This window comes from Paenibacillus sp. JGP012 (assembly GCF_014203995.1).
Taxonomy (GTDB): Bacteria; Bacillota; Bacilli; order Paenibacillales; family Paenibacillaceae; genus Paenibacillus; species Paenibacillus silvae.
Window position 1 is genome coordinate 1 of the sequence record NZ_JACHKG010000029.1, and the last position, 57,671, is coordinate 57,671.

46 protein-coding genes (1 of these 46 running past the window's edge) are annotated in these 57,671 nt (G+C 46.8%); 40 read left to right on the top strand and 6 right to left on the bottom strand.

Annotated elements, in window-relative coordinates; all coding sequences use genetic code 11:
• Positions 1–197: 197 nt before the first annotated feature.
• The 9 genes from HNR77_RS24210 to HNR77_RS24250 all read left to right on the top strand — a co-directional run bounded on the left by HNR77_RS24210 (position 198) and on the right by HNR77_RS24250 (position 13,247).
• Positions 198–1,601 (top strand): ROK family transcriptional regulator, encoded by a 1,404-nt coding sequence (locus HNR77_RS24210; protein WP_184190011.1) that lies wholly within the window; start codon positions 198–200, stop codon positions 1,599–1,601.
• A 34-nt stretch (positions 1,602–1,635) separates the two neighbouring features.
• Positions 1,636–2,658, top strand: a complete 1,023-nt coding sequence (locus tag HNR77_RS24215; RefSeq protein ID WP_184190012.1) for an ROK family protein — start codon at positions 1,636–1,638, stop codon at positions 2,656–2,658.
• A 43-nt stretch (positions 2,659–2,701) separates the two neighbouring features.
• Entirely contained in the window at positions 2,702–3,928 is a 1,227-nt protein-coding gene (locus tag HNR77_RS24220) for an MFS transporter (protein ID WP_260410845.1), read from the top strand.
• Between the two features lie 91 nt (positions 3,929–4,019).
• Positions 4,020–6,263 (top strand): helix-turn-helix domain-containing protein, encoded by a 2,244-nt coding sequence (locus HNR77_RS24225; protein ID WP_184190014.1) that lies wholly within the window; start codon positions 4,020–4,022, stop codon positions 6,261–6,263.
• Between the two features lie 699 nt (positions 6,264–6,962).
• Positions 6,963–8,567 carry an extracellular solute-binding protein gene (locus HNR77_RS24230; RefSeq protein ID WP_184190016.1) on the top strand — a complete coding sequence of 535 codons (1,605 nt, stop codon included), beginning with the start codon at positions 6,963–6,965 and terminating at the stop codon, positions 8,565–8,567.
• Between the two features lie 109 nt (positions 8,568–8,676).
• Complete coding sequence (locus HNR77_RS24235) at positions 8,677–9,579, top strand: ABC transporter permease (RefSeq protein WP_184190018.1); 903 nt, start codon at positions 8,677–8,679, stop codon at positions 9,577–9,579.
• A 57-nt stretch (positions 9,580–9,636) separates the two neighbouring features.
• Entirely contained in the window at positions 9,637–10,509 is an 873-nt protein-coding gene (locus tag HNR77_RS24240) for a carbohydrate ABC transporter permease (RefSeq protein WP_184190020.1), read from the top strand.
• A 21-nt stretch (positions 10,510–10,530) separates the two neighbouring features.
• Positions 10,531–12,225, top strand: coding sequence for a hypothetical protein (locus HNR77_RS24245; protein ID WP_184190022.1), 1,695 nt, complete (start codon positions 10,531–10,533; stop codon positions 12,223–12,225).
• A 50-nt stretch (positions 12,226–12,275) separates the two neighbouring features.
• On the top strand, positions 12,276–13,247 hold the full coding sequence (locus HNR77_RS24250) for a sugar phosphate isomerase/epimerase family protein (RefSeq protein WP_184190024.1): 972 nt from the start codon (positions 12,276–12,278) through the stop codon (positions 13,245–13,247).
• 812 nt (positions 13,248–14,059) lie between these two features.
• Here the strand turns inward: HNR77_RS24250 and HNR77_RS24255 are convergent.
• The gene (locus tag HNR77_RS24255; RefSeq protein ID WP_184190026.1) at positions 14,060–14,650 is read right to left on the bottom strand and encodes a P-loop nucleotide/nucleoside kinase family protein; all 591 of its coding nucleotides are present in this window, start codon (positions 14,648–14,650) and stop codon (positions 14,060–14,062) included.
• Between the two features lie 207 nt (positions 14,651–14,857).
• Between HNR77_RS24255 and HNR77_RS24260 the strand changes: the two genes are divergently transcribed.
• From HNR77_RS24260 to HNR77_RS24270, 3 genes are read left to right on the top strand one after another with little or no spacing between them, the layout of a single operon-like run.
• On the top strand, positions 14,858–15,193 hold the full coding sequence (locus HNR77_RS24260) for a PadR family transcriptional regulator (RefSeq protein ID WP_184190028.1): 336 nt from the start codon (positions 14,858–14,860) through the stop codon (positions 15,191–15,193).
• Positions 15,193–15,579 carry a permease prefix domain 1-containing protein gene (locus tag HNR77_RS24265; RefSeq protein WP_184190030.1) on the top strand — a complete coding sequence of 129 codons (387 nt, stop codon included), beginning with the start codon at positions 15,193–15,195 and terminating at the stop codon, positions 15,577–15,579. Before HNR77_RS24260 ends, HNR77_RS24265 begins: the two co-directional genes overlap by 1 nt.
• On the top strand, positions 15,552–16,307 hold the full coding sequence (locus HNR77_RS24270; RefSeq protein WP_260410846.1) for an FtsW/RodA/SpoVE family cell cycle protein: 756 nt from the start codon (positions 15,552–15,554) through the stop codon (positions 16,305–16,307). Before HNR77_RS24265 ends, HNR77_RS24270 begins: the two co-directional genes overlap by 28 nt.
• Before the next feature lie 67 nt (positions 16,308–16,374).
• Here HNR77_RS24270 and HNR77_RS24275 read toward each other — a convergent pair whose 3' ends face one another.
• Entirely contained in the window at positions 16,375–18,144 is a 1,770-nt protein-coding gene (locus HNR77_RS24275) for an ABC transporter substrate-binding protein (RefSeq protein WP_184190033.1), read from the bottom strand.
• 132 nt (positions 18,145–18,276) lie between these two features.
• Here HNR77_RS24275 and HNR77_RS24280 point away from each other — a divergent pair, with 132 nt between their 5' ends.
• From HNR77_RS24280 to yidC, 3 genes are all read left to right on the top strand, one after another.
• On the top strand, positions 18,277–19,896 hold the full coding sequence (locus tag HNR77_RS24280) for a DUF4153 domain-containing protein (RefSeq protein WP_184190035.1): 1,620 nt from the start codon (positions 18,277–18,279) through the stop codon (positions 19,894–19,896).
• A 104-nt stretch (positions 19,897–20,000) separates the two neighbouring features.
• A complete protein-coding gene (locus HNR77_RS24285) occupies positions 20,001–20,351 on the top strand; it encodes a hypothetical protein (RefSeq protein WP_184190037.1) in 351 nt (116 codons plus the stop codon).
• Entirely contained in the window at positions 20,288–21,220 is a 933-nt protein-coding gene (yidC, locus tag HNR77_RS24290; protein WP_184190039.1) for a membrane protein insertase YidC, read from the top strand. The genes HNR77_RS24285 and yidC overlap by 64 nt, the downstream gene beginning before the upstream one ends.
• Positions 21,221–21,361: 141 nt before the next feature.
• On the opposite strand, the gene HNR77_RS24295 is transcribed toward yidC, so the two are convergent.
• Positions 21,362–22,570, bottom strand: coding sequence for a helix-turn-helix transcriptional regulator (locus tag HNR77_RS24295; RefSeq protein ID WP_184190041.1), 1,209 nt, complete (start codon positions 22,568–22,570; stop codon positions 21,362–21,364).
• 158 nt (positions 22,571–22,728) lie between these two features.
• On the opposite strand from HNR77_RS24295, the gene HNR77_RS24300 reads away from it, so the two are divergent.
• The 11 genes from HNR77_RS24300 (at position 22,729) to HNR77_RS24350 (ending at position 37,405) form a co-directional block, all read left to right on the top strand.
• Complete coding sequence (locus tag HNR77_RS24300; protein WP_260410849.1) at positions 22,729–23,466, top strand: class I SAM-dependent methyltransferase; 738 nt, start codon at positions 22,729–22,731, stop codon at positions 23,464–23,466.
• On the top strand, positions 23,450–24,553 hold the full coding sequence (locus HNR77_RS24305; protein ID WP_260410850.1) for a saccharopine dehydrogenase family protein: 1,104 nt from the start codon (positions 23,450–23,452) through the stop codon (positions 24,551–24,553). Before HNR77_RS24300 ends, HNR77_RS24305 begins: the two co-directional genes overlap by 17 nt.
• Positions 24,554–24,645: 92 nt before the next feature.
• A complete protein-coding gene (locus HNR77_RS24310; RefSeq protein ID WP_184190043.1) occupies positions 24,646–24,939 on the top strand; it encodes a hypothetical protein in 294 nt (97 codons plus the stop codon).
• Between the two features lie 75 nt (positions 24,940–25,014).
• Positions 25,015–26,307 carry an amidohydrolase gene (locus HNR77_RS24315; protein ID WP_184190045.1) on the top strand — a complete coding sequence of 431 codons (1,293 nt, stop codon included), beginning with the start codon at positions 25,015–25,017 and terminating at the stop codon, positions 26,305–26,307.
• 200 nt (positions 26,308–26,507) lie between these two features.
• Positions 26,508–27,575 (top strand): hypothetical protein, encoded by a 1,068-nt coding sequence (locus HNR77_RS24320; RefSeq protein WP_184190047.1) that lies wholly within the window; start codon positions 26,508–26,510, stop codon positions 27,573–27,575.
• An 89-nt stretch (positions 27,576–27,664) separates the two neighbouring features.
• Positions 27,665–29,608 carry an S-layer homology domain-containing protein gene (locus HNR77_RS24325; RefSeq protein ID WP_184190049.1) on the top strand — a complete coding sequence of 648 codons (1,944 nt, stop codon included), beginning with the start codon at positions 27,665–27,667 and terminating at the stop codon, positions 29,606–29,608.
• A gap of 202 nt (positions 29,609–29,810) precedes the next feature.
• The gene (locus tag HNR77_RS24330; RefSeq protein ID WP_184190051.1) at positions 29,811–31,772 is read left to right on the top strand and encodes an ABC transporter ATP-binding protein/permease; all 1,962 of its coding nucleotides are present in this window, start codon (positions 29,811–29,813) and stop codon (positions 31,770–31,772) included.
• A gap of 28 nt (positions 31,773–31,800) precedes the next feature.
• Positions 31,801–32,469, top strand: a complete 669-nt coding sequence (locus tag HNR77_RS24335; RefSeq protein ID WP_184190053.1) for a response regulator transcription factor — start codon at positions 31,801–31,803, stop codon at positions 32,467–32,469.
• Complete coding sequence (locus tag HNR77_RS24340; RefSeq protein ID WP_184190055.1) at positions 32,466–33,800, top strand: HAMP domain-containing sensor histidine kinase; 1,335 nt, start codon at positions 32,466–32,468, stop codon at positions 33,798–33,800. The genes HNR77_RS24335 and HNR77_RS24340 overlap by 4 nt, the downstream gene beginning before the upstream one ends.
• A 347-nt stretch (positions 33,801–34,147) precedes the next feature.
• The gene (locus tag HNR77_RS24345) at positions 34,148–35,983 is read left to right on the top strand and encodes a UbiD family decarboxylase (RefSeq protein WP_184190057.1); all 1,836 of its coding nucleotides are present in this window, start codon (positions 34,148–34,150) and stop codon (positions 35,981–35,983) included.
• Between the two features lie 315 nt (positions 35,984–36,298).
• A complete protein-coding gene (locus HNR77_RS24350; RefSeq protein WP_184190058.1) occupies positions 36,299–37,405 on the top strand; it encodes an HD-GYP domain-containing protein in 1,107 nt (368 codons plus the stop codon).
• 135 nt (positions 37,406–37,540) lie between these two features.
• On the opposite strand, the gene HNR77_RS24355 is transcribed toward HNR77_RS24350, so the two are convergent.
• Entirely contained in the window at positions 37,541–38,755 is a 1,215-nt protein-coding gene (locus HNR77_RS24355) for an MFS transporter (protein ID WP_184190060.1), read from the bottom strand.
• A gap of 448 nt (positions 38,756–39,203) precedes the next feature.
• Between HNR77_RS24355 and HNR77_RS24360 the strand changes: the two genes are divergently transcribed.
• From HNR77_RS24360 to HNR77_RS24370, 3 genes are all read left to right on the top strand, one after another.
• On the top strand, positions 39,204–39,785 hold the full coding sequence (locus tag HNR77_RS24360) for a TetR/AcrR family transcriptional regulator (RefSeq protein ID WP_184190062.1): 582 nt from the start codon (positions 39,204–39,206) through the stop codon (positions 39,783–39,785).
• A 415-nt stretch (positions 39,786–40,200) separates the two neighbouring features.
• Positions 40,201–40,656, top strand: a complete 456-nt coding sequence (locus HNR77_RS24365) for an SRPBCC family protein (RefSeq protein ID WP_184190064.1) — start codon at positions 40,201–40,203, stop codon at positions 40,654–40,656.
• Between the two features lie 373 nt (positions 40,657–41,029).
• Positions 41,030–41,293, top strand: coding sequence for a hypothetical protein (locus tag HNR77_RS24370; protein WP_184190066.1), 264 nt, complete (start codon positions 41,030–41,032; stop codon positions 41,291–41,293).
• Positions 41,294–41,547: 254 nt separating this feature from the next.
• On the opposite strand, the gene HNR77_RS24375 is transcribed toward HNR77_RS24370, so the two are convergent.
• Entirely contained in the window at positions 41,548–42,573 is a 1,026-nt protein-coding gene (locus tag HNR77_RS24375; protein WP_184190068.1) for a LacI family DNA-binding transcriptional regulator, read from the bottom strand.
• 369 nt (positions 42,574–42,942) lie between these two features.
• On the opposite strand from HNR77_RS24375, the gene HNR77_RS24380 reads away from it, so the two are divergent.
• The 10 genes from HNR77_RS24380 (at position 42,943) to HNR77_RS24425 (ending at position 56,160) form a co-directional block, all read left to right on the top strand.
• Complete coding sequence (locus HNR77_RS24380) at positions 42,943–43,992, top strand: 2,3-butanediol dehydrogenase (protein ID WP_184190070.1); 1,050 nt, start codon at positions 42,943–42,945, stop codon at positions 43,990–43,992.
• 181 nt (positions 43,993–44,173) lie between these two features.
• A complete protein-coding gene (locus HNR77_RS24385) occupies positions 44,174–45,487 on the top strand; it encodes a hypothetical protein (protein WP_184190072.1) in 1,314 nt (437 codons plus the stop codon).
• A 548-nt stretch (positions 45,488–46,035) separates the two neighbouring features.
• Complete coding sequence (locus tag HNR77_RS24390; protein ID WP_184190074.1) at positions 46,036–47,139, top strand: NADH:flavin oxidoreductase; 1,104 nt, start codon at positions 46,036–46,038, stop codon at positions 47,137–47,139.
• Positions 47,140–48,198: 1,059 nt separating this feature from the next.
• On the top strand, positions 48,199–49,545 hold the full coding sequence (gene nagZ, locus HNR77_RS24395) for a beta-N-acetylhexosaminidase (protein ID WP_260410852.1): 1,347 nt from the start codon (positions 48,199–48,201) through the stop codon (positions 49,543–49,545).
• Positions 49,546–49,623: 78 nt separating this feature from the next.
• Positions 49,624–50,328 (top strand): response regulator transcription factor, encoded by a 705-nt coding sequence (locus HNR77_RS24400; RefSeq protein ID WP_184190076.1) that lies wholly within the window; start codon positions 49,624–49,626, stop codon positions 50,326–50,328.
• Positions 50,325–51,317, top strand: coding sequence for a sensor histidine kinase (locus HNR77_RS24405; protein WP_184190079.1), 993 nt, complete (start codon positions 50,325–50,327; stop codon positions 51,315–51,317). Before HNR77_RS24400 ends, HNR77_RS24405 begins: the two co-directional genes overlap by 4 nt.
• A 330-nt stretch (positions 51,318–51,647) precedes the next feature.
• Positions 51,648–52,418 carry an ABC transporter ATP-binding protein gene (locus tag HNR77_RS24410; RefSeq protein ID WP_111271631.1) on the top strand — a complete coding sequence of 257 codons (771 nt, stop codon included), beginning with the start codon at positions 51,648–51,650 and terminating at the stop codon, positions 52,416–52,418.
• Positions 52,393–54,357 (top strand): FtsX-like permease family protein, encoded by a 1,965-nt coding sequence (locus HNR77_RS24415; RefSeq protein ID WP_184190081.1) that lies wholly within the window; start codon positions 52,393–52,395, stop codon positions 54,355–54,357. The genes HNR77_RS24410 and HNR77_RS24415 overlap by 26 nt, the downstream gene beginning before the upstream one ends.
• A gap of 206 nt (positions 54,358–54,563) precedes the next feature.
• Positions 54,564–55,646, top strand: coding sequence for an AI-2E family transporter (locus HNR77_RS24420; RefSeq protein WP_260410853.1), 1,083 nt, complete (start codon positions 54,564–54,566; stop codon positions 55,644–55,646).
• Between the two features lie 118 nt (positions 55,647–55,764).
• Positions 55,765–56,160 (top strand): Asp23/Gls24 family envelope stress response protein, encoded by a 396-nt coding sequence (locus tag HNR77_RS24425; RefSeq protein ID WP_111273420.1) that lies wholly within the window; start codon positions 55,765–55,767, stop codon positions 56,158–56,160.
• Between the two features lie 66 nt (positions 56,161–56,226).
• Here the strand turns inward: HNR77_RS24425 and HNR77_RS24430 are convergent, their stop codons facing one another.
• Positions 56,227–57,063 carry an AraC family transcriptional regulator gene (locus HNR77_RS24430; RefSeq protein WP_184190085.1) on the bottom strand — a complete coding sequence of 279 codons (837 nt, stop codon included), beginning with the start codon at positions 57,061–57,063 and terminating at the stop codon, positions 56,227–56,229.
• A gap of 213 nt (positions 57,064–57,276) precedes the next feature.
• Here HNR77_RS24430 and HNR77_RS24435 point away from each other — a divergent pair, with 213 nt between their 5' ends.
• Positions 57,277–57,671: the start of an aldo/keto reductase gene (locus HNR77_RS24435; protein ID WP_184190087.1), read on the top strand. The gene runs 610 nt beyond the window's last position; only the first 395 of its 1,005 coding nucleotides appear in the window; its start codon is at positions 57,277–57,279; its stop codon lies off the right edge, out of view.

Genomic DNA, 57,671 nt, shown 5'->3' on the forward strand with positions numbered 1-57,671 from the left:
GTAATGGTGGGTGGTACTTCCATTGTACAAGGAAACATATGACGGTCTCTATTTTTTTTACAAATTATTACTCCGAATTTTGGCAAGTACAGTTATATAGATGCTGACGGAAAATATGCTGTACACGCTGCAAGCTGAATGATATATTGATAACAATTCGTTAAGAAACTTAACTAACTATAAAAGGAGGTGATATGATGGCTGGCACACCGCAATATATCCGCAATCTGAATGAAAATTTGATTATGGATGCCTTGATTAATCAAGGTGCCATGTCAAGAGCGGATATCAGCCGTCAGACAGGACTTAGCAAACCAACCGTGTCATCCGCAGTAGAGCATCTGATTGAACGCAACCTGGTCAAGGAAACAGGTCGTGCGGATAACGCCCAAGGTCGCAAGGCAACGCTGATTCAATTTAACGAGACGGCGTATTATGTCTGCGGTGTTGATATCGGGGCCACGCGAATTCGGGTTGCTTTGGCAGACCTGAACGGGCAGATCGTAGCTTATGCTGCCTATCCGCCAATTATACGAGATATGCATCAGGAACAGGAATCAAAGGAATCAAAGGAATCACAGCAATCGAATGGATCACAGGTATCGAATGAATCATCTGAACGGTCTGTGCTGCTGCTGTTACATGGCTATGTAAACCAGATGCTGCAGAAGAGCGGGCTGGAGTGGAGCAATATTCGTTGCATCGGATTCGGGATTCCGGGCGTTGTCCTGCCCGGGTCAGGCAAAATCAGGCGTATTGTTGAACCACTCACAGGAATGGAGAGCGCGTTCTCTCGGGATGCGCTAGCTCGTGCTTTTCCGTGTGATGTCATTCTCGACAATGATGTGAATCTGGCTGCGCTTGGCGAGTACCGAAGCGGTGCTGCGGTGGATTCCCCATTGTTTGTTTTTTTCTCCATTGGCGCAGGAACAGGAGCCGGCATTATGGTTCAGGGTCAATTACTGCACGGATTGGGCGGAATGACTGGTGAAGTGGCCGAGATGCTGCTGGAGAATGGAAGCCGGCTCGAAGATGTGCTGTCTGCTGACGGACTTCTACATCTGGCGAAGCTTCAAGGATTGGCTCTGGGATTGAAGAATTCGAATGAATTGAAGGATTCGAATGAAGTGAAAGAATCGAATGAAGTGAAAGAATCGAATGAAGTGAAAGAATCGAATGAAGTGAAAAATCCGAATCATTCAGATGCCTTTCCTTTCAGTGCAGAAGGAGTTACAGGTGACAATACAGATGAGATCGCAGATGGGATGCAGACTCTGACTCCCGAGATGATTTTCGAAGCTGCACGCAGCGGAGAGGCTCAGGCCATAAGCGTTATCAAGCAGTACAGCCGGATGATTGCTCTGGCGCTGCGTCAGATCAGCACGGTGCTTGCTCCTGAACTAATCGTGCTGGGCGGCGGCATTGGCGGGAACGGTGATGTGTTATTGCCCCTATTAAAGCAGATCGCTGCCGAGCAATTTCCGGTGAAGCCGCAGCTGATCTGTTCCGCTCTCGAGGAACGGGCCGTAGTTACAGGTGCTGTACAGGTTGCATTGCAGCGAACCTTGCTGAATCTCCAGCAAGGAGAATCAGAAGAATAGATCATGGTGTTACATCAAACAAGGAGGACATTTTATGAGTGAAACGGTTCAAGGTGAGGTGCGGGAGAAGGCTTCCTGGGTCGCTGGCATTGACATTGGCGGTACCAAAATATTGATGTTATTATGCACCCGAAATGGGGATGGGCAAGTTCACGAATGCAGATTACCGACACAAGCCGCTGATCAGCCCGAATCCTTTTTTCGCTGGCTGTTTGCCGAATTAAAAGCATTTTGCGAGGAATCAGGGTGTCAGTGGCAGCAGCTGGCTGGTGTAGGACTGGGATTCCCTGGTGTTATCCTGCAGGATGAGGGAATATTGCGAAATGCGCCTGCCTTCCAGTGGCCTGAAGAAGATATCCGGCCGATCATTGCCCGGTTTTACAGCGGAAATATCGTTCTGGATAATGATGTCAATATGGCAGCGATGGGAGAAGTGGATCAGGGTGCGGCTCGTGGACATCGCCATAGTGTCATGGTCACAGTGGGCACGGGCATCGGCGCTGCTCTGGTGCTTAACGGAGAATTATACAGTGGGCAGCACGGAGCCGCGGGTGAGATCGGACATTTTGTTGCAGGTGATGAAGGGCTTGACCCTGGATATGCAGCAGATGCAGATGCGTTCGGGGTGTTTGAGCAGGTCACGTCAGGCACGGGCATTACCGAGCGGGCAAGGAACTATTTTACAGCTGGAAAAGGGAGTGAGCTTTCCTTGATCTGGAGCCTTGCCGGAGGGCAAGCAGAGCAGATTGAATCAAGGCATGTATTCAAAGCCGCGGAATCAGGTGATGTGGCTGCACTTGAAATTCTGGATCTGCCCCTGCGTTATATGGCCAGAGGGCTCGCTAATATTACGGCGCTGCTTAACCCATCGATCATCGTGCTGGGCGGGGGCGTTGCCGCATCCAATCCAACCTATTATCTCAACGAGGTTCAGACCCGGTTGAAGCGTTATGTCGTACTTCCGGTACAGATTGTTATTGCCGAGCTTGGCAATAAAGCAGGAGCTATCGGAGCGCTGGCATCCATCAGACGTAACCTTCAACGTACGGATCGGTAGAACCAATACACAGAGACTAAAGTAAAAAAGGATGGAGATCCGGATGAGAGATAGACATATGATGGCTGATACAAAAAATAGAACAGCCGATTCTTCTTCAGAAGCAAGACGTGTGTTAATTAAACTGCAGGGCTTGTACCTGTTTATGGGACTTGCGGGAGGTATTTTTAACCCTTACATTAACCCCATATTGGTTGCACAGGGTTTTTCAAGTAAAGATACCGGATTTATAATGGCTTTCGGTACATTAATATCCATCATTCTCCAGCCTGTATGGGGAATTCTGGTGGATAAATTCAAGAAAACACGCCTGGTGCTTGTGATTAGCCTGATGGTTCCGGCGCTGCTGGCGTATTTTTATAATATTCAGGTGTACATTATATTAATTTTGATTTATACTTTATGCACTATATTTCAAGTGACACAGATACCTGTAGCTGATTCCTACGCGGTAACAGCAGCAAGAGCGGCGAACACCTCTTATGGCATGATTCGGCTCTTCGGAAGCCTGGGGACAGGACTTGGCGGATTCGCTGCAGGGATGTATCTTTCCCAGTTTTCCATTCATATGTTATGGCTGCCATTCCTCTTCTTTAACATGTTGAGCGCATTACTGGCGGGCACACTCCCCAAGCAGACGGGCATCTCCTCGTCCTCGGTAACCTTCTCCGTAGGTTTGGCAAGATTGCTTCGAAATCGTACGTTCCTTCTCTTTCTCACCGGTTGTTTTCTGGTGAATCAAACGCTGACGGCGTTTAACTCCTTTTTCGTTATTTCGTTTCAGATGGCTGGCGGCTCTGTCGCTCTGACAGGTACAGCGCTTTTGCTTGCATCGATCACAAACGTTCCATCCATGCTGGCGGCTGCTTACGTGCTTCGCAAGTGGGGGCACGAGCGAACCATGCTGCTTGCGGCAGGGGCATATATGCTGCGCTGGGGAATTCAGTGGCTCTGGCCTACCCCGGAAGTAATGCTCGGTGTTCAGGTGTTACATGGATTGTCCTTTGGATTTTTCTATATTGCGGCGGTGGAATACGTGGCTTCCGTGACAGGGCGTGAGATGCAGGCGACAGGCCAGAGCTTGTTTAACATGGTGTTTGCCGGACTTGGCGGCATTGTGGGCAATATGCTGAACGGGTACCTGCTGGATACGGGCGGACCCTCCGTGATGTATTTGTCTTGTACAATCAGTGCCGCATTGGGTGTAGTCATTTTATATATCGTCAGCAGACAAGCCAGAGAGCAGAGAAGGGCTTACTCATTGGAATAGCCGTATTGAAGGAGATATTCTGTTATCGGAGTGGATGATGTAAAATCTTTAGTTCAAATTATATAGATTTGATAGGAAGGAGCTGAGGCCCATGAAGGTGAATCTGAAGCGGAGCTGGCACACCAAGTTGATTTATTCGTATTTTCCCCTCTTTCTGCTTACGATCTCCATTCTGATTTTTCTCTCCTTCCTGATTGTGAACGAACTGTCACGGAATGAAACCAAGAAAGCGGATATGATCTCCACACGTTATATTGTAAGTACTCTGGAGCGTTCATTGGGTGATATTGAGATGAGACTGCTCGATGATATCGGCACCAACAAAATGTACAGTCGGTTTCTCGAAGCCAAAGAAGGACAGCTATCCAGTGCGTTTCTCTATGATGCGGCGAGTGGTTTGGGACGAATGTTGGATCAGCAGGGCACGGTGCAGTCCATTTATCTGTATCGGCTCGCAGATTCCCGTATTCTGACGCCCAGAGGTATGGTGAATCTGGAGGAATTCGAAGACCGGGCTTATATTGAGCAGGCTTTGAAAAACAGACAAAATCTGGGCTGGAATCAGCCCAGATCCTATAAAGAGCGTTCCTTTGATGTGCCTTCACAGGTCATCAGCATGAACAAATGGCTGCCGCTTCCTTGGGGCGGGGAGGGCCTGCTTGTCATATCCATCCGGGTATATGCGTTGGAGAGACAGATCGACAATATGACGGATGCCAATCTTTCCTTTTTGCAGGTGAAGGACAGTCATAACCAGCTTGTCTATTCGGCTCATCAGATTGCCTCAGGCGATGGAAATATACTGAATCGTGTACAGTCAGAGAAGCTGGGACTTAACTTCGAAAGCGGCATTCAGACGGGACATTTATATTCATGGGTGTCGCTTGTTTCGTATGTATGGATTGGTATTGGTATTCTGACGATTGCAGGTGCCGTTGCGGGTCTGATCTATATTACACGACGAAATGTGCGGCCTATTCAGCTCATGATGAATCGCATTCAGGAGCTGCAGCCTCGTGTACAAGAGGAGGAGGCGGCACCGTCTGTCAAAGATGAGCTGGCCTTGATTGACCGGGCACTTGAACATCTCATCGCTCAAACGGTGGACTATGAGAAGCAGCATCATGAGAATCTGCTCATTCATCGCAGGCAGCTGCTGGTGGATCTGATGGAAGGGGAGCGTATGGATTCATTCCGTCAGCGTCTTCGTCATTTGCTTCCGTTGGAGGAGCGATTTCTGGAGCCGAAAAGCGCAGCGGTGCTGGTGGCAGAGATGAATGGAACAGATCTGCCCGGCAATCAGAATATTTTGAAAATGGCGTTAATGAATGTATTCAAGGAACTGGTGCAGAGGGAGAACGGGCTCGGCGCGTGGGCAGAATGGTTCGGTTATCGTCGTCTCATCATTGTGGTGGCTTCGGATGAAAAGGAAGGACTCAGCCGCGAGCTGCTGATCGAATTGTCCAAACAGATGCATATGTGGATCGCTGAGCATTTCCGCATTCGGTTTACGTTTGGCATCGGACAAACGGTCAGTGGATGGGAAGATATTGTCCGATCTTATGCGAGTGCTGATGCGGGATTGCAGCACCGGCTGACACTCGGTCAGGATGCGATTGTACTTAGTGAGCAATTGCCTGATCAGCCCGAGCTGCATTCCTACAAATATCTTCAGATGCTTGCAGACATCGTTCGTGAATTCAGATTGACCGGAGATGAATGGCGAACGCAGCTGGATCAGATGTTTATTGCGTTCAGCGAGGATCAGATGAATGACAAGGATATTCGTATGCTTGTTCAGTCGCTTATTCAGATGTTAGCACGTGAATTCGGCGAGCTCTCTGAACGTTTGCAGCATCAGTTCGAGGAATCCACTCTGGCAAGGCTTCGTGCACAAATTCAGGAAGCCGACACACTCGAGCGCATCCGTGAGATTTTGCTGGAGTGGCTGAAGGAGGTCTATCGCAATTACGTAGCGGTGAACGAAACCAAGAGTCATCGTGCGATGATCAATGAACTTCGCGTATATATCGAAGAACACTTCGATGATCCGGACCTTTCACTGAAACATCTGAGTGATCGATTCCAGATATCGGGTAAATACGCAAGTTATCTCTTCAAGGAAGAGTTCGATATGAAGTTTGTTGACTTTCTGGTGAAGCTGAGAGTAGAAAAGGCCTGCCGAATGCTGGCCACATCCGATACAGCGATTCAGGATATTGCCCAGCAGGTCGGTTATGCGAATGCAATCTCTTTTGGCAGAGTGTTTAAACGTGTCATGAATGTGACACCGGGAGATTATCGGAAGCAGTTTGGCAGACCGGAAGAGAAATAAACGTTGAGCATGAACATTTGTGAGTTGAAACTAGGGCGTGTCTGAAAACTCTGAAGAAAGCAGATTTTGCCGAATTTTCGTTCCAAGCAAGGAAGTTTCTCGCAGGCGTGCCGGGGCACGTCAAGGGAAAGTGACGTAGCAGGGGGCGAAAAGGGGGTAAAAGATGCACTTCAGCAGGTTTCAAGACACGCCCTGGAACTGAAGTCTCCTATGAAAGCATAAGGTGTATTCCTGCTGCTTAACATAGGAGATTTTTTGTCATGAAGAGATCGAAATGTATTCAGGAATATCGTGCTGTGATAAATCCGTAATAATGATCATTATGAACGGAATCGACCACCAATAGCGTGGTCTTTTTTATTTTATGGGGAGAGGATCATCGGGAAAATGGATTAACACTGTCGTTGTTTGTCGATCCGAGGACAGATTACCATTGAAAAACAGTGAAAACAATCAAAATATATGTTAGTTTATATAACATTGATGGGTTGAAAACAGTTTATCAACGGGAAAATGGTTTATAAGTTCGTTTTTTTGACGTAAAATCAACGTTCCATTCGTTTTGAAAATAGTTTATTGTCGGTTTTCAGAAAACAATGTAATAATTAGTGACATTCACAGGTGCAGCAGCATGGGCAACCATAACGGAGTGGCGATCATGTGAATCATTCAGAAGGTGTACGAAAGGGGAAAGGTCAAATGAGATTATTTCAAAGACGCAAGACAGGTAAGGCAAGTTCGGTTCTCGCAGTGGTAACAGCGTTCACTCTATTATTATCTGCGTGTTCATCGGGGAGTGATTCAGCAGCTTCATCATCCGGTGGAGCGGGTGCGGGGAACAGAACAACTTTGAAAGTAGAAATTTTTGACCGGGGCAATACACCGGCAGGCTACACCATCTCGGACAGCTATCTGACTCGCTTCATTCAGAAGCAGTTTGGTGATCCCAACAACATTGATGTTCAATTTGTACCGGTGCCACGCTCGGAAGAAGTGCAGAAGCTCAATGTACTGATGGCAAGTGGCTCAGAGGTGCCTGATATCGTCTTTACCTATGATTCAGGTACATTCAACCGCTACGCTGAACAAGGAGGTCTGACCGAACTGACCGACCTCATTAATAAAGACGGCACAAACCTGAAAAAGCTGCTGGGTGATCAAACGCTGGCATACGGTCAGTATGACGGACAGCAGCTTGCCATTCCTGGCAAACGTCTGGTGCTGGGGAAATATGCTTCATATGTACGGCAGGACTGGCTCGATGCTCTTGGCTTGCCGGTACCACAAACGGCTGAAGAGTTGCACACAACATTGAAAGCATTCAAAGAGAAAGACCCCGGCAAGGTGGGTTCAGCGCTCATTCCAATGGGCATGTCCATTGCTCCTGCACAATATGAGCCGTTGATCTGGTCTTTCATTCAGCCGCTGACGGAAGAGCAAAGATACACACTGACACAGCAGCTTGGTTCCAATGACTATCCCACACTTTTGCCTGGGTTCAAGGATGCTCTGAAATACATGAACACCTTGTATAACGAGGGATTAATGAGTAAGGACTTTGGACTGGATAAAGACAAGAAAAAGCTGTGGGAAGACGTCTCTAACGGCAAAGTCGGTTTCTATACGGAAGATGCAGGTGAGATTTATATTTCCGGTACGTATAAAAACTTGCAAACGAACAAGCCGGGTGCTGTCATGACACCGATTGATGCGTTCAAAAACTCCGAAGGCAAATTCGCCAAACCGGCTTATGCTCCAAATGCCATGTATGTCATGATTCCGAAGACCAGCAAAAACGCTGAAGCAGCGATGAAATATCTGGACTGGATGGCATCTGGAAACAATCTGTTTGACCTGCAATTCGGCGTAAAGGACGAAAACTATGAACTGGTGGACGGTGTACCTCAGATCAAAGAGGATGCTTCTCCTGAAATTGCCGGACGAATCTACAACTCTGGTGACATCGCTATTATCGTGAACGGTAAATACGTTGGTGATGACAAGAAAAATGAAGAGGCATATGTCGTTCAGGTTGAATCGAAATACCGGGATGATATGCGTAAATCGGTAGCGATCTCGAATACAGATACAATTCAGCCTGTGCGTTTCTCCAAACCTATTGAAGCCGAGGCGCGTTATGGCAACGGTTTGCAGGACAAATTCATGGAGTTCATTGTGAAAACAACGATCTCCAAGCCGTCTGATTTTGAAGCAGTCTATGACAGCATGATGAAGGATTATATGGCAAGCGGAGGTCAAGCCATCCTCGATGAGCGTACAGAAGCTTACAAAGCAATGAAGTAAGCCGAACTGAAAGCCGCTGCATGAGTGTACAGCATAGAACAGGATTTCATGGGGGCGATGTATGGGTCGTCCTCCATGGTACATCCTGCATGACTTGGGGGGAACATTTATGAAGACGAGCACCTATTTCCGCAGAAACTGGCAAATGTATGCTTTGCTCGTGCTGCCAATGATCTATTTCATCATTTTCAAGTATGGTCCGATGTATGGTGTACAGATTGCGTTTAAGGATTTTAACTTCTTCCAGGGTATCTCCGGCAGCAAGTGGATCGGGTTCGATGCCTTCAAAGAAGTGTTCGAAAATCAAGGGTTCTACACGGCACTGCGCAACACCATCGTTCTGAATTTCCTAGATTTGCTTGTATCGTTTCCGGCACCACTGATTCTGGCAATCCTGCTTTTTGAATTACGAGTGGCCTGGTTTAAAAAGATGGCACAGACGCTGCTGTACATTCCGCATTTTATCTCATGGGTCATCATTGGCGGGATCGTGTTACAGGTGTTCGGCACACAGTCTGGCTTCATTAACAATATGTTAATGAGCATCGGGCTTGATCCGCTTCCATTCCTCACGGATAAAAACTATTGGCTCTTCACATATCTTGCTGTAGGGGTGTGGCAAAGTGCAGGCTGGGGCACCATTCTCTATCTGGCGTCTCTTACGGGTATCAACCGCGAGCTGTACGAAGCTGCCGAGGTGGATGGAGCAAGTCGCTTGCGCAGAATCTGGCACATCTCTCTGCCAGGCATGAAAACAACAATTGTTACCTTGCTGATCATCAATGTCGGCAATATGATCTCCATTAGCTTCGACCGTCCATTCATTATCGGCAACGTAGCTGTACGTGAATATTCGGATGTTCTCAGTACATTTGTATACCGTATGGGTTTGCAATCCGGTCAAGTGACGCTGGCAACCGCAGTAGGGTTATTCCAGGCTGTTGTTGGACTGATCTTCATCCTTGGCGCGAACTATGCATCGAAAAAATTAACAGACGAGAGCATTATGTAACGGACGGAATGCTTGTTCAACACGGAGTTCATCTATGATCTGTAAGGAGTGAGTGAGATGTCGGAAAACACGGCGAATCGAATATTCAACACGGTAAATGTCATTCTGATTGTAGTTGCAATGGTGCTGTGCCTTGCACCGTTTATCCATATCATTTCCATCTCGTTAAGCTCGAACCGGGCGATCGGTTCGGGAGAGGTCTCCTTTTTCCCGAAAGAGATTACCTGGGAGGCCTACGGCAAAGTATTTGGTGATGGTTCCATGATTCGATCCCTGTTCTATACCATCTGGCTGACCGTTCTTAGCACGGTGCTGAGTATGGTTATGACGATTGCGGCAGCATATCCTCTTGCCAAAAGCAGTCTTAGAGGGCGCAAATGGTTTATGATGGTGATCGTGGTTACGATGTTTTTCAGCGGAGGTATTATTCCGGAGTATATTTTGATCAAAAACTTGCATCTGCTCGACAGCACATGGGGATTGATTCTGCCCGGACTGATCAGCCCGTTTTATATGATTATTCTGATCACCTTCTTCCGCGGAATTCCCGAAAGTTTGGAGGAGGCTGCGGATATTGACGGCAGTACACAGATTGGCACGTTAATTCGAATTATATTGCCGCTGTCACTCCCGGTGATGGCAACGCTCAGCCTGTTCTACGCCGTTGGCCGCTGGAATGGATTCCAGGATGCGTTAATGTATATTACCAAACCGGAGTTGTATCCGTTACAATTGAAGTTATATCAGATGATACAGCAGAATCAGATCACAGAGCTGATGCAAAATGAAGGCATTGGCGCAGTACATGTGTTGCCTGAAAGCTTGAAAGCAGCCAGTGTTATATTCTCGACGTTGCCGATCCTGCTTGTATACCCTTGGCTGCAGCGGTTCTTTATTAGCGGTGTGATGGTAGGTGCTGTAAAAGGTTAACGTCTCAGGAGGTCTTATCGCATGACACAACCTATGGTAAAGCAAATGTCAAATGAACAGCAGTATCTTGTACACCAGTCTATGGTGATGATGGATCGCTTGTATGATGAAGAGCTTGGCTTGCTCCGAAGCGCTGAAGAGCATGCAGCGGAGCACGAGACACGAGGCAGTGCGCATTATGCACTCGGCTTGCTGATTCGTCAGGAGCCTGGTGATGTGGAGCGAGCGGCTCGGGTGCTGGATAAGGTGCTGGATTATCAATATGATGCGCCGGAAGAAATCTATCATGGAACCTTCATGACCCAGTCGAATGATGCGCATCCACCCGCGGGTCATTATGCATGGAAATCATTTGCGCCAGGCACGGCATATTTCCTGGAACGCACCTTTGAGAAGGTGTCTGCGCAGTTTATTCATAATCTGCAGCAAGAGCATGATGTATTAAAGGAAGGTGCGGATGCCAAGCGGTTAAAGCAGCTGTTCCACGAAGCGGTTAACGCTATATTGCCACCCGTCTGGATCAGTTATGATCCTAACTGGAGGGAGTTTATCGCATGTGTCTGTGCGATTGCCACAGCGGAGTTTCTGGAGCTGCTGCCAGCTCCTCTTGTCCGGCGAATGGATGAGGCAATGCAGCGAGCTGTTCTAGGGTCCGTGGAACGCAGACTGTCCGATGTGATTCCGATGAACACCAACATTGAGTTGATGCATATTTTTATTACCCATTATTATGGTCATCGGTTCAAGCGGGCGGACTGGATTCGGCATGCGGAGGAGCAGGCCGAAGGGCTGCTGAAGGAATTTGATCAATATGACGGTACGTTTGCGGAGTTTAATACAACCACCTATTACGGGGTTGATCTTGCTGTGCTGGGAATGTTCAGAAGGTATGCGCTCACGGGACAGATGAAACAATTTGCTCATCGGATTGAGCATGGACTTTGGAACAATATTGCCCTGTATTACAATGCAAATCTGGAAAATCTGTCAGGCCCGTTCGCGCGGGCATACGATATGGAGATGCGGGAGCACAGCTCCATCGGAGTATTTCTTTATCTTTTGCTTGGAGAGGGATACGAGTATTTAACGGGTATAAACTGTGAGTCCGGGCATGACCCGATGATTGCACTGCTCGGCATTGATGTGCCAACTGAGGCTGTACCTTATTTCAAAGCACATCAGGGTGATCGTTTGGTGCAGAAACAGTTTCTGGAGCTGTGCGAGCGTAATGATCCCAAAGCGAATCGTAATCTGTGCACGGCTTCGGCCTGGATCGGCGAGAAACGAATGATGGGTGCAATGTCGGGCAGCCGCAATACCAACGGCCAGATGCATCCGGCAACCATTCATTGGCAGACAGAGGCGGGAGAGCGGTATTATCTGCGTCTGGTGCGCCGTGAGACCGGCGGGGACTGGAACAGTCATCTGCGGGGCATTACCTTTGAAGCTGAGGTGACCCCGGAATCGTTGTCTATTGATGTGCAGCTGGATACTGCGGATGAGATCGAGGTTTATTTTGAGATCAAGGGGCCGGCCCTTCGCCTTCAGCAGCTACAGCCAGAGCGCTGGAATCTTCCGGGACTGACCTGCTCGGTAAAGGCCGAAGCACCTGATCCTACAGTCCTGATGTATACCGATTATGCGGAGATTATATATCGTTATGTTCCGGGTGTGAGCGAGAATCGGATGAGATTTGAACTCGGAATTGGTGAATAAAGAGATTAAGAGACTATGACAGGGCAGCGGAACGGAAGGAGGCAGAAAGAGTGCAGTATACAGATAAAAAGGAGTACTCATTCTCGACATGCTGGAATATCAAGCGGCATACGACGGGACAGGGCATGATCGAAGAAATTTTGTCAATTGGATTCAAACAGGTGGAGCTAAACTACAATGTAACTGACGAGCTATTACAGACGATTGAACCGATGATTGAACGCGGGCAAGTTGGCATATCGAGTGTGCATAACACATTTCCGCATGTAGCTGACCCGGATTACGGCACAGACTCGGTACTGCTTGGATTCGACGATGAGCCGCGGCGCAAGCGGGCGATTGAACTGCTGCTGCGTTCTGCCGAATATGCTCATCGCTATGGTGCGAAGGCGGTTGTTGTTCATCCGGGCGAGGTGCCCTTCACGTACAACATTGATGAAGCCTTGAAAAAAATCTATCATGACGAGGGCAAAGATTCACCGGCCTATCATGCATTGTGGCAGGAGATGCTGGAAAAGCGTGAGGCGGGGAGTCAACGCTATCTCAAGCGGATTCAGGAGAGTCTGGAAGAGGTATGTAATGTGTCGGAGCAGCGCGGATACGGTGTGAGCTTTGGCATCGAAACCCGTTCCCGCTGTTATCAGATGCCTACACTTCAGGAAGCAGGGACGATTATTGGTCAAATGAAGGGGGCTCCCCTTGGACTGTGGTACGATATCGGCCATGGCATGATGATGGACCGAATGGGGCTCTATGACAATGTACGCGAGGCCAATGCGCTGATCGATCACGTTGTAGGTGTGCACATTCATGAAACAGTTGGTTTGTCCGATCACTGGTGTCCTTATATTCATAGCAAAGATATGAACTTTTTTGATTCATTTCTGGATATTATCGACCGATCTCCTGTGAAGGTGTATGAGCTGAAAGCTGCCTGCACACCTGGGGAGATTGATGAAAGTCACAACCTCATTGTAACTCGCATTGCCGAACGTCAGGAGGCGAGGCAGAAAGCGGAATGAGGGTGAAGGCTGCATAATGTGAGTAGAAAAGAAAAGCAAATGGAGAGTAAGAAAAGAAAAGTAAATAAATAGTAAGAGAAGAAAAGTAAATAGATAGTAAGAAGTAGAGAGTCATAGTATAGCTATAAGTCCGTGTGTGAGATGAGCCGGAGGTAGAACGGGATCGGTATCGTCATCCTAGCAGGTTGGAAGAAACGGGTCCTTTTCTATCGCAACTTCTCACTGACTTTATTAGCGTTTCGAAGACCATTTCGCCAACAACGACTTGAATTTGAGCCGCTCGAATTATTTGCAAGCTACAGACCTCGCCTCCGAATTCTAACGATCCCCAGAAGGCTTATTTACAGCATATTCACGAAAATGAAAACCTAACGATTCTCAGAGACCTTATTTCGATGTCAAAGTAACTTTCTGAGCGATTTCGGCCTGTTTTTGAGGAATAGCGTCATTTGAATTCGTTAGAATTTTAAATGTACCCAAAAGGCTGAAATAAGGTTTCTCTGAATCGTTACAGCTTGAGACAGCGCCAAAGCATCTAAAATTAAGACTCCCGCATCGCGCCAGCATGTCCCGTAGAGGCGTATATCACACGACTTATCGTCACAGACTCACTGCTGTATCACACAACGACGTTACAAGAACGAATCTCCCATCTAACTCCTCTGCTAACATCTAACCTACTAACCTACCTGTTTACGTTACTTCCCCCTGCATACTCGCAAAACAACACATGGAGCTTCCTCCGACATCCGAATTTATACCAGCATACCCCTTCTAATATGCATCTCTGTTTAATAAAGGAACCCCGTACTTTACTTATACATCCGCCGTTCCAGTTCAGCAAAGGCGATGGCAGAATCGTCGCTGGAATTGTCGATATATGCTACTGCCTCAGCAGGAAGCGGCCAGGCTACGTTTTTTCGAGCAAGAGATGCGCGGAACGCTTCCCAATTTGCCAGCTTCCATGCATCTAGTGGAGATTGTCTTCCGGCAATGCGCTGATGATAGAGCGCTTCGTCCCGCAAATAGATGTATGCAACCCGAACGTCGGTATCATCCAGTGAGCGCCCGATCCGTGCCAGTTCCTGCCCGATCCAATCGGGATTCTCAATCTCTTTGGTGAAGGGGCCGATCACCAGAGTATCAATGTCAAGCTGCACGTTATCCAAAGCTGCGTCCATCGTAATTCGATATCCGAGGTCGCGGCATAGCTGTTTGTACTCAGGTGAGTCGCGGTCTGACGGGTCAAGCCCCTGTAATGTCATAATGGCTTCAGCGGCAGGGCGAAGCAGAATATCCATATCGAGAAAGGCGGCTTTATACTTGCGGGAAAGCGCTTTGGCAAGAGTGGTTTTGCCGCTTCCCGCACCGCCGAGGAAGAAAATCAGTTTACTTTTGCTCATGAGCGCGTGTCTCCTTCATTAAGGATATCAATCAAGAAATACTCTATCGCTATAGATGATTGATCAAATGAAAACAAGATATGAGTAGTATTCTATCATAAATAGCTCAAACAAGGACTGGACATAAAAGGAATAAAAAGGTAATATAACACCTAGATTAACTATGCATAGATTTCCGATGTATAAACATATGAAGGAGGCCTACGTTTGCAGATCAATAAACAGATGATTAAAGGAAGTACAGAAACGTTAATATTAACGCTGCTTCATACCCAGCCCATGTATGGTTATGAATTGATTAAAGAGCTGCATCGCCAGTCAGAAGGCGTGTTCAGTCTTAAGGAAGGTACATTGTATCCGATACTCCATGCGATGGAGATTGAAGGATGGGTAGGGGCCTATTGGGCTGAAGTAGACGGTCGAAAGCGGAAATATTACTCTATTCGGGAGCAAGGGATACAGGCATTGCAGCACAAAAAAGCAGAATGGTCTTTATTTCGTGGTGCTGTAGACCGTGTACTTGGGAAGGGAGGTTTGACCTGATGAATAGGAAAGCTGAGAATGGACGGAAGGAACACAAAGAAGGTCAGGGACAGAAAGTGACGATTGAGAAGTTTGACATCTATCTGGATCAAATCTGTGGACTAGTCAAAGCACGTGAAGTACATAACGATCTGCGTGAAGAGCTGGGAAACCATTTACATGAGATCATATGTGATAAGGAACAGGAAGGTTATAGTCCAGACCAAGCGGCGGCGTATGCGATCGAACAGATGGGTGATCCAACCGAGTTAGGCAAAAGCATGCACAAACTTCACCGTCATCGTATGCACTGGGGATTGCTGGCTGGAGTCATTGGACTGGCTCAATATCGATACTTCCAATTGCCATCGGCGGCATCATGTCTGACAGACTTCGTGTGGGCTTGAGTATACAATCCATATGTATTTATGCTGCATTAGTTGTTTTACCCATGGTGCTCTTATATCAGATTTCGGATTGGGTTAGATTATCGTTATTTGCATGTGTAGCCGTGCTGCTATTCGGATGGATGACAAAAAAATGGTGGTATACGGTGATTACCGGCTTCTCATGTGGCGTTGCGGCAGTCCTGCTATTGCTGGTAACAGATAAGTTCAGTCGATGGGAAAGATTATCGATTGTGTTTCATTTGCATAAGGACCCTCAAGGAAATGGTTTTACCAATAATTCTATCATCGATATCGTCAAAACAGCAGGGTGGTGGGGGAATGGATTAGGTACCCCGATGGATTCGTTTTTTAAATATTTTTACCTCAGTTTCCCCGGGGTTATGCTGGTTGATATGTTTGGATGGTCGGCATGTGTGCTGCTTGTTGTAGGTGTTGTATGGTTAATTCGTACAATGACAAAAATGCTGCCGCGTATAAATGATACATTTGGAGCAGTTATTGCAGTATCTGTAACGGTAACGCTTGCCTTTCAACTGCTCTACTCCTTGGCGGCCATGACTGGAAGGGTTCCAATCTTGAGCATTTCATTCCCTCTCCTCGGTTATGGCTCGCATGTGATACTTGAATACGCCATGTTCGGACTGCTTCTCGGTGTCTATCGCCGTAAGGACACGGTTTCTATTAGCGGTAACAGAAACCGTACCCGGATACAGGGCAGAGCATAACAGTACCAAGCTGCCCGCCATTCTATCGTTCAGTCTATTAATACTCTTATCCATATTCGTATACATATCACTCCAGTTCCTTCGAGGGAAACCAGATGTGCCGCAGATTAACCCAGCCCTGGCTGTTGAATGACAATCCGCGCACCGTCGGTAGATACGCTGTTTCAACAGGTTTGTGAGACAAACTGAACATGAGATGTTCAGTAATAAGGAAGCGTTCAACTTCGTCCAGAAGCTGTTTGCGATCCGCGATATGTGGTGATACCGCGAAGCTTTGCATCATGTTTTTCACCTTTGCTTGAGACAAGGGTTCCAGATGCTCCGACAAGGTGGCGTACATATCATATCTGCGAAGCTCCTCGTCACGATCCTGGATCAAGGAGAAGAGTATCAGGTCGGACTCAAGCCGCCAATCCCCCTTGAACTGTTCCATGCCGCCCGTGTGGATGGTGCAGGAGAAACCGTATGGATGGAGAGCCAGTGCAAGCTGTTCTGCGTCCAGTCGGTATTGCGGAATGGTTGCAATGTTCAGAACGATCTCCTGCATGTCCGTTGAGCGTGCGAAGGAGTTCATCATGTCAGTTGGGTCAACGAGTGAATTGGAAATCACATCAATGCATTGCTGTAAATAATCTCGTACACCCGGATCGTTTAACGGTCCGGGCTTTTGGGTGTTACACGTAAGTAGCTTTGTCACGGTCACACCTGAGCTGGCTTGTGTCCAGCCTGTCCCGGATGTGCTGGACGGATTGTGCATAAGGTGGAAGAAGGGTGACTCAACCGTTTCGTTTGTGTTGTAATGCAGGTCCTGATTTTCCCCGCGTTTATCTGCAGTGATCCACGGAATTTGCAAAATATCCACCCGATCAATGAGAGCTCTGCCCTGAAAATACATCGGATAAGCCTCCAGCCTGCACATATGGTTATCCCAAAATGTTACCTTGAAGGGTCCTGTGCCAATGGGTATCTGTCTTGACTGTTTACGTTCACGTTCAGACTGACTCGCAGCTGGATTAGCGCTCAGGCCTGAAGGCACAATGACTGCACGGCTGGTCGTCAAAAAGGACAGAAACAATTCATGCGGTTTATTCAATTGAAAACGTACAGTTAAAGGGGCAGCTGCTTCAACCGAAAGAATGTGTTTACTGACCTCGCGATATAATGTCCGGCGTTCTGTAGCTTGCAATCGTTCAAATGTAAAAACAACATCCGAAGCAGAGAGCGGTTTGCCGCTGTGAAAATAAACCCCTTTCCGCAAATGGAAAATCCATGTTAGCCGGTCGTCCGACACATCCCACGTATGTGCTAATGCAGGCAAAATATGTCCGTGTTCATCCCGCTGCACAAGGCCATCATACACATGGCTGGTCACAAATGACTCGGCAAGCAGGTTAATATACAGCGGGTCGAGTGCGTGAAGCTGCTGGCGAATGGGAAGACGGAGCGTATCGATGGATTCATTGTTGGTCCCGGCCTCGGTATGATGACCTGAATAACCAAGCAGCCACTGGTTGAGATAATGCTGCATTGACGGTGAGCTGGAGAACGCTCTGACCTGATCGGCAGCCTCCTGTAACTCCCGGCGATTCATCGCCTGCATCATATATTCAGCGGCAATCTGATCGGCTGAAGCCAGCAGAGACAGAACCGAACGCCGTCCGCGTCCCCGCTGTGCATGCCAATGTATCCAGCCAAGGGCCGCCATTTTTTTTATAATCGTCAAGGTGTTCCGATGGGTGCAGTCCAGCAGCTCGGCGAGATCCGCCAGCGTCAGTGTATGCTCTGTTGTATCCCCGAGCTGGCTGTGAAGCAGCAAATACTGCTGATGAAGTTTCAACGAAACCGTCCTCCTCCGCATTTTTTCCTGCATAATGTCTAAAATAAGAAGTTTTATTCATCCATCTTTCTATTTATCTTCCTATTTTATCACCTAAAATAAAATGTAGATAGAATAATGGAGGTATTTCCCATGATTGAGAAAATAAAGTCTTCACCACACCGTGCTGTAATCACGCTGCTCGTGGCTGTTTTACTTGCTGTTATTCATCAGTATTTGTTTTACGGTCATGAAATCGGGTTGTCTTATCCGCTTTTTGTGATTCTTTTCTACAGTTTTATGTACATATTCGCCCAAGATCGTATGAGAGCATTAACCCTTTTCGATGCCTGGACCGCTGGTGTCGTGCTGTTATTATCACTGACCTATCTGTTGTTTGATAACTTTCTGTTTCAGGTGCTTAATTTTCTGATTATTCCTGTGCTTATTATGCTGCAATTAACATATGTAATGGGGAGAAAGCAAAGACACTGGTGGGGGATCGGTTTGATTGGCACAGCGTTTGATCATCTGCTCCCGCAGACGATTCGCCACATCGGAACGGCTGCTTCCATAATGGTTCGGGCAGGAGCACGCAAGATGCATAAATCGCAAAAAGCTGTCGTTTTCAAAATTTCAATAGGTCTCCTTGTTTCGATTCCTATTCTGTTCGTGGTGCTCACTTTATTGACTTCCGCGGATGGAGTGTTTCATGAATTTTTGTCAGGTTTTCCGGCTTGGCTGGATCAGCTGGCGTTCATGCCGATGCTTCCGAGAATAATCTGGATTGGGGTGGCCGGTTTATTGTTTTTCGGATACGTATGGGGATTTATACAGCCGATGCAGTATGAGGCAGAGAAGCGAGAGAATGCGCATTGGAAAAGCAGTGCACCGCCTCCGTCTGTTTCACAGCATCCCGATTCTGACGAATGGACGGCTGAGCCGGAGACGAAAGCCAGGATTACCCCCGCCTTCACTCCGGTAGCTGCCCGGACGCAGGCTCAAGCTCCATCGGATCAGGAGCCGATCCGGCTCGATTCGGTCATTGCCGGCACGATATTAACCGTCATCAACACGGTTTACATTTTGTTTGTGCTTGTGCAGTTCTCATACCTGTTCGGGGCAGGACAGGGAGAATTGCCGAACGATTTATCCTATGCCGAATATGCAAGAAGCGGATTTACCGAGCTGATTCTGGTTACAGGGCTGAACTTTCTGATGTTAATTATTGCACTGGAGTACACCCGGCCGATGCGAAGAACGGGCACAATTGTACAGCGAGTGCTGCTGCTAATTCTGATAAGCTGTTCAGGAATTATGTTATGTTCGGCCTTTGTGCGCTTGAATCTGTATGAGCAGGCATATGGGTATACGTATATCCGGTTTCTTGTACATGCATTTATGATCTTCCTGGCTTTGCTGTTAATGATTGCGGCACTTCGTCTTCGTTATACTCGCCTGCCGCTGCTTCGTTGTTACATTGTGCTGGGGATTACAGCGTATACGCTCATTAACTATGCAGGTATGGACATGCGAATAGCAGAGCTTAACATTGAGCGTTATCACCAGACGGGGCAGATTGATACTGCTTATCTGGCAAGTTTATCTACGGATGCAATGCCATTGTTAGTACAGTTTGCCGATCAAGAGTATCCTGAGCTGAAAGCAAATTTAATGGATCGTAAAGTCCGCTTGCATAAGTTTGCAGCCGAACTGGAATGGCCTTCCTTTAATCTGGCGAGGTATCGAGCACAGCTGGAATTGTCCAAATGATGAACGGAATAGACCAGCGTTTGTTTTTGCCAGCAGTTCCTTTATGCAAACGTCATATGTAAGTGCTATAATGTAAAAACAAACGTATGAAGGGGGTGAATCTCTTGTTTGAATTACATGAACTGTTGCCGTATATATTCTCGATTGGGCTCATCTTCACCGTCAGTTACGCTTACATTGCCCACCTTCACTGCGGCATGACAGAGTACTGGATGGAAGGCGGCGCCGGGGATGGCATTGAGCCGGTATTTCCAGCATTGGGCTTGAACAGACAGCACAGGTCGGAAGACTGGAGTCGCATGGTCAGACGAAAAGAAGCACCGGATGAAGATGAACCAGACTGTTATTCCTCGTTGAGACGTGAATCAACCCATCAACGAGGAGGATATATATGGAACATAAGACAAGCAAGAGGTTCACTTTTACAGCTGGCAAGGGACGGATCTATGGCCTAATCGCGATGGTATTCGCGGTTATGCTGCTTGCTGGCTGCAGTAATAACGTATCGGAGATTAATTCATCGACACCGGGTTTCTTCAATCACTACATCGTATTTCCGCTGTCCTATCTGATTCAGCATATTGCCAGCGCATTTAACGGCAGCTACGGGGTAGCGATAATTATCATCACACTGGTCATTCGACTTGCGTTATTACCGCTGATGATGCGCCAAGCGAAGTCCCAGCAGGGGACAAGAGTGATCATGAACGCAATGAAACCCGAACTGGATGCACTCAAGAAAAAATATGAAGGCAAAAATGATGCAGCCGATCGGCAGAAGCTGTCCGAAGAGACGATGGCTTTATACAAAAAACACAAGTTTAACCCGCTTAATATTGGCTGTCTGCCCTTGTTAATTCAACTGCCGATTTTGTCCGGTATTTATACCGCGATCCGGCTTACGCCAGAACTGTCGTCTCATTCCTTTTTATGGTTCAAGCTGGGTGCGCCAGACTATGTGCTGGCCGTTGTTGTGGCGGTTATCTATCTGATTCAGGCCAAAATATCGCAAGCCAACATGGCACCAGAGCAGCGTAAACAGTTTGCGATTATGGGGTACATCTCACCTCTGATGATGGCGTTTTTCTCCTTGTCGGCACCGGCAGCAATGCCGCTGTACTGGACTGTAGGCGGATCATTCCTCGTGCTGCAGACACTGTTGTTCCGTAAGCTGTATCCAGTGGAGCATCCGCAGGAAGCAGCGGTGGTGAGCCAGACTACGGTAAAGAAGGATCATAAACCAGTCTCTAAATCAAAGAAAAATGCCAGCAGTGACAAAAATGCCGCTTCCGCCAAACGAGCTGCCAAACCAGCCAAGTCGTAGAGAGGATGCCCTATGTTTCAAATTGTAAAGCAGGAGAAGAGAACCTGAAGCTTCCGCTCCTCTTTGTAAAATAAATTGAACCGAGCCAAAAACCTGTCCTTCGGGACAGGTTTTTTTGTTTAAACTCCTATAGTTTCGCCGCTACAGTTCCCCGGATAATTGAAAGCGGGAAACAAAATGCCAGATCAATTCACGGCGCGAGGACACCTCTGTTTTGGCAAAGATGGACTTGAGATGATCCTGGACGGTGTATACCGAAATATGCATAGCCGCGGCGATCTCCTTTGAGGAAAAACTGCGCAGCACATAAGCGAGCAGTTCACGTTCACGCGTAGATAATCCGTAACGTTCGCTCAGGAGAGGCAGTACGTCCTGAGGCATAGCTTGCTCCAGCCAAACCGCGATATGATCCGGTTGAACGCCGGTTTGAGTGCCCTCTGGCTGCTGCATCCGACTTGCATGAAGCATGAGATATCGTCCGTCTGACAGCTGAACACAGACTCTGGACAAAGGTTGAGCCGCATGATCGGGTGCGGGAACATCGCTGGCACTTGTTTCAGTATCTTGTCCAGCACCGTCCTCGGCACAGCTTTCCGCACCAGCTTCAGTAACAGTCATCATACTCGTGTGAGCCGATTGCAGCAGATGAGAGCATACCGCTCGAATGGGCCTTGGCAGCACATCATGTCCCACTTGCTCCAATCTGTGCAGCTCGGATAACCAGTAACGTGCGGCTGCATTGTTCATCACAGGTTCAAATGACGTATTCAGAAGCATAATACCCGGTTCATCTGGACTTTTACCTGTCAGCTCGTCTGTAAGAGACAGGCGGGTGGTGCGAAGCATGAAGGCGATTGAGGCTGTCCAGTGCTGCATGAGCAAACGCTCTTCTTCCGTGAATGCAGGAGCGTCCTGTTTGCGATACAGCGTGAGATGTCCCCAGCAAGCATCCTGATCTACGAAAACAGTGCGCAGCTCATCATGAATACCGGCAGGCAGCAAAATGTTTGCATAACGAGAACTGGTCTCAGGGTGTGAACGAAGAGGTAGTGAAGCCTGTAAAATCGCTGTATATTGGCCGGATTGAATTAAATCTGCATATTTGTGAACATCATCTTCCATATATTCATTGAGAAACAACTGTTTGTGAATGGCTTCGATGCCATCCTCCGTAACTGCGCCTGTCGAGAGGAGTGTTGAAGGGTCTACGGTGTTGAAGCAATAGGCATCGTAAGCGATGAGCGTCTTGATTTGTTTCAGAACAGCTTCCCGGTAGGTACGGGAGGTCCAGCTTCCTTTTTCAAGTGAAGCCATCCGGTTTAGATTCTGGTGAGTAAGCAGGCTTGACAAGCGGATTCACTCCTTCCCGAGTCCTTATAGATCGCAACTCCCGCAAGATCTTATATATCCCATACTTCTGGGATGGTGGTCTGCTCGCTTCCTTTTATAATGAAATTAGACGAATGTTCAGTCAAGTCTAACTTCAAATTCAGAGGAGTGCAGCAATGATGAAAGATCATATATATGACAAAATTACACAGTTGAGCGAAAGCCCGGCTATGAGCTGGGATACGGCAGATTTATATCGATATGAACAATCTATACCCCTCAAAATTCCCGGTTACGAGCATATGCACCATATGATGGAAAAGCTGCTTGCAGCTTCGATCGCGGATAACAACGACATTCATATCCTTGTAACGGGTGCCGGGGGCGGTAAGGAACTTATGTTGCTTGGTTCGTGTCATCAGGAGTGGCGGTTCACAGGTTTGGATACGTCCTCCCAAATGTTAGGGCTGGCACAGCAAAGGATAGAAGAAGCAGGAATCACGGACAGGGCCACACTGCTTCATGGCAAGGTTGAGCAATTGCCAGAGGCGGTGTTGTATGATGGTGCAACAAGTATGCTTATGCTGCATTTTATTCAGGGCATAGAGGCAAAAAAGTCATTTTTGAAGCATCTGGCCCACAGGCTCAAGCCTGGCGCACCATTTATTATTGCGTCTGTGAATGTAGACCTTTCTTCTCCGGCCTATCCGGTGATGATGAAGGCTTGGCAGGAACATATGCTGCAAGCTGGTGTTCTTGATGATGAATGGGAGCGGTTTGCTGCGTCACTGGGTCAACAATCCGATCCTATATCTACTGAAGTAGCGATGCAACTACTGGAGGAATGTGGTTTTTCGCAAATTACACGTTATTTTGGAGCATTCTGGGTGGAGGGGTATTATGCGTACAAAGACTGAGGAAAAACATACGAACATGAAGGATCAGATCTGGGTCATTGGCGGGTACGGGCAGGTAGGACAGATGATCTGCACTCAACTGGCAGATGCTTTTCCTGGCAAGGTGTGGGCAGCAGGTACGAGGCTGGAACGGGCGGAGCAATTCAGCCGTCAAACGGGCGGTGCTGTTAAGCCCTTGCAACTGGACATATCCAAACCTGTGGACCCTGGGATGCTGCGAAACGTTAAATTGGTCATCATGTGCGTGGATCAATTCAATACCAGGTTCGTTGAAAGCTGTGCCAGGGCTGGAACAAATTATATGGATATTTCGGCCAAGGTTGATTTTTTGAAGCAGGTTGAACAGCTGCATTCCACCCTGCAATCTTCAGGATCTACCGCTATTCTTAGTGTCGGGTTGTCTCCTGGCATCACGAATCTGCTTGTGCGAGAAGCAACAGCGCACATGGATCAAGTGCAGGAAGCGAATATCTCGGTGCTGCTAGGTCTGGGAGAAAAACATGGCAAAGCGGCGATTGAATGGACTGTGGATCAGATGCACACGATGTTTGATGTCATGCAGAATGGACAGCTTGCAAGAGTACAGAGTTTGAGCGGCGGTAAATGGATTGATTTTGGCGAAAAGCTTGGACGGCGAATGGCATATCGTTTTCCTTTTTCGGATCAACAGGCAGTAGCTCGAACGCTAAACATTCCCAACGTATCCACCAGAATGTGTCTGGATTCCCGTTGGATTACAAGAGGATTGTCGGTTTCCAGACGAGCAGGACTACTAACGTTTTTACGTTGGAAGTGGATTCGAAATGCGGCGGTTAAGGCTTTTGCCTGGATGCCGGGTGGTGAGCCGATGTTTGCGGTAAAGGTGGATGCTACAGGGTTAAAAAATGGGAAGAACATCCATGTAGAGCAACGTATCATGGGTAAGAAGGAAGCGGTGATCACTGCGGAAGTTGCTGTAGCTGTGGCGAGAAAAGTGTATACCAAACCTCTCCAGCCTGGGGTACATCATGTGGAGCAGTGTTTCACTTTACAGGATATTCAGAATGAACTAGCTCATAAGCTGAAGGTTATTACGAAAATCACGTAAAGCGAGCCTTACAATAATAAAGGCATTTTTGCCCGCAGGCTCCAATCTGCTATGATGGGACTATGACATCTTGCACGAATGGAGGGGAAAATATGGACCATATCGCCGTATTGCCTTATTACAGAGTACAGCGAGAAGTGACCGGCCTTGCACAAGAGATTGAGATGAACGCCCGTACCATGACCCTTTATTCGGATCGAATCGTGACCAAGTATAGGGAGTTCCTGATTACCGAAGTGTTTGATATGTCTTTTCGCCGCATGGGAGATAAGGGTGGCTTTTTCTATTTGCATACAAGCACCGGGGTTTACCCGTATATGGTCGAGATTGATCCAGGGCCGTTTATACAAACTTTTCACCAAGTGGCGAAAGCCCGTTTAAAATGATTGACCTTACCGCTGCGTCAAGCCTTACGCTGGATTAGGAATAAATACAACCAATCCAGAGGAGCTGTATGTGATATGAGTATTTTGATTCAGCAAGCTACAATTCTAACGATGCAAGATAACGAATCCCCCTTTATGGGGGATATTCGTATTGAAGGAGATCGAATGGTGCAGATCGCAAGTCATATTGATCCACAGCCGGGGGATGATGTGCTGGATGGGCACGGCAAACTTGCCATGCCTGGGCTGGTGAACGCGCATCAGCACTCACCGATGAGCTTGCTCCGCGGTTTTTCCGATGATCTCAAGCTGATGGACTGGCTAGACCGCAAGATGCTTCCTGCGGAAGCAAGAATGACACCCGAAGATATTTATTGGGGTGCCAAATTATGCATAGCGGAGATGATTCGTTCGGGAACAACTGCCTTTGCGGACATGTACATTCACATGAATGAAATTGCAGAAGCCGTTACGGAAACAGGCATTCGTGCATCGTTGACGCGTGGTATGGTCTTTATGGAGGAAGATGGGGGACGCAGACTGCAGGAAGCGGTTGATCTGGTGCAGCGCTGGTCAGGCCAAGCGAATGGGCGAATTACTACGATGTATGGGCCGCACTCTCCTTATACTTGTCCAACGGAGCCGCTGCGTGAAGTGATTGCGATGGCGGTTCGGGACGATATTCCCCTGCATATTCATCTCGCGGAAACGATAGAAGAAGTGCAGAAAATCCACAGCCGTTACGGATTGACACCAACGGAGTATTTGGTAGAAGCGGGCATGTTTGACCATGCACATGTGCTTCTCGCTCATGCGGTTCATCTTAATGCTAATGATGTGAGCAAATTGAAGGACATGCGCGGCGGTGTGGCACACAATCCCGTGAGTAATCTCAAGCTTGGTTGCGGCATTGCACCGATCGAAGGGATGAGGACCGAAGGGATTACGGTGGGGCTTGGCACAGATGGAGCAGGAAGCGCAACAACACTCGATATGTTTGAGGAAATCAAGGCGGCATGCTGGCTGCAAAAGCTGGACTACGGTGATCCAACCCGTCTCCCGGCGCGTGAAGTGCTCAGTATGGCAACCCGCGGAAGTGCGAGGCTGCTGTCGCTTCATGATGAAGTAGGGGTGCTGGCTCCTGGATATAAAGCCGACCTCATTCTGATTGACCTTGCCAATCCTCATCTTCAGCCCATTCATAATGTGGAGTCGCTGCTGGCTTATAGTGTAAATGGAGCGGATGTGCATACCACCATTGTGGATGGACAGATCCTGATGCGTGATCGAAAGCTGCTTACGCTGGATGAGGATGAGTTGTATCGTGAGGTTAATGCGCGAGCGAAGCGGATTGTTGAGGGCATTTAAAAATATATTTTTCGACAAATGAATATAAAATGGAAATTTTTTGATGATGAAAACGCCATGGAAGCTTATGCTATGGCGTTTTTTGTCGATTTGGAACTGGAAGTAGTTCGTTAGACCTGTTCAGAATCGGTTCAGAATACATCGTTATACTCAGTGCATAGTCTTTTCAAATTTTAGATATACACGAGGAGGAACATGAATTGAAGGGGAAAAACAAACGTAACACATTAAAGCCGATTATGAAAAAAAGCATGTTGGCCGCACTCGGCCTTGGCATAGCCTTGCCGGTAGCTGGTTCACTTCCTCAGGTTCAAGCAGGGGCAATTGGACCAACCCTAGAGATTTCACGACCTGTACTTAATGAGGGCATTTCTTGGTTGAGTGTTTCATCAGAACAATCAAACGGGCTGCCTATTATGCCTTCTGTACCTATCGTGGTTGAACAAAGTAATCTTATTACGATTGATTTAAGCAGCCATTTTCCATCAGATAATCTTACGTTAATTAGTGCGAAGTCCAGCAATGATGAAATTGCTAGTGTAAATGCATCGTATGAAAATTCGAGATATAAATTAGTCGTTGTTCCCTTTGCCAGCGGCAAGGTAAATATTGAAATAACAGCACAGTACAATACATCGCAAGAACCGAATTCCGAATCAGAAACGATTACAGACAACATCGAGCTGTACATCAGCAAAAAAGGTGATTTCAATAATGACGGCTACGTTGATTCTGCCGATGCTGTTGAATTATTCAGTTACCTTCGTAACCTACAGTATGGTAGAAGTGCCTCCGTTTCTTATGTGGAAATGAACAAAGCAGACATTGATCGAAACGGTGTACCTGATAAGACGAATGACATGAGCGCTTTCATGCAGGGGTATATTGGAGGCACCCTTGGCGCTAAGGATAACAGTTATGTGCTGACGTTCAAACAGAAGCAGGATAAGGGTTACATTCGGAATGATGATACATTAAAGGGCGGTATGGGATTAGGTAGTATTATCTACAGTGATGTCGAATTATGGGATGTGGATCATGGATATAATCAGCATTTGTCCTATCAGTGGTACACTTCAGATTTGAATGATTTGTCAGAAGGCAGTTTAGTTGCAATACCTGAAGCTACTCAGAGCAGTTACACAATTAGTAATGCGGATCTTGGGAAGTATCTCATTCTTAAAGTTACACCTATATTATACCAAGATGATATTCCGGTTGATCCGTTTTATATCGTAAGTAAAACAAAAGCTTCAGCTCCTTCTTAATTATTCACATTCTCTTTTCAACTCATTGATATATGAGATGATTATTTTCACACATCAGAAAAACCAAATCCAGACATGGAGGTTATACCATGCTTCAAGCGAAAAAGAAACGTGCAAAAATGAGAAAAACGATGTCAGGCCTGATCATGTTAACATTATTTTCTTCCATTATGTTACCAGGTGTGGCAGGGGCTACACCGCCGATCACCACTCAAGTCGAGTTCAGCAATGTGAGTGTGCAGGCGGGTGAATCCGTTAAGGTGCCTGTCAAATTGACACAGAATGAGTACCCGATTAACGCTTATAATATGCAGATCGATTTTAAAAACTCATTGCTGGAAGTGGTGCGAATTACACCCGTTGCGTCCGGCGACATCGCCTCTTCTGCAACGGAAGCAAGTGTGCCCGACTTCCAATACCAGATTAATAACGCCGAAGGCTGGGTACGCATCATCTGGGTGAATTCAAAAGAAAGCTTTGAACAAAGATCTCAAGGAGATACTGGTCTGATTGATCTAGGTCAATTATTCGAGATAGAGATTAAAGCGAAAAGCAATGCTACTCCAGGAACGACACAACTCACTGTTGTTCAGGATGATAAAGAACACTGGCGTTTCAATAATCTGGAGTACAGTCCACCTGCCGAATTGTCAGGGGGAACCATCACTATTACAGCAGCAAGCTCTGGCGGTAACTCGAGTTCGCCTTCAACAGGTTCGTCAGGTGGCGGCTCGGTCTCAACCCCTGCACCATCTGCACCCTCAACTCCAGCTGCAACTAAGGGCGTTGACATCTATGTGAATGGGCAAAAACAGGAGCAGTCTGCAACAGCCTCTACTTCTACAGCAGGAAATAAAGTAACAACAACGATTCACGTAGATAACAACAAAGTGATTAATCAGGTGGGTAACGGCCTTCGTACACTTTTACTCCCGGTTACGGGTACAGGTACGAACGCGGTTGTGGGTGAATTAAACGCTAAACTGGTTAAAACGATGGAAGGCAGCAACGCGGAGGTGGTGATTCAGACGGATACGGGCACGTACACCTTGCCAGCGAGCCAAATCAACGTGGATCAGGTTGTGAAACAGCTAGGCAGTACAGCACCACTGGAAGACGTAACCATCCAGATTGCCATTGCACCAAGCAATGAAACCAAGAAAGCTGCAATTGAAGCAGCAGCAAGTAAAATCGGGAATACCACTGTAGTTGCGGCTCCGGTCGATTTCGAAGTGAAGGCTGTATACAACGGTCAGCAGGTCGATGTGAATCGTTTCAACGCCTATGTAGAACGTTCGATTACACTGCCTGAAGGCGTAGACGGCTCCAAGATTACAACGGGGGTTGTGCTTCAAGCGGACGGAACGATGCTGCATGTGCCGACCAAGGTCATCAAGGGCAAAGTAAATGATTCAGCCGTCATTAACAGTTTGACGAACAGCACGTACGCTTTGATCTACCATCCAACTACCTTTAACGATATTTCCAGTCACTGGAGCCGTGCGGATGTGGAGGATCTGGCTTCCCGTCTCGTTGTCGAGGGTGAAGGGGATCAACAATTTGCGCCGGATCGCAGTATTACGCGTGCCGAATTCACGGCTGTGCTGCTCAGAGGTCTGGGTTTGCATTCACCCGAGAATGACGTAACAACCGCTTTTACAGATGTGAAGGCAGACAGCTGGTATGAAAATGAAGTTCAAACCGCGGTATCTTACGGATTAATCTCCGGTTATACCGATAATAGCTTCCGTCCGAACAGCGAAATATCCCGCGCTGAAGCGATGACGATCGTTTCCCGTGCCATGAAGCTGGTGGAGCTGGCGCAGGCAGATGCTTCCGAAACAGCAAATTTGCTTGGCACATACAGTGATGGTAACAAAGTTCAGCCGTGGGCGGCTGAATCTGTAGCATCGGCAATCAAACAAGGTTTGGTACAAGGTGATGATGGCAAGCTGATGACGGATGCAGACGTTAGCCGTGCACAGACAGCAGCGATTGTGAAACGTTTGCTGGCCAAAGCGGGATTGATTTAATTTTTACTGAATAATCAAGTAGCTTCAGCTTTCTCGTTTCTGTAATCCATGCACCTGTGGTGACTTGAAGATGTACTTCAAGCCGCTGCGGGTGCTTTTTTGTGCTCAGAATGATGCAGTTCATAATCAGTTCACAAACGAGTGATAGGATGTGTTCACAAGATCATGATTTTATTTTACAGAAACAGGAGTGGAAGAATAAATGAAAATACTGGAAGTGGAAGATGTACGTAAATCATACACATTATATGGAAAAGAAAAAGTACCCGTTCTTCATGGCTTGAACCTGAGCTTCCAGACGGGAGAATTTGTATCTATTCTTGGTGAATCCGGATGTGGGAAATCGACGCTGATGAATATCATTGGGGGAATGGACTCCGATTATGAAGGAAATGTTGTAGTTCGCGGGCAAAACTTGAGTGAAATGACCGAGAAAGAAATGGATGATTATCGCAAAAATAATGTGGGATTTGTTTTTCAGAATTTCAATCTGATTCCCCATCTGTCTGTGCTCGAAAATGTAACCATTGCGATGCAGATGACAGATACCGAGGTTAAGGAGCGTACCCGGCGAGCCATTGATATTCTGACTGAAGTCGGATTGAAGGAACATCTGCATAAACGTCCGAACCAGCTGTCCGGGGGACAGAAGCAGAGAGTATCGATTGCCCGTGCTCTGTCCAATAATCCTGATATTATTCTTGCTGATGAGCCCACAGGGGCGCTGGATCGGGAGAATGGAGATCAGATTCTGAAGCTGCTGGATAACATTGCTCAAAAAGGGGTGCTGGTTCTGGCGGTAACACATTCCCAGAAAGTCGCTGATTCCGGCACAAGAATTGTGAAAATGGAGGAAGGCAGAGTAGCAGAAGACATTCATTTGAGAGAACGCTCCAGCGCATTTAATGAGCCGGATCGGGCCACTTCACGCAGTCTCGGTCTGTTCGCATCATTTCGCATGGCGCTGCAAAATATGAAGCTTAACATGAAACGGAATGTTTTGGTTGCTTTAGGCGGCTCCATCGGTATATTAAGTGTACTTCTCATGCTGTCCCTCGGTAACGGCATCACAACATATATGAACGATGAGATCAATGCAAGCATGGACCCCTTGCTTGTGGATATGACTAAACCAAGTGCGGCGTCCAAGGACTTGCAGGGCCCGCAGGCTTTAATGGCGCCGGGAGAATCGTTTACCAAAGACGACATCGAAAAGATACGCCAGTTCCCGAATGTAGATCATATTGAAACAATCACTTCTATTACAGGAAAATCAACCATGGTGTATAACGAGCAAAGCATGGCACTTTCACAACTTACAACACTTACTGATTCGTTCGATCCTGCCTTGATTGAAAAGGGAGCGCTGCCCGCGGATAATCAAATGTTGCTGCCGAAAACTGCTGCAGATCAGTTAAGCGGAAACCAGGCTGAATCCATGATCGGCAAGACGGTAACTTTGTATATCAACGAAATGGATGCCAATCATAAACCGGTTACTTTAGAGAAAAAATTGACGGTTTCCGGGTTGTATGAAGCTGCGGAGCCAAGATCACCTATGCAGCAGACACCGGGATACATCCCCGCTCAAACACTTGAGAACTTGTATTCGGGTCATGATATTACGATAGGACCCATTCAGGTGAACGCTTATGCAACCGATATGAAATATGTCAACGATATTAATAAAGCTGCAGTTGATGCAGGGTTTACAGGCTCACAGAAGGCCAAAATCATGGAGAATATTACAACATACGTGAGCATGGCGACGATTGTACTGGCAGGCATTGCAGGCATCTCTCTGATTGTATCCGGCATTATGATCCTGGTTGTGTTATACATCAGTGTGGTGGAACGCACTAAAGAGATTGGAATTTTGCGAGCAATCGGTGCAAGGAAAAAAGATATCCGGCGAATCTTCTTCTCCGAGTCTGCCCTGTTAGGTGCATTTAGTGGTATTATTGCCGTAATCGCGGCGCTTGGCCTCAGTTACGTGCTTAACATTTTGCTGGAACAGGCGTTTGGGGCAGAATTGATTCATCTATCGGGCAACTATATGCTGTTTGGTTTCGTTGTAAGCACAGGAATAAGTGTAATCGCTGGCCTGATGCCATCTTCCAAGGCAGCAAAGCTGGACCCGATGGAATCTCTGCGGTACGAATAAAGCTTATATCGGGAAGGAAAATGTACAGATGAACACCGTACTTGTTGTAGATGATGATCCGCATATCCGCAAATTGATACGAATATATCTGGAGAAAAACCAGCTATCCGTGCTGGAAGCCTCTGATGGGGAAGAGGCATTGGACCTCCTTTCCACTACCAAGGTCGATCTTGTAATTGTGGATGTGATGATGCCCCGGATGGACGGAATTGAATTGACTCAGGACATTCGTTCCTATACCGATATTCCGATTCTGATGGTGACGGCCAAGGGAGAATCCAAAGACAAGGTTAAAGGCTTCCACGTCGGTACGGATGACTATGTGGTGAAACCGTTTGATCCTGTGGAGCTGGTTCTGCGGGTACAATCGTTATTAAAAAGATATAACAAAAGCCTGTCGCATATCATTCAGCTTGCCGGAGTGACGATTGATCTGGATCGTCTGATCGTGGAAGCGGAGGGAAGAACAATCGATCTGAAAAAGAAGGAATGTGAGCTTCTGTTTTCGCTCGCCAGCAAGCCAGGTAAAATATGTACGCGTCATCAGCTCATATATGATATCTGGGGCATGGATTACGAAGGGGATGAGCGCACCGTAGATGTGCATATCAAACGTCTCAGGGAAAGGCTGGAATCCGTCTCGCAATTTACGATTTCAACCGTCCGCGGACTTGGATATCGTCTGGAGCTGACATGAAGTTTATCAGGAACAGTTTACGTTTTCGCATTGTGGTTACGTTCATCGGCATTGTGATTGTGAGTCTGGTGTTAACCTTTATTTTGCAGAATGATGCTGGAAAAAACACACCAAATGACGCTATGGCTGCAGTAGCTGAAGACGTTGCGACATTGATCCATCTCATAGATGATCCCGAAAAATTGCAGTCGAGCTTGCAGATTTTTGAAAAGTACGGTATGAACATTACGCTGGTAAACAAGCAAAGTGAGGTGCTTGCCGCTTTACCTGAGGAGCAGGTGCAGGCGTTGTTCGAACCTGGCAGGACGAAGGCAGTCATTTTTAATAACAAAAATGGTACAGCTGCAGTGGGAGTTCCGGGGGGGACAGGTATGGATGCCGTGTTGATGCAAAATGATTTCGCCCCCCTGTTTCATACATTAAGAGAGAGGCTGCTCACTTCACTGTTAACTGTACTGATCATTGGTAGTTTATTAATTCTGCTGATGTCCAGATTTATTGTGAAGCCGATTAAACAGCTGACGGCAGCCGCACAAAAAATGTCTTCAGGAGATTTGACCGTACGTCTGAAGTACAGAAATCATGATGAATTCGGAGAATTGATGGAGAGCTTCAACCAGATGGCAAGAGAACTTCAGAAGATTGATTCCATACGCGAGGACTTTGTCAGTAATGTTTCGCACGAGATGCAGTCTCCGCTTACGTCGATCCGGGGTTTCACCAAGGCGCTTCAGGACGGGGTTATCCCGCCGGAAGAACAGAAGGAGCACCTTGAGATCATCTACGAAGAGACACTGCGTTTATCGAGATTGAGCGATAATCTGCTTCGCCTGGCGTCTCTCGATTCTGAGCATCATCCCACGAGCTTCAGCTCGTTCCAGCTGGATGAGCAATTGCGAAAAATTATTGTGCTGGCAGAGCCGCAGTGGTCAAGGAAAAATTTAAGTATGGAACTGGATCTGCTGCCCTGCACCGTGCAGGCGGATGAGGATTTATTCGATCAGGTCTGGCAAAATATAATAGGCAACGCCATCAAATATACGGATGCCGGCGGAAGCATTTATGTTGATATGAGGGAAGGTCCGTCCGGTGTGAGCGTACACATTCGTGATACGGGAAAAGGCATACCGCAGGAGGCGCTGCCGCATATCTTTGAACGTTTTTATATGGTGGATAAAGCGCGGAGCAGCTCTCACAAGGGAAATGGACTAGGCTTATCCATTGTCATCAAAATTTTGAAACTGCATGAGTGTACCATTGATGTCACAAGTACTGTGGGTGAAGGCACAGAAATGGTGGTAACAATTCCGCGAAAACGATTGTCTTCATGAAGTCTTGTGGGAATGGAGCAATAACCATGAAATGAGAGGTGCGGCTTTTTTTATGATGCAGAACTGCAGGTTCCGATGAACCGGGACCGAGCTTGGTTCTGCATTTTCTGCGTTTTATTTAGCAGAATGGCGCATCCCTACTGATTATTTCATGGAAGAATAGTTTTCTTTGTTTAGCGGCAGATCATTTGATAAAATAGAAGAGACGTGCAGTTCATAGTTTAATAGACTTGGCATAGAAGAAAAATTAAAACCTTGTGATCATAGGCGTTCTTGTCCTATCATACTGCATGTGAATATATGAACATAATCAAGCGATTTTATTATACACAGAATGGAGCCATCCGATGAAATATCATAATATGGAAGATTGCATTAATGATCTGGAGCAGCATGGACATCTGATCAGGGTGAAGGAGCAGGTCGATCCGAATCTGGAGATGGCTGCCATCCACATGAAGGTACATGAAGCCAAGGGCCCGGCGCTCTTATTTGAAAATGTAAAAGGTTCCAGGTTCAAAGCCGTCTCCAATCTGTTCGGTACAGTTGAACGCAGCAAGTTCATGTTCCGGGATACACTTGAAGGTGTACAGCGTGTTATGGCCGTTCGGGACGATCCAATGAAGGCGCTCAAAACGCCGTTAAAACATATCCGTACGGGACTCGCAGCCTGGCAGGCCCTGCCTAAGGAGAAATCGATCAGCCTTCCCGTGTCAGCTCAGGAGATTCAGATCTCCGATCTGCCGCTCATCAAGCATTGGCCAATGGATGGAGGGGCGTTTGTGACGCTGCCGCAGGTGTATTCGGAAGACCCGGACAAACCGGGCATTATGAATTCCAATCTGGGCATGTATCGTGTGCAGCTGAGTGGTAATGATTACGAGATGAACAAGGAAATTGGTCTGCACTACCAGATACATCGGGGAATCGGTATCCATCAGGCCAAAGCGGTGAAAAAAGGCGAGCCGCTCAAGGTCAGCATTTTCATCGGTGGGCCGCCTGCCCATACGCTGTCTGCGGTGATGCCGCTGCCTGAAGGACTGAGCGAGATGACCTTTGCGGGTCTGCTGGCTGGACGCCGTTTTCGATATAGCTATAAGGATGGGTACTGCATCAGTAATGACGCGGATTTTGTCATCACGGGTGAGATTTACCCAGGTGAGACAAAGCCGGAAGGACCGTTCGGGGACCATCTGGGGTATTACAGCCTGACCCATGAATTCCCGCTGATGCGTGTGCATAAAGTGTATGCCAAACCAAATGCGATCTGGCCGTTTACAGTTGTAGGTCGCCCGCCGCAGGAGGATACCGCATTTGGTGATCTGATTCATGAAATTACCGGAGATGCGATCAAACAGGAAATTCCGGGTGTAAAAGAAGTTCACGCTGTAGATGCTGCGGGTGTTCATCCACTGTTGTTTGCGATCGGCAGTGAACGTTATACCCCTTATACGGATGTGAAGCAGCCTACAGAGCTGCTGACCATTGCCAATCGCATTTTGGGTACTGGCCAGCTCAGTCTGGCAAAATATCTTTTCATCACAGCTGAGGACAAGCAGCCTTTGGATACACATCGAGAGGTCGAGTTTCTAACCTATATACTGGAGCGTATGAATTTGCAGCGTGATATTCATTTCTATACTCATACGACCATTGATACGCTGGATTATTCGGGGACGGGACTGAATAGCGGCAGTAAAGTGGTAATGGCGGCATACGGAGATAAAATTCGTGATTTGTGCAGGGAAGTGCCAGAAGCCTTACGTGATGTGCGCGGTTACGAAAATCCACAGCTGATCATGCCAGGGGTCGTTGCCGTTCAGACCTCGGCCTTCACCTCATATGAGCACACAGCACAAGAAATGAAAGAGTTCGCTGCCGCACTCCAAGAACGTGGCGGGCTGGAGCGTTGTCCGATGATTATCGTATGTGACGACAGTTCATTTATGAGTGCAAATCTCAGCAATTTTCTGTGGGCTACCTTCACACGCAGCAATCCATCCCATGATATGTATGGGGTTAACAGCAGTTATGCTCACAAGCACTGGGGTTGTGACCAGGTCATTATTGATGCACGAGTGAAGCCGCATCAGGCCCCGCCACTTGTTCCCGATCCTTCTGTGGAGAAGGGCATTGAACGCTTTTTCGCAAAGGGTGCAAGTCTCGAATCGATTAAACTGTAATCTTGTGTATCAGGCAGTGCAGTGCATTTACAGGGGAGTCCAAACCAGGTTTGGGCTTCCTTTTTTATGGATTTATGCCGCAGAGAAGCTTGAAAATGAGAAGAAACCTCCTTCTTTGTGTAAATAACCGGGATAAAACGACGTTTTACCTATAAGGATAAAGTCTTAGTTATTCATATTTGCCTATATGATTAAGGTCGTTTGGACTATGTAAAAAAGCTGGAATTTAAACGATATTAAGAAGTATAGGTATGTCTTGGCCCCGTTCCATCCGGGAGCTGTTAACTATAATCATGTGTTCAGGGGGAGTTCCGATTGAGAATCCATATTATGAACCTGCAGGACGGGGACCGTCTGACAGCAGATACGTTCAGCGATGCAGGGTTGCACATTCTCGGAAAGGGGACTGTCATTCGCAGCGAGGATATTACCTTGCTTATGCAGCATCGGGTAGATTACGTAGATATTGAAATGCGCGATGAAGAGATCAGCGAAGCGGAATTTTTCGCAGCTTCATTGAAACATGCAGCTGGATCAAGCAGTACAAGTACCAGCACCAGCAGTAAAGAGCAACCTCCTGAAGAGGAAATGAAGCCCCAATTCCTTCAGACTGTACATAATTATCAAAATGCGTTTCTGGAAGCGCTGACTGTAGGCAAGTTTAACGCAACAATGGTTGATGATGCATTGCAGCCAATGGTTGAAGGACTTGATGAGCAAAAGGACGTCGTGCATCTCCTGATGATGCTGGAGCGGGATGACGTGAACAACTACACCCATTCCATTCAGGTAGGTCTGTTATCCTTTTATATCGCAAACTGGATGGGGTATTCCCAGGCCGAAAGCTATAAGATCAGCCGCGGGGGGTATTTGCATGACATCGGAAAATGTAAAGTCTCCCATCGGATTCGCAATAAAACAGAGCCTTTGACGCCAGAGGAGCAGCTTGAACTGCAGCGTCACACAATATATGGCCATGAGATTATCAAAAACTCCATGACAGATGAAGCGACTGCTTTGGTAGCTTTGCAGCATCATGAGCGGGAAGACGGCTCAGGATATCCGATGCAGCTTGGAAAAGGAGAGATTCATCCGTATACTCAAATCGTCTCCGTAGCAGATATTTATATTGGCATGCGTTCCGGCAATCATGGAGCAAGCAATCCGAACCTGATTAACAATCTTAGAGATATTTACGCAATGGGCTTTGGTAAATTAAACGAGAAGGCGGTTCAGGCGTTGATGCAGCATTTGCTGCCTAACTTTATCGGCAAACAGGTGCTGCTTAGCAATGGAGAAAAAGGTGTCATTGTCATGAACAATGCTTCCGACATTTTCAAACCGCTGATTAAAGTAGAGTCGGAGGAGTACCGCGATCTGTCCAAGGAACGTTCTCTGTCCATCAATGAGCTGTTGATCTAATTAACGCTTCAATAGCGTGTTCCGTAACGTCTTCAATGACGTGTTCAATCAAATAAATGATACAAACAAACCTCTTGTCATCCGATAAGAGGTTTGTTTTATCTGTTTTATTTTTCATGATTCATCCTGTGAGGGTCATGCAAGGTGATCCGACTTTCGATCGACAAGCCATACCAGCAGAGCTATTGCGCTAACGCCTGCACCTAACCAGCATACACCTGTCCAGCCTGCACATGCATATACTTGAGTGGATGCAATGGATCCGCCCGCACTGCCGATGGAATAGAAGATCATATAGGATGCAGTCAAACGGCTTTGGGCTTCGGGTCTCACCCGGTAGATCATGCTCTGATTGGTGACATGTACAGCCTGAACAGCAAGGTCGAGTAAAATAATGCCGACGATGAGGAACCACAATGAAGTGTGTAACAATCCGATACATACCCACGACAATACTAAAATAATGAGTGAAATGCCTGTTGTTCTCTGACCATATCCACGATCGGCTTGTTTCCCTGCACTTGCGGCAGCGAGTGCGCCAGCAACACCAGCAAAACCAAGAGCCCCTATAGAAGTGTGTGATAACGATAACGGAGGTGCGCTGAGCGGCAGCACAATGGAAGTCCATAAAATGCTGAACGCCGCAAATATGAACATGGCAAGCAGTCCGCGTATGCGAAGGATACGCATTTCTGCATACAGTCGCAGGGTGGAACGAAGCAGCTGCAAGTAGCTGAGCTTGGGCTGGCTGAAGGATTGCCGAGGGAGCATGCGAATCAATACGACAACACTGATTAAAGTCAAACTGGCTGACAATAAATAAACGGATCTCCAGCCAAGCCAGTCATTCATTACACCTGCCACGGTTCTTGCCAGCAAAATGCCGATAACAATGCCGCTGGTCACCCGGCCGACGATAGCTCCCCGCTCAGATTCGGCCGACAGATGGGCTGCATACGCAACAAATGTCTGGGTAATAACGGCGAATAAACCAACCGCGGCAAGCGCTGTGAACAGAACAGAATGTGAAGCAGCAGTGCCTGCGCCTACTAATGCAGCAGCCGAAAGAGACATTTGCACAATGATCAGTTTGCGGCGATGAATGAGGTCACCAAGCGGTACAAGCAGCAGCAACCCGAGGGCATAACAAATCTGGGTAACCGTAATTACGATGCCGATCACTCCAGTAGACAGATCAAACTCCTGGGCGATGGAATCCAGCAAGGGCTGCGCATAATAGATATTGGCTACGGACAGACCGCTGCAGACAGCAAATACCCAAGCAAGCGTGTTGGTTATGCCCTGTTTCTTTGGTGTGCACAATTGTGAATTCTGAAGCGAGGTGTGCATTCGAACAACCTGCCTTTCTATTATGTACTGATCAGTATATTATAATCGGGATTAACAATATATTTTTTCTCCAAAAATGTCAATGAAGGAATTTCTAGAGTAGGATATTAGAATAAATATTTTGAGGTGATATTTCGGGTAGGGAGGTGGGGAAACATGAGAAAAAATGAGAGGAAACGAGAAAATGATTTGAGATGATTAAACATGAGTATCAATTAGATCGTGTCATAATAAATGAGAAAATCAGTGAAAATGATTAAAAATGAGTGAAATTGAGACTGAATGAGAAAAAAACAGGTTGGATTTACCGTTACATAAGGATGAGCGAGATTTATTTGGGGTAGAAGGGTACTTTTCAACATGCGATGATGAACGATTTCTATTTTGATTTTTGCGAAAGTTGAGTTAAACTATTATTGTACTGTTCGATAAATAAAGGGGCGGTGTTATGGTTAGAAAACGGGAATTCGACACAGATAAAGCGCTTGATGCTGCCATGCACGTATTCTGGGTTAAAGGGTTCGAAGCGACGTCACTTACAGATTTAACTACGGCGATGGGGATTCAGCGGCCCAGCTTGTATGCGGCGTTTGGAGATAAAAAGGAGTTATTTGAACGTGTACTCCGTAGATATACAACCTTTCATGCGGCAGAGATTAGAGCACGGCTCGGTCAGGGGGACTCTGTCAGAGAAGCTATGCAAGAGATTTTTGAGTGGATTGCAGCAAAAGGAGGGGCGGGTGATCCTGCTTACGGGTGTTTTTGCATCAACACGATGGTGGAACTGGCTCCTCATGATCCCAAATTTGCGGTCTTAACACGAGAGCATCAGATGTACCTGGCAGTTATTTTCAGAGAGGTTATCGAAAGAGGGCAGCGAAGCGGAGAGCTGGCAGGAGGCATCAATGCAGGTCTTGTGGCGCAATCACTGGTGGTGTCGATGATTGGGTTAACGGTATTGATGAAATCAGGCCCGGATCGTCAATTTGTAGAGCAAAGCATTCAGGCAGCATTATCTGTACTGCAATAGCTTGTTGAACAGACTGCATGCTCCAGCCCTAGATGGGAAATAGTGCCCGCTGAATAATGAAATTTACGGACAAATCCGCAGCGTAGTGTCTACTCTCTTGACATAGGTCCAAATGTAGCTCATTGAAACTAACATCGAAAGCTGTCCGCCATTTCTAACGATTCCCAGAAGCCTTATTTGGCCTAATTTGCGGTCGCAAAAATTCTAACGATTCCCAGATGCGCTATTTCATGCGGAAACATGAAAAAACAGCGTTTAACACATCAAAACAACGAAATAACGTTCCTGTGATTCGTTAGAATTTGAAAGCTGCCTTTTTCGGTGAAATAAGGTTTCCTGAGATCGTTACAATCAGGAGACCCGGCTTACATAGTCACAATCATGGAATAGACATGGAACAGAGGAGTGTTTGCGAATGATCGAAGTGAACACAGTGACCCGCATACATGCACCGATCGAACGCTGTTTCGATATCGCACGTGATATTGATGTACACACCCGAACGGTATGGAAGCATACGCAAGAACGAACGATAGCTGGTGTCACCAGCGGCATGATTGGTCCTGGAGATACGGTGACCTTTGAGGCTGTGCATTTTGGAGTAAGGCAAAAGTTAACTTCACGGATCACAGCGTATGATCGCTCTTACCTGTTTGTTGATCAGATGGAGAGGGGGGCGTTCAAGAGCATGCGTCATGAGCATCATTTCAGCGTGTGTGGTGAACAAGAGACTTGTATGAGAGACACACTGCGATTTGAAGCGCCGCTGGCAGTCCTCGGGTGGACTGTAGAACGGCTTATCCTGAAAAGATACATGCAGGCTTTTTTGGAAAGTCGTAATGAGAAGCTTAAAGCTATGCTTGAGCGCTAATCTACATTGAATGATTGCGTTGCATCAGAGTAATGGCCTCCATCGAATCTGCTTGTATCGAATTGCAGTAGTGGCTTCATCGAAGTCTGTCTGCATCGAATCGTAGTAATGGATTCCATCGAAGTCATGCTCGTATGGAATCACGCAGTCATGGCCTCCATCGAAGTACATGTCTACATCAAGTAATTTACTTAGGTCTCAGCATGGCATCACAACCGAGCAACATACTACGTCTGGGCCTGATACCGGACTGGAAAATCTCGGCTGTCCATCCTCAGATTAAATTACCTTGGTCCGAAACAGAACTCATATGGAAAAAAATACAACCCTCCCCGTCCTGTAAACGTATGAACAAGAAAGGGGAGGGTGAACGATGAAGCTTACCATGGATCGGGTCTATCTGATAGGTTTTTACCTGCTGAGCATTTTGCTCATGACAAGAGGTCTTCACATCGTTGAATATTGTCTTATAAGCGGTGGCACGCTTGCTTTGATAGCGCTTGCTACATCTTTGTTTAATACCAATCACTCCAAGATGGATTTATTTGTTAATAAATTTCGGATAGTTAGTAAAATAATGCTTGCAGCAGTGCTAACGGTTCTCCTGATTAAAGGTATTATATTTCTATTTAGTTGAAATAAGATATTTGCATGTAGACTTCAATTGCAAAATAATGTAAATTCCCAAATTAATGCCCCCAATTAATTAACTACATCTAACTCGCCTTATCTAACCCAATCAATCTAACTCAATCGATCTAACTCCATTGTATTAAAAGCAGAAATGGTAGAGTTATTCGGCCGAACATTAAATGCAATGCAAAAAAGGTGCTTGGTCAGGTCGCTGCACTGACTTGTTAGCACCTTTTTGCTTGATATTGAAACGGGCCTTCAGCGTGATGAGGAGCGAATCATGGCTACGCTGGACTGGCGAACAATCAGGCGTGGTTCAAACTGAATGTGCTCATAATCCGTCGTACTCATCTCGCGAATTCGTTTGAGCAGCAGCTCCGTGGCGAGCCGGGATACTTCTTCACCCATAATGGATACAGAGCTGATCTGAGGTGAGGAAACCGTCGTCCATTGATTGTTATCAACGCCCACCACAGCAACATCTTCGGGCACACGCACGCCCAGTTCCTTGAAGCGATTCACAAGCCCGATGGCAACCATATCATTAATGGCGTACACCGCATCCGGCATATGGGTTAATCCGTAAAAATAGTCGGCAGCACTTGCACCCGTAGCTAATGAGAAGTCTTCCCCGAAATAAACGAGCGAAATATCGACATGTCCCACAGCCTGCTCGTAAGCGCGATAGCGCTCCTCGATGATATCTTTAGGGGCACCGGCATAAGCAATCCGGGTTCGTCCGATTTTAAACAAATGCTCCATTACAAGCTTACCTTCAGGCTGTGACAAGGAGACGATGTCGGCCTGAATGCCTGGCTCCAGTTTTTTGCCATAGTTAATGATCGAGATCGGGATCGGAGCTTTGTTAATTAGTGCAGGTAACGTTTTTGGATAGGCCAGCGGCATGAAAATAAGACCGTCAACGTGCAGTTTTTTTACATTGCGTATCGTTTCAAGCTCGGTTCTTGCATTACCTGCAGTATTGATCTGCACAATGTGATAGCCGTGCTGCTTTGCAGTCTGCTCAACTGACCAGGAGATTTCAGGGATAATGGCGTTGCGGATGTCGGGAACCACCAGTGCAATCTGATGGGTTTGCCGGATTTTCAGGCTCTGTGCAGAGGTATTGGGCACAAACCCCAGCTCTTCGATGGCCTGCATCACTTTATCTCGTGTTGCACTGCTGATTCCTTCCGCATTGTTGATAGCCCGGGATACCGTTGCGATCCCTACACCGGCACGTTCAGCGACATCTTTAATCGTCATTTTCTGTTCTTTACTCACTTATAGTTGACCTCACTTCATCGGAAACGATTCCGTATTTTCGGCTTATGTATGTTTTGCAAGGTATGCATATAACTTGATTATACCATTGGTACAGGGCATCAGCCCGCTTACAAAGCGAAAATGATGTAATTTTATGTATTTTTATGTTTATTTTGCTAATAAATCATCAAAAATAAACGAAAATGCACAACAGAGTTAGCAATTAACGAAAAAATCAGCTTTAAATCAAGGTTTGATTCGTGCTTTTACTCACAGGATAGACACATCTACAGGGAAATTTGTTTGACAGCGTATCTCAAATGTGACATATTTAATTTACGGAAACGTTTCCGAATATGCTGAAAAATCATTTGGGAGATGAATTGAATGAAAGCATTGCGTTGGCATGGAGTTAAGGATTTGCGTCTGGAAAATATTGCTGAACCTCAGCCTGAACAAGGCCAGGTAAAAATAAAAGTGCAATGGTGCGGAATCTGTGGTAGCGATCTGCATGAATACACAGCTGGACCCATTTTTATTCCTGCTCAAGACCCACATCCGCTAACAGGGGAGAAAGCACCTATCGTTATGGGGCATGAGTTTTCTGGACAAGTCGTTGAAGTGGGTGAAGGCGTAACCCGTTTTCAGGTCGGTGATCGTGTCGTTGTGGAGCCGATCTATGCATGTGGTCAGTGTGAAGCATGTAAGCAGGGCAGATACAATCTGTGTGACAAGATGGGATTTCTCGGTCTTGCCGGAGGGGGAGGCGGCTTTTCCGAATATGTAACCGCAGCGGAAAACATGGTACACCCCATTCCTGATTCAATCTCTTATGAGCAGGGGGCTCTGGTGGAGCCTTCCGCAGTAGCTTTGCACGCCGTGCGTCAGAGCAAACTGAAAGTAGGCGATACTGCGGCGGTGTTCGGTGCAGGTCCGATCGGTCTGCTTGTTATTGAAGCGCTTAAAGCGTCCGGAGCTTCTAATATTTATGTCGTGGAGCTGTCGAAGGAGCGCAAAGCGAAAGCAGAGGAATTGGGTGCGATCGTGATTGATCCTACCGAATATAATGTGGTGGAAGAGATTCATCGGCGTACGCAAGGCGGGGTGAATGTGGCTTATGAAGTAACGGGTGTTCCACGCGTGCTGCAGCAGGCTGTTGATTCAACGCGAATTGGTGGAGAATTGATGATTGTAAGTATTTTTGAACAGGAAGCGCCAATTATGCCGAATTCTATTGTCATGAAAGAACGCACAGTAAATGGAATTATCGGTTATCGTGATGTATTCCCGGCTGTAATCAGCCTGATGGAAAAAGGCTTCTTCCCGGCAGACAAGCTGGTGACTAAACGAATTGCTCTGGATGAGGTTGTGGAGCATGGTTTCGAAGCACTGCTCAAAGAGAAGAATCAAGTGAAAATTCTGGTTAAAGCTGAATAAGTCATGAATTGCTCATAAAACCTTGGGTAGACACCCTCATTTTTAGATGGGGGTGTCTACTTTTTTTTGCTCAAAAGGGCGAAATTTGTTGCAGTCTCATTACATTTTACATACTATAAAAAGATACAAAATGTATCGTTTCATATTAACGTGAGTCATCATGTTGGAGGAGGAAACGGACATGCAAAGCAAAGTAAAATGGACAGCCATTGCACTGGCTCTTGCCGCCGGGGCAGGTTGGATGTTTATGGGCAGTGCCAAGCACAAGACAGCTGCACCAGCAGCGGGACCTGTGTCAAGTGAGGGAGGCAAAGTTCATGTGTCAAGTGCACCATTACAGTCGGCGGATGTGACGAACAAGCTGGAATTGCTCGACAGGCCTTTTAACAAGTCGCCTTATGCAAACAACGTCTGGGACATGCAGCTCTACAAAGGCCGAATCTATCTAGGCCATGGGAACAGCAGTAATTTAGGACCAGCGCAAAATGCGGGACCGATACCTGTCATTTACTACGATGCGGCCAGCGCAGCATTTCAGACACAGACGGTGACAAACAGCAACCCCAGCATCCTGCCTCAGGCCAAGAAGTTTGTAGATGAAGAGCAGATCGATGTCTACAAAGTATTAAATGGCAAGCTGTATATTCCGGGCAATGATTCCGATGGCGAGAGCTGGGATTATGGAAATTTCTATCGCCTGGATGGAGAGGTGTGGACCAAGTATCGCAATTTGCCATCAGGTGTGCATGTGTATGATATGGCGTATTATCAAGGCAAGCTTTTCGCCGCACTGGGAACCGAGAAAAAACCGATCGTACTGATCTCTCATGATGACGGAGAAAGCTGGCAGCAGTTTGCTACAGTTAAAGGTATGGGCGCCAGAGTATATACGATGTTCCAAATCAACGGTAAATTATACGCTTCAACGATGTTGTATCCTGCGAACAATCTATGGGGTGACAAGACAAATCTGCTTGAGATTAACGAACGTTTGGAAACTAGAGATGTGGTCGTCTACGGCAGTAAAATACTTCCAGGGCTGACGTACCAGCAGGGGACAACTCCGTATAATAAAATCGGCAAAAATGTTAATTTTAACAATAAACTCGTTTATATCGTAGGCAGCGTATTTAATGATTCACAGATACTGCCTAAATCACTGAATGTGATGACAGATATTAATCAGGCGAGACGTGTCATGCTGCCTGATCCCAATGCGTTACCTACCGATCTGCTGGTGCGTGACGACAAGGTGTATGTGCTCACGTATACAAAGAAGCAAACCAGTCTGTATATAAGCCGTGTTTATCAAAGCAGCGATCTGAACACATGGAATGAAATTTTACGATTTACCCAGGACACGTATGCCAAGTCATTCGAGGAGTATGGTGGAGATTTTTATTTTGGACTCGGCACTGACCCGGACGTTCTGTCTCCATCTTCAGGAAAGCTGCTGCGGGTGAAGCGCGAAAATATTCCTGTAAACTCGAATTAAGAAGAAGGAAGAATTGGATTGAAATATTGTGGATCAGTGTGGATTAGAAAATTAGGGATTAGTATGAATTAGGAGATTATGGATTATATATTATGCTGCACCCACATTATTGGTGACCACGAAAGATGCAGGTTATATTCCTTCTGTGCAAGGCAGTTTTACGGCATTTGGGTTATTCAACAGCGCTTGTACAGGGCTGTTCTTTTTTTTTGTCTAGGGCGTGTCTGAAAACGCTGAAGAAAGCAGATTTTGCCGAATTTTCGTTCCAAGCAAAGAAGTTACCCGCAGGCGTGCCGGGGCACGTTAAGGGAAAGTGACGTAGCAGGGGGCGAAAAAGGGGTAAAAGATGCACTTCAGCAGGATTCAAGACACGCCCTAACCTTGTACGTGAGAAATTTGTTTGAAAATAAAAATAAGAATCTATAAAATGGATAAAGAGCAAGATTCATGACAGTCCACAGGCGTATGACAGCTGTATTCATCCGAAGCATGTCAAATCTCAAGGTAAGTGAGAGAAGTATACTTTCCATAGCAAAGGAGACTAAATCATGAAAGTACCTTCAGCTTTATTCAAACCCTTCATGTCCGACAAGCTTACCTTGCCTAACCGAATCGTTATGGCACCGATGACACGCGGATTTTCACCTAACGGTGTGCCTGGGCCCGAAGTGGCCGACTACTATCGTCGCAGAGCGGCAGGTGGTGTGGGATTAATTATTACGGAGGGCACGGGCATTAATCATGCTTCCTCCGTCAGCGGGGAGAGCATTCCGCTGTTCCATGGCGAACAGTCATTACAAGGCTGGGCTAATGTGGTCAAGGCTGTGCATGAGGCTGGCGGTAAAATTATGCCACAGCTGTGGCATGTTGGCACGGCACGGCGCGCTGGAGATTTGCCGAATCCAGACGCCCATCCTGTAAGTCCTTCGGGTGTCAGCATGGCGGGTGAAGCAGCATATGAGCCATTAACCGAGGAAGAGATTCAAGAGCTGGTTCAGGCTTATGCGCAGGCAGCGGCCGAGGCCAAACGAATCGGATTTGACGGCATTGAGCTGCACGGAGCGCACGGATACTTGATTGACCAATTTTTCTGGGGACAGACCAATCGAAGAACGGATAAATATGGTGGTGATCTGGTCAGCCGGACACGGTTTGCGGTCGAGGTTATCGAGGCATGCCGTGCTGTAGTAGGACCTGATTTCCCGATTGTGCTGCGTTTCTCCCAGTGGAAAATGGGCAGCTACGAGGCTCGTCTCGTTGAGTCACCGGCAGAGCTGGAGCAGTTTCTGCAGCCGCTCAGTGCAGCTGGGGTGGATATATTCCACTGTTCTACACGGCGCTTTTGGCTGCCGGAATTCGAGGGCTCGGAACTTAACCTTGCAGGCTGGACTCGTAAAATCACCGGAAAACCAGCCATCTCCGTAGGCTCTGTAGGTCTTGAAGCAGAGTTCGTGGAGCGGACGGCCGAGAACAAAGGGACTGGAGATGCACATCTCGATGAATTAAATGAGAAGCTGGAGCATGGGGAGTTTGACCTGATCGCTCTGGGGCGTGTGCTGCTCAGTGATCCGGAATGGCCGCTCAAAGTGCAGGAAGGACGCGCCTCGGATATTATTCCTTTCACGAATGAAGCTTTAACAAGACTGTACTAAGGCATGTCTGAAAATGCTAGGGAATCCAATTTTTTATGGAAGCGGAGCTCTAACGATCCCAGGAAACCTTATTTGGCTGTTTTTGCCCGAATTTAAAATGTAACGATTCTGAGCGACGCTATTGGGTCAGATTTAGCTGATTTGAAGCTGAAGTCTTTATTTTACGGAGGAATAAGGTCACTGGGAATCGTTAGAATTTAGAATGCTGGGAAATGAACAGAATAAGGTTTCTAGGAATCGTTAGAATCCGAGAGTCACAGTTTACTAAAGATATTTATTGATAAATTTCATCATATGAAAAATTCATAATAGTATAACAGATTGTTCATAACGAGTGAATGATGAATGTACAACGAATGTTGACCATTAGAAGAATGTCGTAAGAACGTATCCATAAATAGCATGTATGTAATATGGGAACGAAAGCCGCCGTCAGGCGGTTTTTTGCTGTGGCTGTAAATATGAACGAACCTTTGCTATGCAAAAATGAACGAAACTCGTTCACTATACAGGCGAACGGACCTCACTCGATGCAATTTTTCGATTCAGAATATCCTACGCTCAAGGTCTCAATTATGCTTAAACCATGCTCCAACTACTAGGGCGTGCATTGAAACCTGCTGAAGTGCATCTTTTCCGCCTTTTCGCTCCCTGATGCGTCACTTTCCCTTGACGTGCCCCGGCACGCCTGCGGAAAAGTTTCTGGCTTGGAAGAAAATTCAGCAAAATTGGCTTCCTTCAGCGTTTTCAGACACGCCCTAGAATTGCTGCCCAAATGATCATTAGATTTCAGACGTCGTACACCAATAATAAATATTTCAACATGTGAAAAATTCACAACAGAAAACCGCTCCCTCCGCTTACACGTTTCACCTCCAAGATTCGTTTTGCGCCCGCATCGTTTAAACAACGAAAAGTACCACACCTCCATGCTCAAAGATACAATTATTTTCGTACCGAAAACCTATTTTGAAAATCATTCACCTTATGGTAAGGTTAGCCCTGAACCACTCTCAGGCTTTTAATGAACTTACAAGTGATAAGAGGAGGCCAATATCCTTGAACAAGTATACAAGCAAAGCACGGCATACAAACCGAATTTTAAAACGAATGCAGATGATGTGTCTGCTCGTAGTTATCATTACGCTGTTAGCAGCGTGTGGTCAGACTGCGAAACCTTCTCCTGCGGGGAGCGGTAACGGCGGCTCAACGACAAGTCCGAATACATCTTCTTCCGCGAACGATACGGCTGCGCCTCAGGAGGGAGCGCAGGGAGGTTCCAAGGATGAAGCGCAGGAAGAAGCAGACCCGGTGAAGGAGCAGCTTGAGCAGTTAAGCCTGGAAGAAAAGGTGGGCCAGATGATTCTGGCGGGTGTGCAGGGCACAACGCTGGATGCGCAAGCCAAACAGATGATTGCAGATCAGAAGGTGGGCGGCATAATTCTCTATGCGAGCAATGTGACCACACTGCAAGGCACCGCAGCATTTGTGCAATCGATCAAACAGGCGAATCAATCCAACCCGGTACCCATCCTGATGAGTGTGGATCAAGAAGGCGGCAAGGTGAGCCGTATGCCGGACACGGTCGAATCCATTCCTTCCAATCGCAAAGTAGGCAAAACCAATGAAGCAGCCCTTGCGGAGCAGATGGGTGCATTGCTGGCGAGACAGATCAAGCTTGCCGGATTTAATGTTGATTTTGCTCCTGTGCTCGATATTAACAGCAATCCCCAAAATCCGGTGATTGGCGACCGTTCCTTCGGCACAACTGCCGATCTGGTTACTCGCATGGGAATGGCAGAAATGAAGGGATTGCGGCAGGAAGGCATCATACCAGTTGTTAAGCATTTTCCCGGTCATGGAGATACGTCTGTGGATTCCCATCTGGACCTGCCTGTGGTGAACAAAACGGAGAAGCAGCTTGCAAAACTGGAATGGATTCCGTTCCAGGCCGCTGTGAAGGAGCAGGCGGAAGCGGTTATGGTGGCGCATATTTTGTTTCCAAAGCTGGACCCGGACTATCCGGCATCCCTGTCGAGTGTAATCATCGGAGAACATCTACGCGGAAAGTTCAACTATAAAGGTGTCGTTATTACAGATGATCTGAGCATGGGTGCTATTGCCAAAAATTATTCGTTAGAAAAGGCTACGTTGGCAACCGTTCAGGCGGGAAGTGATATTTTGCTGGTGGCTCATAGCTATGAAAGTGCCAAGACGATTTTTGATACGCTGATCAGTGCAGTGAAGTCAGGCAAAATCAAGGAATCGCGTATTGATGAGAGTGTATATCGTATTCTCACATTAAAACAGCAGTACAAGTTGTCTGATGATCAGCAGGCGGCCGGAGATGTTAAGCAGTTAAATGCAGATATTCGGAGCTGGCGCAAACAGCTCGATGCCCGTTGAGTGATCCTGTGTTATGATTTGGCTAGTAAATAGAGAAAAATGAGCTGTCATAACAGATTAGAGGAGAGAGCGTTTTCTATGTATACCATCATGATCATAGAGGATGATCCCAAGATTGCGGGTCTACTGAAGTCACATATTGAACGTTACGGAGATCGAGCAGTATTTGTAGAAGATTTCGAACATGTCATGGAACAGTTCAAACAAATTCAGCCTCACGTTGTACTGTTGGATATCAACCTGCCAAGCTACGACGGGTTCTACTGGTGCAGGCAGATTCGTACCTTGTCGACGTGCCCGATTCTGTTTATTTCCGCGAGAAGCGGCAAGATGGATCAGGTTATGGCTCTGGAGAATGGGGCCGATGATTACATTACCAAGCCGTTCGAGCATGAAATTGTCATCGCCAAGATTCGGAGTCAGCTCCGTCGCGTGTATGGAGATTATGCGGTGCGTGATGAAGAGCGCAAGGTTGAGCTGCACGGGCTGGTGGTCTACCTGGAGAGACTGGAGATGGAGCTTGGGCGTGAGAAGGTGCAGCTGACCAAAAAGGAAACGGTTCTATTGGAAACACTGATGCGACGAAGCCCCAAGATCGTGAGCCGGGAAACAATTCTGGAGAAGCTCTGGGATGATTCCTTTGTGGATGACAACACACTCAGCGTAAATATTACACGTGTACGAAAGCGCCTTGCCGAACTTGGCATTACCGATGCACTGGAAACAGTGAGGGGTTCTGGATACAGGCTGATCCATAACTGGAAGGCGGCATCGCCATCATGAAGCTGTTTGTGCGTGAACATCTCGCCTTGACATGCTGGATTATGGTGATGCTGCTAACGGTGGTTGCCGTTTTCTGGTACGATGGCTACGATCATTGGAGAACGGCGTTATATGCGGTGGGTCTCGGGTTACTCTGGTATGTCGGTTATCTTGTGTATCGTTATCTGTCTCATCGCGCCTTCTATGCCCGAATGACACGGCCTGTGAATTCACTGGACGAATTGGTAGCCCTGCATGAATCTGTTCCGCTGTCCGTCGCGCTGGAGAAGCTGCTGGATTCACAATATGGGCAGTATCATGCTCATCTGAATCGGTTGGAACATAAGCAGCAGGAGTATCTTACTTTTATGAACCAGTGGGTACATCAGATGAAAACGCCTTTATCCGTCATTAAACTGACTGTAGAGGAGCAGGAGGATGATGATGCCCGTTTTCGCAGCATTCAGGAGGAAGCGGATCAGATGCGCCGGGGGCTGGAGACGGTGCTCTATGTAGCCAGGCTGGATACGTTTGAGCAGGATTTCAGTGTCGAGCCTGTTATGCTGCGAACCGTGGGGGAAGAAGCGATCCATGAGCTGAAACGATTTTTCATACGCAACCATGTCTATCCGGAGATCCGGATGGAGGCATCATTGGTTGTGCAGTCCGACGCCAAGTGGCTTCGTTTTGTGCTGGTGCAGCTGCTCGCTAATGCGATTAAATATTCGGCAGGCAGTCGGCAGAAGGTGCATCTTCGCGCGTATGCAGCAGATCGCTCTATCGTGCTGGAGGTTCAGGATTATGGCATCGGCATCCCCAAATCAGACCTGAACCGGGTGTTCCGACCTTTTTTCACCGGCGAGAATGGACGACATTTCAAGGAATCCACAGGTATGGGCCTGTATATAGCCAAAGAAGTGCTGACACGTATGAATCATCAGATCGAGCTGGAATCGGTGTATCGCGAAGGCACAACGGTACGGATTATATTTTCTTATGACAAAGGATGAAATCGAATGGACGTCTTCGGCTATGCCGGGTGAAGGCGTCTTTTTGTGTTTGTGGTCTATACACTGTTTTTGGTCTGTAGTCGCTTGTCGTATTACAATTCAGTCCAACCTTACAACATTGTCATGTTGGTGAAAGGTTAAGCCATAGGAGAATGAACCGGGCATCAGGTAAACTGGAGTCAGAAGTTGTGGTGAACCGCGTTAAAAAATGCGCGAATACGAGAATGACAGTCACCAGAAGCAAAAGAGAGAAAGTAACGAGAATGAAGAGAGAAAGAAAAGGGAGAAAGTAAAAAAAGAGAAAGAAAAGAGATAAAGGAGTTGTACGTTATGGAAATATGCTCTGTCACACAGATCAGCAAAATTTATAAAGGTATCGTATCCTATGAGGCCTTGTCAGGGATTGACCTCAGCATTCAGGAAGGGGAATTTGTGGGCATTATGGGACCATCGGGCAGTGGCAAAACGACGCTGCTGAACATGATCTCCACCATTGATCATCCCACCTCGGGAGAACTGCGGATTGCTGGACAAAATCCGTTTGATCTGAATTCAGATCAGCTTGCATTGTTCCGGCGCAGAGAATTAGGCTTTGTTTTTCAATCCTTCAATCTGCTCAATACGTTGACGGTGAAGGAAAACATTATGCTTCCCTTAACATTGGACGGTGTTTCCGTTCGGGAGATGAACGCGAGGGTGTCAGAGCTGGCAGCCAAGCTTGGCATCGAAGGTATTCTGGATAAACGAACGTATGAGATTTCGGGCGGGCAGGCACAGCGTACAGCGATAGCCCGAGCGTTAGTTCACGCTCCCAAGCTGATTCTGGCGGATGAGCCAACAGGCAATCTGGATTCCAAAGCGGCCAAGGACGTGATGGAAATACTGGAGCGGCGCAATCGGGAGGATCACGCCACCATGCTGCTGGTAACACATGATGCTGTCGCAGCCAGCTATTGCAGTCGAGTCGTCTTTATCAAGGATGGCAAGTTATACAATGAGATTCATTACGGGGATAACCGGGCGGCCTTTTATCAGAAAATTATTAATGTGCTGTCCCTGATGGGAGGCTCTGGACATGAATTTTCGCCAGTTCGCCATTAACAATGTCGTTCGGAACAAACGGATTTATCTGGCTCATTTTCTGAGCAGTACGTTTTCGGTAATGATCTTTTTTATCTATGCTTTGCTGTTATTTCATCCCGATCTGAAGGATGGCTTGAAGGGTTCATCACAGACGGTGACGGTGCTCGCCAACCAAGGTCTGATGATTGCCGAGATCATTATTTTCATATTTTCCTTCCTGTTCCTGCTATATTCGGTCGGTTCGTTTCTGAAGACACGCAAGAAGGAATTTGGTATTTTCCTGATGCTGGGTATGACCCGGAGACAGATGAATCGGCTGTTGTTTATGGAAAACATGTGTATTGGCATAGCTTCGATTGTTGCAGGGATCGGGCTTGGACTCATATTTGGTAAATTAGTTTTACTCATTTGTGGTTCCATGCTTGCGGTGGAGAATAGCCTGAGATTTTATTTTCCGCTAAAAGGAATTTTGCTGACAGCCGGAGCCTTTCTGTTGCTCTTTGTGGTCATTGCTCTGTCGTCATCATTGTTGATCCGCAAGGGGACGCTGATCGAGCTCGTTAAATCAGAGGAAAAACCGAAGCCTGAACCTAAGGCATCACGCTTGCTTTCGCTGCTCTCGGTTGTATTAATTGGTGGAGGATACACAGGGGTATTTATTTTTGCCTGGGGACTGTATCTGTTTCCTTTACTGTTTGGCAGCGTGATGTGTGTTATTGCAGGTACGTATCTTCTGTTCACGCAGCTCAGCGTATATGTGATACGGGCTCTCAAAAAAAATGAACGGTTATTTTTCCGCAGAACAAACCTGCTTCTCCTGTCCGAGCTTACGTATCGCATGAAGGATAACGCGGTAATGTTTTTCATGGTCAGTGTCATCTCTGCTTCGGCGTTTACGGGCATCGGCAGCATGTTGACGATAGGTGATCCAAGGCTGTCTTCCATGACGAATCCATATGCTTTTACCTATACGAACTCAGGCTTTACGGATTCTGTGGTCGTTGATCGTCAGATTCGAAAAATTGAAGAGACGCTGGTTAATCGCGAAGTTCCATATGTGAAAGGTAGTTATCAGCCACTCTATGAGAACAATAACAACTACATCGTAAAACTCAGTGAATATAACCGACTCGCCAAAGCACTTGGTTATGAAGAACGGGTACTGGATCGCAATGATCTGGCGTTTAATACACCACCCAATATCACTGCACGCAATAAACTGTTAGATACGAAAGAGGACAGTTACCCATACTCCGCTGACTTGTATGTTGGTGAACAGCAGCATATACAAGTGCAGATGCTGCCACCGGCAACCGATATCGTGTTTCCGATGGATGGTGAGGCTGGCGTTTACATTGTTTCTGATGACCTGTATTCCAAGATTCGAGAAGCGTATATTGAAGAGATTCAGATGAATGTTGATTTTTACTCCGATCAGACGACGTTTTTTGTGGTAAAAGACTGGATGTCGACGCGCAGTTTTGCTCCGGAATTGCTGGATACGATTGAAAAAGACCGTCCGGAGAAGGGATATGTTCAGTTCTCTTCTCTTGTCGTAGACTGGCTGAATAATAAACAAACCAATGGCATAATTCTCATCGTAAGCGGCTTGATCGGTATTGTGTTCTTCACCTTCGCGGCAAGCTTCACCTATTTTAGACTGTATGCCGACCTGGAGCGGGATGAGGCACAGTATCGTATGATTGGTAAAATGGGGCTTAGTCGGCTTGAGCTGCGCAAAATTGTAACAAGACAGCTCGTGCTCATGTTTTTCCTGCCGCTTCTGGTGGCATTGATTCACAGCTCGGTGGCATTTGCGGCGCTCTATCAGCTGGTTCAGTTCTCTGTTCTGGAACACAGCCTTCAAATTTTTATGGTGTTTGTCTCGATGCAGATTATCTTCTTTGCACTGGTACGCTGGCGCTACCTGCGTCATATGTATTCGAAGCTGGTGTGAAGCTGCTGTGTAAAGTAGAAATTTAACTTATGCGTTTCACGCTATTTATCAGCCTTGACCGGCAGGTCGGGGCTTCTTTTTATTTTTAAGTAAGAAAGAGTTAAGATAGTGGGGATAGCAGGAATGAAGGAACTTGATATATAGTAATAATAAATAGAGAGAACAATGATTCATAGAAGATGGACAGAGATGTGGAGGGGAAACGATTGTTTAAAGGCAATTCTTTTGTCAGGTTCAGTATTGCACTGGCCCTAGTATTGGTTAATATCTATTTATTATCCCGTGTGAGTTTTATCTTTCAGCCGCTGGTTACGATGGTGACTGTGATTACCGTGCCCATGATGTTATCTGTATTTTTTTATTATTTGCTGCGGCCGCTCGTGAATTACATGGAAAAGTTAAAATATCTCAATCGTACAATAAGTATTCTGTTGATCTACATCGTAGCTGTTATGCTGGGTGTAGCATTTATTGTAGGATTGTGGCCGTCTCTGCGGGAGCAGCTGGTGAATCTGGTGGAGAACGCTCCAAATCTGCTGCATTCCCTTAGTCTGCAATTGCAACAATTGGAGCAGAACGGAGCGATCCAAGCGCTGTTCCCGAATGACTCTACTCCATTGTCCCAGATTACAGAGTATGTGAATAAGGGCTTTACGTTTGTAACCAACTATGTGAGCGGATTTATTTCGCTGATTTCCAGCTTTGCGATCATCCTGTTCACTTTTCCGATCATTCTTTTCTACATGCTGAAGCAGGACAGGCTCTTCGGTCGCAGACTGATCAACATCGCTCCCAAACGTTTTCAGAAGGACAGCCGCGAAGTAGTCATTGAGATTGATCAGGCCCTGAGTGGATTTATTGTGGGTCGCGTGCTCGTCAATCTGGCCTTGGGTGTGCTGATGTACATTGGCTTTTTGTTTATTGGCCTGCCATATGCCCTGCTGCTCACCGTGGTGGCGGTCATTATGAACTTTGTGCCGTTTATTGGAGCCATCGTCTCCTCTATTCCGATCGTCATCATGGGGCTGGTCGTATCACCGTCGGTTGCCATCTGGTCACTTGTTATTATCTTAGTAGCCCAGCAGATTCAGGATAATCTCGTTGCGCCATACGTATTCGGTAAAAAGCTGGATATCCACCCGCTGACAACGATTATTCTTGTCCTCGGTGCCGGGGATTTGGGCGGAATTATCGCAATTCTCATTATTATTCCGGTATATATGATTGTGAAAATCGTGCTGGTTCGAATCTATCAGATGTTCTTTAAGGAAAAGTGGCAGAATGCCTAGTGTGCTTTGTAGACCCGACAGAGGGCAGAAATGTAACTGCTCGCAAACCGTGGTAGAATAGAAGAGAAGGCATCGATGCTTGCGTATTAAAATTAAAAGATCATAAGGAGATGAACTTATGTCTGAAATTATCGAAACGAATGCTCCGGAAGCGGAATATATCGCACCTCCAGCTCAGCTGGGAACAATCCATATTTCCAATGATGTGGTGTCCAAAATTGTGGCTATGGCTGCACAGACGACGGAAGGCGTATCCTCCATGTCTGTCGGCTTGACGGAAGGGCTTGCCAAAAGCATCAGCGGCAAGAGCATGCAAAAAGGGATTGACGTACATATTCAAAATGATGAGGCGTCGATTCAACTGCGCATTAATGTGCAGTATGGCCGCAAAATGCACGAAGTGTGCCACGACCTGCAGCACAATGTACAGCAGGCGGTGGAGCAGCTGGCGGGTGTGATGGTAAAAGAGGTTAAAGTGCAGGTTGTCGGCATTGCTATGCCTGACAACGTGTAGACATCTCATTGGTTTTGACCTGGTTTTGCTTTGTTGCATTTCAAGCAGCATCTTCTTTGTAGAAAACTACAGAGAAGATGCTGCTTTCTTTTTGCGATAATGAGTCGGAGCTTCGCCCATAACCTTTTTGAACATTTTGGAGAAAAGAAGCTGGTCTGTATAACCGACGGAACGTGCGATATCACCGATGCTGAGGTTCAGATCCGTCGTTAATTCGGCTGCTCTCCGCATGCGGTAATGCACAAGATAAGATTGGATGCTGCTGCCGATCTGGTCCTTGAAGAGTGAGCATAAATAACTGCGCTGTAAACCGATATGCGAGGCAATGGATTGAACCGTGATTGCGTTGGCATAGTTCATTTCAATAAAATCCATCACCTGTGTAACGTATAAGTCTTTGCCATGCTCTGCAGCGGGCTGCAAATTTTCGGTATGTGCGTGATCGATCAGAATAGCGAAAAACTGATACAGCCAGCCCGTCATGCTGATCTCCCAGCCCTTGTTGGCCTTGCGGGAATGAATGATTCGGTGCAGACAAGAGCGCATCTCATCGTCTTCGTCACCAAGATCAAAGATCGGCTGCTGCTCAGCCAGACAGGCCTGCTCCAGGAAGGAAGAACTGTGAGTGCCCTGAAAGGCAACCCAGCTGTACTCCCACGGATCATGCAGATCGGCTTGATAATGCACAACAGAGTGAGGCACGATGAGGAAACCCTGGCCCTTACGCAGATGATAGGTCGTACCCGCTACTTCAAACGTGCCCTTGCCGTTCAATATATAATGAATTTTATAATAATCTCTCATGGCTGGACCGAAGTGGTGGCCAGGTGTGCAAGCCTCTGTTCCATAATGAAGCAGCTGCAGCTCCTGAAAATGAGTGTTTTTGAACATATACGTAATCACGAGTTTCACTCCTGTATTGTGTGAGTTGATTCTTGCATTTTAACATATATCATTGTTCAAGTGGTGCTGTATTTAAAGTGTGAATCAGATGATAACGATCATTTTTCTATATCATTGTAGCGATAAACCATATCGTTCCCCAGGCAAAATGACTAAGATAAAGGGGTGTCAACGGATCAACCAACCTTACAAAAAAGAAAAGAGTGAATAACGATGCCCTATATTGCAAGTGAACAACGATATGATGACATGAATTATGCACGCTCAGGGAAGTCCGGCATTAAACTGCCGCAGATCGCGCTTGGCTTATGGCAGAATTTCGGCGGCAACCGCACGCTGGATATTCAGGAAGAGATGATTTTACGTGCATTCGATCTGGGCATTACCCATTTTGATCTTGCGAACAACTATGGTCCGCCCCCGGGCTCAGCGGAAGAGAACTTCGGTGTGATCTATCACAAACATCTGCGTCCTTACCGGGATGAGCTGCTGATCTCTTCCAAAGCAGGATATCATATGTGGAGCGGCCCATATGGCGAGTGGGGTTCCCGCAAAAATCTGATTGCCAGTCTGGATCAAAGCCTGCGGCGTATGGGACTGGACTATGT

Bases quoted from the DNA above. Each gene is read 5' to 3' on its own strand.
- HNR77_RS24210 (WP_184190011.1), top strand. From the start codon at position 198: ATGGCTGGCACACCGCAATATATCCGCAATCTGAATGAAAATTTGATT.
- HNR77_RS24215 (WP_184190012.1), top strand. From the start codon at position 1,636: ATGAGTGAAACGGTTCAAGGTGAGGTGCGGGAGAAGGCTTCCTGGGTC.
- HNR77_RS24220 (WP_260410845.1), top strand. From the start codon at position 2,702: ATGAGAGATAGACATATGATGGCTGATACAAAAAATAGAACAGCCGAT.
- HNR77_RS24225 (WP_184190014.1), top strand. From the start codon at position 4,020: ATGAAGGTGAATCTGAAGCGGAGCTGGCACACCAAGTTGATTTATTCG.
- HNR77_RS24230 (WP_184190016.1), top strand. From the start codon at position 6,963: ATGAGATTATTTCAAAGACGCAAGACAGGTAAGGCAAGTTCGGTTCTC.
- HNR77_RS24235 (WP_184190018.1), top strand. From the start codon at position 8,677: ATGAAGACGAGCACCTATTTCCGCAGAAACTGGCAAATGTATGCTTTG.
- HNR77_RS24240 (WP_184190020.1), top strand. From the start codon at position 9,637: ATGTCGGAAAACACGGCGAATCGAATATTCAACACGGTAAATGTCATT.
- HNR77_RS24245 (WP_184190022.1), top strand. From the start codon at position 10,531: ATGACACAACCTATGGTAAAGCAAATGTCAAATGAACAGCAGTATCTT.
- HNR77_RS24255 (WP_184190026.1), bottom strand. From the start codon at position 14,650: ATGAGCAAAAGTAAACTGATTTTCTTCCTCGGCGGTGCGGGAAGCGGC.
- HNR77_RS24265 (WP_184190030.1), top strand. From the start codon at position 15,193: ATGAATAGGAAAGCTGAGAATGGACGGAAGGAACACAAAGAAGGTCAG.
- HNR77_RS24270 (WP_260410846.1), top strand. From the start codon at position 15,552: ATGTCTGACAGACTTCGTGTGGGCTTGAGTATACAATCCATATGTATT.
- HNR77_RS24280 (WP_184190035.1), top strand. From the start codon at position 18,277: ATGATTGAGAAAATAAAGTCTTCACCACACCGTGCTGTAATCACGCTG.
- yidC (WP_184190039.1), top strand. From the start codon at position 20,288: ATGGAACATAAGACAAGCAAGAGGTTCACTTTTACAGCTGGCAAGGGA.
- HNR77_RS24300 (WP_260410849.1), top strand. From the start codon at position 22,729: ATGAAAGATCATATATATGACAAAATTACACAGTTGAGCGAAAGCCCG.
- HNR77_RS24305 (WP_260410850.1), top strand. From the start codon at position 23,450: ATGCGTACAAAGACTGAGGAAAAACATACGAACATGAAGGATCAGATC.
- HNR77_RS24310 (WP_184190043.1), top strand. From the start codon at position 24,646: ATGGACCATATCGCCGTATTGCCTTATTACAGAGTACAGCGAGAAGTG.
- HNR77_RS24315 (WP_184190045.1), top strand. From the start codon at position 25,015: ATGAGTATTTTGATTCAGCAAGCTACAATTCTAACGATGCAAGATAAC.
- HNR77_RS24325 (WP_184190049.1), top strand. From the start codon at position 27,665: ATGCTTCAAGCGAAAAAGAAACGTGCAAAAATGAGAAAAACGATGTCA.
- HNR77_RS24330 (WP_184190051.1), top strand. From the start codon at position 29,811: ATGAAAATACTGGAAGTGGAAGATGTACGTAAATCATACACATTATAT.
- HNR77_RS24335 (WP_184190053.1), top strand. From the start codon at position 31,801: ATGAACACCGTACTTGTTGTAGATGATGATCCGCATATCCGCAAATTG.
- HNR77_RS24340 (WP_184190055.1), top strand. From the start codon at position 32,466: ATGAAGTTTATCAGGAACAGTTTACGTTTTCGCATTGTGGTTACGTTC.
- HNR77_RS24345 (WP_184190057.1), top strand. From the start codon at position 34,148: ATGAAATATCATAATATGGAAGATTGCATTAATGATCTGGAGCAGCAT.
- HNR77_RS24355 (WP_184190060.1), bottom strand. From the start codon at position 38,755: ATGCACACCTCGCTTCAGAATTCACAATTGTGCACACCAAAGAAACAG.
- HNR77_RS24360 (WP_184190062.1), top strand. From the start codon at position 39,204: ATGGTTAGAAAACGGGAATTCGACACAGATAAAGCGCTTGATGCTGCC.
- HNR77_RS24365 (WP_184190064.1), top strand. From the start codon at position 40,201: ATGATCGAAGTGAACACAGTGACCCGCATACATGCACCGATCGAACGC.
- HNR77_RS24370 (WP_184190066.1), top strand. From the start codon at position 41,030: ATGAAGCTTACCATGGATCGGGTCTATCTGATAGGTTTTTACCTGCTG.
- HNR77_RS24380 (WP_184190070.1), top strand. From the start codon at position 42,943: ATGAAAGCATTGCGTTGGCATGGAGTTAAGGATTTGCGTCTGGAAAAT.
- HNR77_RS24385 (WP_184190072.1), top strand. From the start codon at position 44,174: ATGCAAAGCAAAGTAAAATGGACAGCCATTGCACTGGCTCTTGCCGCC.
- HNR77_RS24390 (WP_184190074.1), top strand. From the start codon at position 46,036: ATGAAAGTACCTTCAGCTTTATTCAAACCCTTCATGTCCGACAAGCTT.
- HNR77_RS24400 (WP_184190076.1), top strand. From the start codon at position 49,624: ATGTATACCATCATGATCATAGAGGATGATCCCAAGATTGCGGGTCTA.
- HNR77_RS24405 (WP_184190079.1), top strand. From the start codon at position 50,325: ATGAAGCTGTTTGTGCGTGAACATCTCGCCTTGACATGCTGGATTATG.
- HNR77_RS24410 (WP_111271631.1), top strand. From the start codon at position 51,648: ATGGAAATATGCTCTGTCACACAGATCAGCAAAATTTATAAAGGTATC.
- HNR77_RS24415 (WP_184190081.1), top strand. From the start codon at position 52,393: ATGAATTTTCGCCAGTTCGCCATTAACAATGTCGTTCGGAACAAACGG.
- HNR77_RS24425 (WP_111273420.1), top strand. From the start codon at position 55,765: ATGTCTGAAATTATCGAAACGAATGCTCCGGAAGCGGAATATATCGCA.